Annotated in this window: 53 protein-coding genes and 1 riboswitch (1 of these 54 running past the window's edge); of the genes, 16 read left to right on the top strand and 37 right to left on the bottom strand. The window is 45.4% G+C overall.

Annotation, left to right across the window (positions count from 1 at the left end; genetic code table 11):
- Nucleotides 1-776 precede the first annotated feature (776 nt).
- From JG770_RS00860 to JG770_RS00875, 4 genes are read left to right on the top strand one after another with little or no spacing between them, the layout of a single operon-like run.
- Entirely contained in the window at nucleotides 777-1,730 is a 954-nt protein-coding gene (locus JG770_RS00860; RefSeq protein WP_291953962.1) for a glycosyltransferase, read from the top strand.
- Nucleotides 1,731-1,732: 2 nt separating this feature from the next.
- Nucleotides 1,733-2,800: a polysaccharide pyruvyl transferase family protein gene (locus tag JG770_RS00865; protein WP_291953965.1), complete on the top strand. Its 1,068-nt coding sequence runs from the start codon at nucleotides 1,733-1,735 to the stop codon at nucleotides 2,798-2,800.
- Between the two features lie 20 nt (nucleotides 2,801-2,820).
- Nucleotides 2,821-3,549: a cytochrome c biogenesis protein CcdA gene (locus tag JG770_RS00870; protein WP_291953968.1), complete on the top strand. Its 729-nt coding sequence runs from the start codon at nucleotides 2,821-2,823 to the stop codon at nucleotides 3,547-3,549.
- Between the two features lie 27 nt (nucleotides 3,550-3,576).
- On the top strand, nucleotides 3,577-4,245 hold the full coding sequence (locus tag JG770_RS00875) for a TlpA disulfide reductase family protein (protein WP_291953971.1): 669 nt from the start codon (nucleotides 3,577-3,579) through the stop codon (nucleotides 4,243-4,245).
- A 7-nt stretch (nucleotides 4,246-4,252) separates the two neighbouring features.
- On the opposite strand, the gene obgE is transcribed toward JG770_RS00875, so the two are convergent.
- From obgE to rplU, 4 genes are all read right to left on the bottom strand, one after another.
- A complete protein-coding gene (obgE, locus tag JG770_RS00880) occupies nucleotides 4,253-5,527 on the bottom strand; it encodes a GTPase ObgE (RefSeq protein WP_291953973.1) in 1,275 nt (424 codons plus the stop codon).
- 82 nt (nucleotides 5,528-5,609) lie between these two features.
- Entirely contained in the window at nucleotides 5,610-5,900 is a 291-nt protein-coding gene (rpmA, locus tag JG770_RS00885) for a 50S ribosomal protein L27 (RefSeq protein WP_291953976.1), read from the bottom strand.
- A 4-nt stretch (nucleotides 5,901-5,904) separates the two neighbouring features.
- Entirely contained in the window at nucleotides 5,905-6,234 is a 330-nt protein-coding gene (locus tag JG770_RS00890; protein ID WP_291953979.1) for a ribosomal-processing cysteine protease Prp, read from the bottom strand.
- Nucleotides 6,231-6,542: a 50S ribosomal protein L21 gene (rplU, locus tag JG770_RS00895; protein WP_291953982.1), complete on the bottom strand. Its 312-nt coding sequence runs from the start codon at nucleotides 6,540-6,542 to the stop codon at nucleotides 6,231-6,233. The genes JG770_RS00890 and rplU overlap by 4 nt, the downstream gene beginning before the upstream one ends.
- A 212-nt stretch (nucleotides 6,543-6,754) precedes the next feature.
- Here rplU and JG770_RS00900 point away from each other — a divergent pair, with 212 nt between their 5' ends.
- Nucleotides 6,755-8,140 carry an HD domain-containing protein gene (locus JG770_RS00900; protein WP_291953984.1) on the top strand — a complete coding sequence of 462 codons (1,386 nt, stop codon included), beginning with the start codon at nucleotides 6,755-6,757 and terminating at the stop codon, nucleotides 8,138-8,140.
- Here the strand turns inward: JG770_RS00900 and JG770_RS00905 are convergent.
- The 9 genes from JG770_RS00905 to JG770_RS00950 form a co-directional block, all read right to left on the bottom strand.
- Complete coding sequence (locus tag JG770_RS00905; RefSeq protein ID WP_291953985.1) at nucleotides 8,135-8,842, bottom strand: MBL fold metallo-hydrolase; 708 nt, start codon at nucleotides 8,840-8,842, stop codon at nucleotides 8,135-8,137. The genes JG770_RS00900 and JG770_RS00905 overlap by 6 nt on opposite strands.
- Entirely contained in the window at nucleotides 8,839-9,831 is a 993-nt protein-coding gene (gene amrS / locus JG770_RS00910; RefSeq protein WP_291953987.1) for an AmmeMemoRadiSam system radical SAM enzyme, read from the bottom strand. Before amrS ends, JG770_RS00905 begins: the two co-directional genes overlap by 4 nt.
- A complete protein-coding gene (gene amrA, locus JG770_RS00915) occupies nucleotides 9,832-11,241 on the bottom strand; it encodes an AmmeMemoRadiSam system protein A (protein ID WP_291953989.1) in 1,410 nt (469 codons plus the stop codon).
- A 24-nt stretch (nucleotides 11,242-11,265) separates the two neighbouring features.
- Nucleotides 11,266-11,727 carry a 6,7-dimethyl-8-ribityllumazine synthase gene (gene ribE / locus JG770_RS00920; RefSeq protein WP_291953994.1) on the bottom strand — a complete coding sequence of 154 codons (462 nt, stop codon included), beginning with the start codon at nucleotides 11,725-11,727 and terminating at the stop codon, nucleotides 11,266-11,268.
- 2 nt (nucleotides 11,728-11,729) lie between these two features.
- Nucleotides 11,730-12,953, bottom strand: a complete 1,224-nt coding sequence (locus JG770_RS00925; protein WP_291953997.1) for a bifunctional 3,4-dihydroxy-2-butanone-4-phosphate synthase/GTP cyclohydrolase II — start codon at nucleotides 12,951-12,953, stop codon at nucleotides 11,730-11,732.
- 9 nt (nucleotides 12,954-12,962) lie between these two features.
- Nucleotides 12,963-13,616 (bottom strand): riboflavin synthase, encoded by a 654-nt coding sequence (locus tag JG770_RS00930; RefSeq protein ID WP_363320863.1) that lies wholly within the window; start codon nucleotides 13,614-13,616, stop codon nucleotides 12,963-12,965.
- A 12-nt stretch (nucleotides 13,617-13,628) separates the two neighbouring features.
- The gene (ribD, locus tag JG770_RS00935; RefSeq protein WP_291953999.1) at nucleotides 13,629-14,720 is read right to left on the bottom strand and encodes a bifunctional diaminohydroxyphosphoribosylaminopyrimidine deaminase/5-amino-6-(5-phosphoribosylamino)uracil reductase RibD; all 1,092 of its coding nucleotides are present in this window, start codon (nucleotides 14,718-14,720) and stop codon (nucleotides 13,629-13,631) included.
- Nucleotides 14,721-14,797: 77 nt separating this feature from the next.
- Nucleotides 14,798-14,915, bottom strand: a riboswitch (FMN riboswitch).
- Between the two features lie 37 nt (nucleotides 14,916-14,952).
- Complete coding sequence (ispD, locus tag JG770_RS10615; protein ID WP_363320865.1) at nucleotides 14,953-16,161, bottom strand: 2-C-methyl-D-erythritol 4-phosphate cytidylyltransferase; 1,209 nt, start codon at nucleotides 16,159-16,161, stop codon at nucleotides 14,953-14,955.
- A gap of 65 nt (nucleotides 16,162-16,226) precedes the next feature.
- Entirely contained in the window at nucleotides 16,227-16,361 is a 135-nt protein-coding gene (locus tag JG770_RS00950) for an aspartyl-phosphate phosphatase Spo0E family protein (protein WP_291954003.1), read from the bottom strand.
- A 386-nt stretch (nucleotides 16,362-16,747) separates the two neighbouring features.
- Here JG770_RS00950 and JG770_RS00955 point away from each other — a divergent pair, with 386 nt between their 5' ends.
- From JG770_RS00955 to JG770_RS00980, 6 genes are all read left to right on the top strand, one after another.
- On the top strand, nucleotides 16,748-18,439 hold the full coding sequence (locus JG770_RS00955; protein ID WP_291954005.1) for an ABC transporter substrate-binding protein: 1,692 nt from the start codon (nucleotides 16,748-16,750) through the stop codon (nucleotides 18,437-18,439).
- A gap of 118 nt (nucleotides 18,440-18,557) precedes the next feature.
- Nucleotides 18,558-19,523, top strand: a complete 966-nt coding sequence (locus JG770_RS00960) for an ABC transporter permease (protein ID WP_291954008.1) — start codon at nucleotides 18,558-18,560, stop codon at nucleotides 19,521-19,523.
- A gap of 4 nt (nucleotides 19,524-19,527) precedes the next feature.
- Nucleotides 19,528-20,442 carry an ABC transporter permease gene (locus tag JG770_RS00965; protein WP_291954011.1) on the top strand — a complete coding sequence of 305 codons (915 nt, stop codon included), beginning with the start codon at nucleotides 19,528-19,530 and terminating at the stop codon, nucleotides 20,440-20,442.
- A 13-nt stretch (nucleotides 20,443-20,455) separates the two neighbouring features.
- Complete coding sequence (locus JG770_RS00970) at nucleotides 20,456-21,478, top strand: ABC transporter ATP-binding protein (protein WP_291954013.1); 1,023 nt, start codon at nucleotides 20,456-20,458, stop codon at nucleotides 21,476-21,478.
- Nucleotides 21,475-22,437, top strand: coding sequence for an oligopeptide/dipeptide ABC transporter ATP-binding protein (locus JG770_RS00975; protein ID WP_291954015.1), 963 nt, complete (start codon nucleotides 21,475-21,477; stop codon nucleotides 22,435-22,437). Before JG770_RS00970 ends, JG770_RS00975 begins: the two co-directional genes overlap by 4 nt.
- Nucleotides 22,438-22,521: 84 nt before the next feature.
- Nucleotides 22,522-22,701, top strand: a complete 180-nt coding sequence (locus JG770_RS00980; protein ID WP_291954017.1) for a 4Fe-4S binding protein — start codon at nucleotides 22,522-22,524, stop codon at nucleotides 22,699-22,701.
- Nucleotides 22,702-22,772: 71 nt separating this feature from the next.
- On the opposite strand, the gene fetB is transcribed toward JG770_RS00980, so the two are convergent.
- Together fetB and JG770_RS00990 are read right to left on the bottom strand one after the other, a co-directional pair.
- Nucleotides 22,773-23,555 (bottom strand): iron export ABC transporter permease subunit FetB, encoded by a 783-nt coding sequence (fetB, locus tag JG770_RS00985; RefSeq protein ID WP_363320869.1) that lies wholly within the window; start codon nucleotides 23,553-23,555, stop codon nucleotides 22,773-22,775.
- On the bottom strand, nucleotides 23,555-24,205 hold the full coding sequence (locus JG770_RS00990; protein WP_291954023.1) for an ATP-binding cassette domain-containing protein: 651 nt from the start codon (nucleotides 24,203-24,205) through the stop codon (nucleotides 23,555-23,557). The genes fetB and JG770_RS00990 overlap by 1 nt, the downstream gene beginning before the upstream one ends.
- Before the next feature lie 597 nt (nucleotides 24,206-24,802).
- Here JG770_RS00990 and JG770_RS00995 point away from each other — a divergent pair.
- A complete protein-coding gene (locus JG770_RS00995) occupies nucleotides 24,803-24,967 on the top strand; it encodes a hypothetical protein (protein WP_291954026.1) in 165 nt (54 codons plus the stop codon).
- Between the two features lie 28 nt (nucleotides 24,968-24,995).
- Here JG770_RS00995 and JG770_RS01000 read toward each other — a convergent pair whose 3' ends face one another.
- The 11 genes from JG770_RS01000 to JG770_RS01050 all read right to left on the bottom strand — a co-directional run bounded on the left by JG770_RS01000 (nucleotide 24,996) and on the right by JG770_RS01050 (nucleotide 40,357).
- Complete coding sequence (locus JG770_RS01000) at nucleotides 24,996-25,703, bottom strand: TIGR01906 family membrane protein (RefSeq protein ID WP_291954028.1); 708 nt, start codon at nucleotides 25,701-25,703, stop codon at nucleotides 24,996-24,998.
- A gap of 74 nt (nucleotides 25,704-25,777) precedes the next feature.
- Nucleotides 25,778-28,621, bottom strand: a complete 2,844-nt coding sequence (locus JG770_RS01005) for a VWA domain-containing protein (protein ID WP_291954031.1) — start codon at nucleotides 28,619-28,621, stop codon at nucleotides 25,778-25,780.
- Nucleotides 28,611-30,425, bottom strand: coding sequence for a BatA and WFA domain-containing protein (locus JG770_RS01010; protein ID WP_291954034.1), 1,815 nt, complete (start codon nucleotides 30,423-30,425; stop codon nucleotides 28,611-28,613). Before JG770_RS01010 ends, JG770_RS01005 begins: the two co-directional genes overlap by 11 nt.
- The gene (locus tag JG770_RS01015; protein ID WP_291954036.1) at nucleotides 30,422-31,303 is read right to left on the bottom strand and encodes a DUF58 domain-containing protein; all 882 of its coding nucleotides are present in this window, start codon (nucleotides 31,301-31,303) and stop codon (nucleotides 30,422-30,424) included. Before JG770_RS01015 ends, JG770_RS01010 begins: the two co-directional genes overlap by 4 nt.
- A gap of 11 nt (nucleotides 31,304-31,314) precedes the next feature.
- Complete coding sequence (locus JG770_RS01020; RefSeq protein WP_291954038.1) at nucleotides 31,315-32,304, bottom strand: MoxR family ATPase; 990 nt, start codon at nucleotides 32,302-32,304, stop codon at nucleotides 31,315-31,317.
- 11 nt (nucleotides 32,305-32,315) lie between these two features.
- The gene (locus JG770_RS01025; RefSeq protein WP_291954041.1) at nucleotides 32,316-33,965 is read right to left on the bottom strand and encodes a hypothetical protein; all 1,650 of its coding nucleotides are present in this window, start codon (nucleotides 33,963-33,965) and stop codon (nucleotides 32,316-32,318) included.
- A 10-nt stretch (nucleotides 33,966-33,975) separates the two neighbouring features.
- On the bottom strand, nucleotides 33,976-34,926 hold the full coding sequence (locus tag JG770_RS01030) for an ABC transporter permease subunit (RefSeq protein WP_291954043.1): 951 nt from the start codon (nucleotides 34,924-34,926) through the stop codon (nucleotides 33,976-33,978).
- Complete coding sequence (locus tag JG770_RS01035) at nucleotides 34,910-35,839, bottom strand: ABC transporter ATP-binding protein (RefSeq protein WP_291954044.1); 930 nt, start codon at nucleotides 35,837-35,839, stop codon at nucleotides 34,910-34,912. Before JG770_RS01035 ends, JG770_RS01030 begins: the two co-directional genes overlap by 17 nt.
- On the bottom strand, nucleotides 35,839-38,403 hold the full coding sequence (locus JG770_RS01040) for a hypothetical protein (protein WP_291954048.1): 2,565 nt from the start codon (nucleotides 38,401-38,403) through the stop codon (nucleotides 35,839-35,841). Before JG770_RS01040 ends, JG770_RS01035 begins: the two co-directional genes overlap by 1 nt.
- Nucleotides 38,404-38,636: 233 nt before the next feature.
- Nucleotides 38,637-39,113, bottom strand: a complete 477-nt coding sequence (locus JG770_RS01045) for a ribonuclease H-like YkuK family protein (RefSeq protein ID WP_291954052.1) — start codon at nucleotides 39,111-39,113, stop codon at nucleotides 38,637-38,639.
- A gap of 416 nt (nucleotides 39,114-39,529) precedes the next feature.
- A complete protein-coding gene (locus JG770_RS01050; protein ID WP_291954054.1) occupies nucleotides 39,530-40,357 on the bottom strand; it encodes a RodZ domain-containing protein in 828 nt (275 codons plus the stop codon).
- 184 nt (nucleotides 40,358-40,541) lie between these two features.
- On the opposite strand from JG770_RS01050, the gene JG770_RS01055 reads away from it, so the two are divergent.
- Together JG770_RS01055 and carA are read left to right on the top strand one after the other, a co-directional pair.
- A complete protein-coding gene (locus tag JG770_RS01055; protein WP_363320868.1) occupies nucleotides 40,542-41,741 on the top strand; it encodes an aspartate aminotransferase family protein in 1,200 nt (399 codons plus the stop codon).
- 49 nt (nucleotides 41,742-41,790) lie between these two features.
- On the top strand, nucleotides 41,791-42,858 hold the full coding sequence (gene carA / locus JG770_RS01060; RefSeq protein WP_291954059.1) for a glutamine-hydrolyzing carbamoyl-phosphate synthase small subunit: 1,068 nt from the start codon (nucleotides 41,791-41,793) through the stop codon (nucleotides 42,856-42,858).
- 80 nt (nucleotides 42,859-42,938) lie between these two features.
- Here carA and JG770_RS01065 read toward each other — a convergent pair whose 3' ends face one another.
- Nucleotides 42,939-44,042, bottom strand: a complete 1,104-nt coding sequence (locus JG770_RS01065) for a trypsin-like peptidase domain-containing protein (protein ID WP_291954061.1) — start codon at nucleotides 44,040-44,042, stop codon at nucleotides 42,939-42,941.
- A 164-nt stretch (nucleotides 44,043-44,206) separates the two neighbouring features.
- Here JG770_RS01065 and JG770_RS01070 point away from each other — a divergent pair, with 164 nt between their 5' ends.
- On the top strand, nucleotides 44,207-45,808 hold the full coding sequence (locus JG770_RS01070) for a CTP synthase (protein ID WP_291954064.1): 1,602 nt from the start codon (nucleotides 44,207-44,209) through the stop codon (nucleotides 45,806-45,808).
- Nucleotides 45,809-45,821: 13 nt separating this feature from the next.
- Nucleotides 45,822-47,114 carry a two-component system histidine kinase PnpS gene (pnpS, locus tag JG770_RS01075; RefSeq protein ID WP_291954068.1) on the top strand — a complete coding sequence of 431 codons (1,293 nt, stop codon included), beginning with the start codon at nucleotides 45,822-45,824 and terminating at the stop codon, nucleotides 47,112-47,114.
- Between the two features lie 2 nt (nucleotides 47,115-47,116).
- Here the strand turns inward: pnpS and JG770_RS01080 are convergent, their stop codons facing one another.
- The 10 genes from JG770_RS01080 to tig form a co-directional block, all read right to left on the bottom strand.
- Entirely contained in the window at nucleotides 47,117-48,028 is a 912-nt protein-coding gene (locus JG770_RS01080; RefSeq protein ID WP_291954071.1) for a hypothetical protein, read from the bottom strand.
- A 91-nt stretch (nucleotides 48,029-48,119) separates the two neighbouring features.
- The gene (locus tag JG770_RS01085; protein WP_291954074.1) at nucleotides 48,120-49,466 is read right to left on the bottom strand and encodes a DALR anticodon-binding domain-containing protein; all 1,347 of its coding nucleotides are present in this window, start codon (nucleotides 49,464-49,466) and stop codon (nucleotides 48,120-48,122) included.
- Nucleotides 49,466-50,272 carry a glutamate racemase gene (murI, locus tag JG770_RS01090; protein ID WP_291954077.1) on the bottom strand — a complete coding sequence of 269 codons (807 nt, stop codon included), beginning with the start codon at nucleotides 50,270-50,272 and terminating at the stop codon, nucleotides 49,466-49,468. Before murI ends, JG770_RS01085 begins: the two co-directional genes overlap by 1 nt.
- Nucleotides 50,273-50,302: 30 nt before the next feature.
- Nucleotides 50,303-51,385: a D-alanine--D-alanine ligase family protein gene (locus JG770_RS01095; protein ID WP_291954079.1), complete on the bottom strand. Its 1,083-nt coding sequence runs from the start codon at nucleotides 51,383-51,385 to the stop codon at nucleotides 50,303-50,305.
- 173 nt (nucleotides 51,386-51,558) lie between these two features.
- Nucleotides 51,559-52,668: a tRNA guanosine(34) transglycosylase Tgt gene (tgt, locus tag JG770_RS01100; RefSeq protein WP_291954082.1), complete on the bottom strand. Its 1,110-nt coding sequence runs from the start codon at nucleotides 52,666-52,668 to the stop codon at nucleotides 51,559-51,561.
- Nucleotides 52,652-53,260, bottom strand: coding sequence for a ribosome biogenesis GTP-binding protein YihA/YsxC (yihA, locus tag JG770_RS01105; protein WP_291954084.1), 609 nt, complete (start codon nucleotides 53,258-53,260; stop codon nucleotides 52,652-52,654). Before yihA ends, tgt begins: the two co-directional genes overlap by 17 nt.
- A 27-nt stretch (nucleotides 53,261-53,287) precedes the next feature.
- Nucleotides 53,288-54,979, bottom strand: a complete 1,692-nt coding sequence (gene lonB / locus JG770_RS01110; RefSeq protein WP_291954087.1) for an ATP-dependent protease LonB — start codon at nucleotides 54,977-54,979, stop codon at nucleotides 53,288-53,290.
- Between the two features lie 124 nt (nucleotides 54,980-55,103).
- Complete coding sequence (gene clpX / locus JG770_RS01115; RefSeq protein WP_291954089.1) at nucleotides 55,104-56,390, bottom strand: ATP-dependent Clp protease ATP-binding subunit ClpX; 1,287 nt, start codon at nucleotides 56,388-56,390, stop codon at nucleotides 55,104-55,106.
- Nucleotides 56,391-56,445: 55 nt separating this feature from the next.
- Nucleotides 56,446-56,871, bottom strand: a complete 426-nt coding sequence (locus JG770_RS01120; protein WP_291954090.1) for an ATP-dependent Clp protease proteolytic subunit — start codon at nucleotides 56,869-56,871, stop codon at nucleotides 56,446-56,448.
- A 35-nt stretch (nucleotides 56,872-56,906) separates the two neighbouring features.
- Nucleotides 56,907-57,671, bottom strand: the 3' portion of a protein-coding gene (gene tig / locus JG770_RS01125) for a trigger factor (RefSeq protein WP_291954092.1). Its footprint extends 558 nt past the window's final position; the window shows 765 of its 1,323 coding nt (coding positions 559-1,323); its start codon lies off the right edge, out of view; the stop codon is at nucleotides 56,907-56,909.

The raw sequence follows: 57,671 nt of genomic DNA on the forward strand, positions 1-57,671 counted from the left end.
TTGGTCCGCAAAGCGTTTTGTGTGTTCTTTTCATTCTGTTCAGTTTTCAATGTCCATGCCGCTCTCGTGAGCGACTTTTATATTCTAGCAGTTTATCTCACTCTTGTCAATACCCTTTTTTCGACCTTTTATGCTGCTATTATTTCTCCCGCCTTCATCGACGGCTTTATTAATATACCACTTCCCATATGCATTGTCAAATGATAATTTTATTCCATAAATTTCATAGAATAAAGCCGTCGTGCTCGGACATAATATTTCTCGTAAGGTTCACAGCGGTTGAGCGCAGAGCATTGCAGGACTGAAATGGCTCTGCAATGTTCGGCCAAAGGTTTATATCAGATCGCTTGTAAAGGTCTGATATGAGCCGGCGGGAAGATCATCATATGTGTCGATGCTTATACAGCCTTAGCTCTGTGATGGCCTATCGGTCATCATGGGGTTATAAGATATGTATGATGGTCGAGCTAAGATCATCGATGGTAGTGATGTTTGCTTTTTATAACATTCTCTAGCATGGTGCTTTCGGACGCTGGGTCTGCTATGGTCGAAAGATCATAGCAGGTCTATAAACTATCATCGATGGTCGAGCATAGGTCTATGCAGGTATCGCAATGCTCATATATGGTCGTTGGTTTCAATGACTATATATGGGTGTGGACATAGATATCTGCATAGGCTGAAGTTGAGATCGCTGTGGGCCTTGCTTTTTTATATCACTTTGTATCTAATTGCATATACTATAATATATATTATAGTATATCTGGAGTGATATTATGAGGTTCTTATTTACTAACAGCGCCCCTATAATAAGCTATGGATTAGCACCGGGGTTTAGTCAACTAGGTCATAGCGTCAAAGTTGTACATTTGACCAATGAATACAGGAAAGACAACAAGGTGCTATATAGAATAATATCAGCTTATAATCCCGATTTTGTGATATGCGAGGGCGGTGATAGCCTTTATCCCTTATTATTTCCTGCTCTGGATGATTTGCATGTACCGTTAATATATTGGGCTATAGAAGACCCGCCAGATTTTGAACGCTTATCGCTACCTTTTGCCCGCAAAGCCCGTTATGTATTTACTCCGGCTCTGGAATGCATAGAGCGATACGCTCATCATGGCATAAAAGCGCATCTGCTTATGTTCGCCTGCAACCCTGATTTTCACAAAAAAGTGCCGCCCCGCAAAGACTTAAATAACGATATAGTCTTTGTGGGAAATAATTACTTCAGACATCCTGCCCGCAATGAAGGTCGCCGGATGATACTGGAGCCGATAATAAGCGCCGGCCTGAATATAAAGATATATGGGCTTGATTGGTGGCTTAATCCGGCACACGGTTTCAGCATAGATAAAAGCTTATACGGTGGTTACATGCCTTATAAAAGTTTGCCCGGGTTATATGCCAGCACCAAAATAGTGCTCGGATTGCATTCGGTAAATACTTCGCCGACCATGATGAGCATGCGTACCTTTGAAGTGCTAGGCTGTGGGGCTTTCTATCTCACTCAACATACTCCGGCTATTGAAAACCTGTTTGCAAACTATAAACATTTGGTATGGTCCAAATCATCGGAACAAACACTTGAACTGGTACGATACTATCTTGAGCATGACGATGAACGGCAAGCCATAGCGTCGGCAGGACAGCAAGAAGCATATGCCCATCATACTTATAAGCAAAGGGCTCAAGATATTTTAAGTATCATAAGAAGGTATTGATCATGCTGATAGGAATCATAGGCTATTATGGCTTCAATAATTTGGGTGATGAGCTTAATCTTAAGGCAATAATGAATAATATGAAGAGACAATACGGCGATGACACACAGTTTATCGTATTTAGCGATTGCAAGGCTATCGAAGGTCAAGTAGACTACCGAATTGTAGGTGTCAATTATTTTCCGCAAGGTAATACTATCGATATCATGAATCGCTGTGATTTATTGATAATAGGCGGAGGTGGCATGGTATATTTGGGAGAATATTGGTTCCCGTTTATGAGCGACGCCGTAACCACGCCCTACGTTATATACCGCGTGGGCATAGATGACAGAGTGATATCACCAAGCGTTATAAAGCACTATCAAAAATTGTTTGATAAATCCATAGGTATAAGCGTACGCGATAGCTATAATTTGAACGCCTTCATGCAATATTTTTCCGGTCAAGCCGAAAAGATACCCGAGGCTATATGGGCTTTGCCATTATGTCAAAATGATGTAAATATCACCAATCAATCCGGTTTGAAAATAGGAGTAAATTTAAGGTGTTTCGGTAACAATCAGCCGACATTATATGCGGCTTTTGTAAATTTTTTTGAATGGTTGAAACAGATGGGACATCAAATTTACTTTATACCATGCCAGGTAATGAAGTCTAATCTCGCTCTGAACGATAACAACATACACCGTATGATAGCTCCTAAAGATTCATATATATTAAATGATGAAGCATCTTTGGAAGAAAGATATAACTCTATAGCATCCATGGATATATGCATAGGTATGCGCCTTCATTTTTTAGTATCGGCGTTAAAGCACAGCATACCGGTTATTGCCTTAAATTACCATACCAAAGTAAAAGCCCTCATGGACGATATGAATCTTAGAGAATATTGCGTAGACCCATATAGCTCAAATATAAGTACTGTATTGCAGCAACGCTTTATGGAAATTCTAAAACACAGAGCGGACATATCACAGCAATTAACTCAATCGAATGCTGCGTTAGCCGCCAAAGCGCTAACATATCTCCAATATAATCCCGACAAGCCAGTTGACACCCCATAGGGGAGGGTAGTAAAATAACTATGTCGGAATTGATAATGAGAGGTGCGGTATATTTGAACGGTAGTTTATCGTCGGTCGTAGTATTTTTTGAGGGACTTGCTTCTTTCTTATCCCCTTGTGTCCTTCCCCTTATACCTATATATATTACCTATTTAACCGGTCAATCCATTGACAATATAACGCAAGACGGCAAGGCTAAAAGAGCATTGATATGGAATGGCCTAGCTTTTGTTATAGGATTTTCAATAATATTCATCCTGCTGGGTGCAACAGCGACCAGCCTCGGACGTTTTTTATTGCAAAACAGCCGATTGTTCAGTCGTATAGGCGGCATTATAGTTATATTTTTCGGTTTGTTCCAAATGGATATCATACCCATACGATGGCTGAATTATGAAAAGCGCCTGAACACAGGAAACATTGCGCCGAGTTTTATCGGTTCGCTCTTAATGGGGATGGGTTTCAGCTTTGGTTGGACACCATGTATAGGACCCATTCTGTCGTCAGTGCTGATAATGGCCGGCAATGCGTCCACCCTATGGCAGGGTGTATTGCTGCTGGCCGTATATTCACTCGGTTTAGGCTTGCCATTTATGCTCATAGCGATATTCTTTGAATATTTGCTGGGATATCTGCAGGGCATTTATAAATATATGAAGGCTATAAAGATTATAAGCGGCATCTTGCTTATAATTATAGGTCTGCTTATGATAAGCGGCAGATGGGAAACATTATTTCAAATAACATAATGACAAAGAGGGGAGCGTAATATAAAATTGAGAAACTTAAAAAACATATTGCTTATAACAATAATGATGGCTGTGGTCATATCCGGATGTTCTTCCGGTTCAAATCCGGTTCCGCAAGATATAACCGATCAACAGAGCGGTGCTGATACGCAGTCACCGCAAGAGCAAACCGAAACGCCTGCAACCGAAGGGAATACCGATAATCAAACTGCATTAAAAGAAGCTTTGCTAGAAGGTATGATGGATACACCTATAGAAGATTTTGAATTAGAAGATCTGAACGGCAACAAAATAAGGCTTTCTGATTATAAAGGCAAGATCGTGCTGCTCAATTTCTGGGCTACATGGTGTCCGCCATGCCGTCAAGAAATGCCTTATTTCCAGGAAATATATGAAGAGTATAAAGATGATGATGTGGTTGTGCTGACGGTAAATTCCACATCAGTGGAACTCAGAGGCGGCACTGACAGCGAACAAGCCCAGAAAAACGCAAGAGAGTTTGTGGAGGATAACGGTTATACCTTTCCGGTCCTTTTAGATAAAAACGATGAGGTATGGGCTATTTATCAGCAAAGAGGTATACCAGCTAATTATGTAATCGATAAAGAAGGTATCGTCCGCTATGCCTTTGCCGGAGCATATCCCAGCAAGGAGCAGATAATTCAATATATAGACAATATTAGAGCCATAGAGTGAGCGTTGCTCACTCTATGTAATCAAACTCTATAGCCCCAATTTTCACCGTACAGCCGTTTTTGGCGCCTTGAGCCTTAAGCGCTTTGAAAACGCCGTTGTCTTCGAGCACCTTTTGAAAGTATGCCAGCGAATCGGGGTCATCTATATTGGTCATGCGCAGCAGTTTATCTATAAGGCTGCCTTCTACTGTATAATTCTCACCGTCTCTTTTTATATTATAATTTAACTCTTGCTTGGGTACATAAACCGCCTCTGTTTGCTCGGAAACAAAACCCTCATGCTTTGGTAAATTGTCCAGCATTTTCAATACCTCGTACACTACCTGCTCAAAACCCTGTCCCGTAGCTGCCGATACGGCAAATATTTTATAACCGCATTTATCGGCTGCTTCTTTTATGCGCTCAAAATTCTGCTGCGCTTCCGGCAGATCCATCTTATTGGCCAATATTATTTGAGGCCTTCCAGCCAGTTCCTCATTATAAAGGCGCAATTCTTCATTTATTTTGTAAAAATTATCCACAGGATCGCGTCCAGACATTCCAGATGCATCCACCACGTGCAATAAAAGCCGTGTTCTCTCTATATGGCGTAAAAACTCATACCCAAGCCCCGTACCCTCATGAGCACCCTCTATGAGGCCCGGAATGTCAGCCAATACAAAACTGCGTCCATCCGGCGCATAAGCCACGCCCAAATTAGGCGATAGCGTTGTAAAGGGATAGTCAGCTATTTTGGGCCTGGCTGCCGTCATGATAGATAATATTGTCGATTTACCCGCATTAGGGAAACCTATAAGCCCTACATCGGCTATCATCTTAAGCTCCAATATAATCCATTTTTCTTGCCCCGGTTCTCCATCCTGGGCAAAACGCGGAGCTTGGCGCACTGAAGTAGTAAAATGCGCATTGCCTTTACCGCCTTTGCCGCCATAAGCTACTGTGATTTGTTGACCATCGTTTATTAAATCGCCTATTATCATACCGGATTCGGCATCTATGACAACAGTACCTATAGGCACCTTTATTATAAGGTCCTCACCGTCTCTGCCACGCATATTGCTGCCTTGACCATGCTGACCTCGCTGCGCTTTATAATGCACTTTATATTTGAAATCCATAAGGGTATTCATATTTTGATCAGCCTGTAATATGACATTGCCGCCGTCGCCGCCGTCGCCGCCGTCCGGCCCTCCGCGAGGCACGTATTTTTCGCGGCGGAATGACACGGCGCCATTGCCACCATCTCCACTTTTTACATATATTTTCGCTCTGTCTACAAACATATTTCTACGCCTTCACCACCTTTCATACATAAAATTAAAGGCCTCACGGCTCAAGCTGTGCGACCTCATTGTTTTTAAGCAATTATTGTACAGCAGATTGTTCATAAACGCTGGCTACAGTCTTATCGCGGCCTTTCTTTTCGAATCTCACTATACCGCTGGCTTTGGCGAATAGCGTATCATCGCTGCCTATACCGACATTAAGCCCCGGATGAATCTTGGTACCGCGTTGCCTTACCAGGATATTGCCTGCCAAAACAAACTGCCCATCGGCCCTTTTCACACCCAAGCGCTTGGACTCGCTCTCGCGCCCGTTTCTGGTGCTGCCCATACCTTTTTTATGAGCAAATAACTGTAAATCTATATTCCACATGGTCTTACACCCCTTCCTCGATAACTCTAATATTACCCTTATAACCTTGTTCTATGTTTTTCAATCCCAATTCCATAGCTCTGAGCAACAATTGCGCATCGTCCCGCGACCGCTCATATTCATCGGGTAAAAGGCATATCATATTGCCTTTATCCATCTCAAGCCGTATAGGTATATTCAGCAACTCTTGCATCGACAATGCGGTAGTCTGAGCTACCATGGATACGGCCGCGCATACAATATCGCTGCCCTCGTCGCCATAATCTGCATGGCCGTCTATGGAAAATCCTTTTATACTTCCATCCTCGGCTTTATAGAATTTTACCGATATCATATTGTTATAGCAGTTATGCGCACTTTCGTATATGGCTGACGATGGCCTTGCTTTTTGCGATAATCCTTTTTAGGCTTATACTTGAAAATCGTTATTTTTGGGCCCTTGCCATGCTCAAGCACCTGAGCATGCACCGAAGCGCCTTCGACAACAGGTTTGCCTATTTTGACATCATCAGCGTCCGACAACATTACGACTTCATCGAATGTAATCGTCTGACCTTCCTCGGCATCCAGTCTTTCCATAGCGACTATATCGCCTTCTTGTACCTTATACTGTTTGCCGCAAGCCTTTATAATAGCATACATGTTCTCTACCTCCTCTAACCAGTCTCGCCGAAATAAGGCAAAATTTTAAAAGCCTTTTCCGAGCGGCTACTTGCGTTATTGTATCATACCATTGCGCAATCTGTCAATAAGAGAGCTAGCATGGAAAATATTGGTGTGTATTGCGGCTGTATTGTATAATACCTCCATCAGTGCTATATTATATATATCATCATATGGCAGGAGGATTTTCAATGCACAAAGCCATCACTTTTGGCAATGCTTCGGATGAGGAACGCCTGGCTATGGTTATAGTAAAAAGGCTTACTCAGGCTGGCGCGCGGTGTTACCTGGTGGGCGGAGCAGTAAGAGACCGCCTCCTCGGCATGTACACGACAGATATAGATATAGAAGTATACGGACTAAGTTATGAAGAGATAGCGCGGCTTATAAACCCTATATTGCACGTTGATCTGGTAGGCAAACAATTCGGTGTATTGAAAGCTCACGGATATAATATAGATATAGCGCTGCCCAGGATAGAGGAAAATACCGGGGCTGGACATAAAGATTTTAATGTAACGGTCGATCCTGATCTCGATATATATCAAGCCTCACGCCGACGCGATTTTACTATAAACGCCATAATGTTAGACCTGTCTACCATGGAGCTTATAGACCCTCATGGCGGCTTAAAAGATCTGGAGTCCCATGTATTGCGCCATGTCGATGATAATACGTTCGCCGACGACCCATTGCGCGTTTATCGTGCCATACAGTTCGCAGGACGTTTGGAATATACTATAGCACCCGAAACCCTGGCTTTATGCAGGCATGTAGACACAACAGCGCTAGCTAAAGAACGGATATATAATGAGTTCAAAAAGCTTCTGCTACAAGCAAGAAGCCCGTCAGCTGGCCTCAAATACATGCCTGCTCTCGGATTAATACAACATTATCCCGAACTGGCCGCCCTCATAGGCAATCCCGAGGACCCGAAATATCACCCCGGCGAGCGCGATACATGGGAGCATACGCTCATGGTGATAGATTATGCAGCCAATCTGCGAGAAAAGAGCATGCATCCCGAGGTGCTCATGTGGGCTGCACTATGCCATGATGTTGGTAAACCGCTAGCCACACATGTTTCTAAAAATGGCAGGGTATCCGCAACTGGTCACGATAAAATCGGAAGGAGCGTAGCCGAAAGCCTTCTTAATCGCATAACCGAACACAAGCATTTGATAAAAGCCGTGCTGCCATTGGTGGAATATCATATGCAGCCTCTATTGTTATATAAGCAAAAGGGAAAAGTAACAGACGGCCAGCTAAGGAGGCTGGCCAACTCTGTAAATTATCATGAATTGTTGCTATTGTCGGAAGCTGATACCATGTCTAAAAAAGACGGTGCTGTATCGGATGAGCATATAAAATGGCTCAGAAGTCGCTTTGACGCTCTAAACCTCATTCCGGGGCAAAAAATAAAGCCTATAGTACAAGGTAAAGACCTTATAGCCATAGGCTTGCGTCCCGGCAAACAATTCTCCGATCTGCTTCATCAGGCATATGAATATCAGCTAGATGGCATGACCAAAGAAGAGATACTTGAGATTATAAAGCAAAAAGCCGCTTTTTCATAACATATGAGGCAATATAATAGTGCCATGCCATCCTATGCCCGCACAGGCATCTATAAATTCTTGCGGATCAGCGGTATTCTCCGCAAACATACCATAATGCATAGGTACAGCTATCTTAGGCTGCACAGCCGAAACGAGCTGTGCAGCCTGCTGAGCTGTCATATTGCCCCATCTTCCGTTTATTGGCACAAACATAACGTCGGGTTTCAGGCCGGCCACCTCGTGTACCACTTCTTCCGTATACTCCGAATCCCCTGTATGATATATGACATAGGTGCCATCATCTATAACCACGCCTATAGCATCGCTGTATTTACCGGATGTGTGTTCGGCTGCTACCGCTTTGATTGATAGCCCCATAAGCGTTTTCTGCTGCCCGCGATCCAATACATGAAATCTATCAGGCGATAATCCCAGTGCCTTATAATGTTCCAAGCACGATGAGGGGCCCATAAATACCGCATCGCTTTCATTATAAACAGGTATTATTGTATCCGGATCAAAGTGATCCAAATGATCATGCGTGCTTATGATAATATCACAGCCCAACTGTTCCGGCAGGATATTTATCGGCATCAACCTATGCAGCCCCTCGGCACTCTCCACAGAATGCGAAAGATATGGGTCAATGCATACCTTCACCCCGTCAGCTAAATTTAAAACAAATCCAGCCTGTCCCAACCATTGCATAACTATATTCATCTATCTTCCTCCTCAAAAACACCCTTTATTTTTAAGCCGCATTGTATGCAGCAACCATCCTTTATACCAGTCACCACAGGTATAATATCGCGCCTTATAAGCAGTTTGCCACACCTAGGGCAGTAAGTGTTGTCATCTATACCTATTATATTGCCTATATACACATACGACAAATTTTTATCGGCCACATTTTTCAATCGCTGTAATGTTGCTATAGGAGTCGGCGGCAGCATCATTTTATAATTTGGGAAATAGCGGGAAAGGTGCAGCGGTATATCCTTATCTACCGATGCCAGCCACTGCGAAAGTTCGTTCATTTCATCCTCGCTGTCGTTTAAACCGGTAACTATAAGGGTGGTAACCTCCACATGCGTATTTGCAGCTGCTTTTTCTATAGTACGCAAAACCGCATTCATCCCGCCTTTGCATATTTTACGGTAATAATCGTTTCTAAAGCTTTTTAAATCTATATTCATAGCATCTATATAAGGCAGCAATTCCATAAGCGGCTGTTCTTCTATAAACCCGTTGGTTACCAGTACATTCTTGAGCCCGCGCGTTCTAGCCTTTTTGGCGCATTCCAGCACATACTCGTACCATATTAGCGGTTCATTATATGTATATGCTATACCTATACTGTCATCCTTGCCTCCCATACCCACCAGCTCGTCGGATGATACTCGTTTGGTCGGCGCATCCTGTTGAGCTATAGACCAATTCTGGCAGAACTGACATCGGAAATTGCATCCCGTAGAACCCACAGACAGTATATAGCTGCCGGGATAGAAGTGATAGAGAGGCTTTTTTTCTATAGGATCGAGCGCCATCGATGAAATACGCTCGTATGATGCCGCTATCAGGCGGCCTCCCACATTTTGGCGCACGCGGCATACACCGGCTTTGCCGGGCCTTATGAAACAGCGGTGCGGGCACAAGAAACAGCGAACTGCATCGTTGTCCGTTTTGTCGTAATATACCGCTTCTTTCATTTATTTATGCCTCTCTACAGTAAAGCGCTCTATGGTGTAAGGTTCATCGGGGCTTATACCGGCCTTTTGCAATGCTATAGAAAGCTGCTGCCGCGGTGTGTCCACGCCTTCCAAATCAGGCAATAAAAGCCCGCTCCTATATCCTCGCCGCACTATAACACCATAACGTTTAGGATCAAGCTCTTCAATAGACTCTACAGGTTCAGGCGGATTTAATACGTCTACAGAATACTCGAGAGCATCCAGCTCATCTTCTCCTATCGGTTCAAAACGAGGATCGCGTGTGCTGGCGCTTATAGCATTGTGTATAATTTCAGAAGCCACATTCTCATACACAGGGTTTATTGTGCCTATACATCCTCTTAATTCTCCGTTTTTATGAATAGATACAAAAACCCCTGCTTTTTTAGCGAACATTTCCTCAGGCAAATCATTACCCGGTTTTATAACTTTGCCTTGCCTTATATATGTCTCTACAGTTTGCCGGGCTAATGCCACATATGGATCCTCGCCATCCCGTATGCGTTTCATGCCAACAAAATGTTCGGCCCTTAATTTCCCCAGCATTTCCCTATTCTTTGACGCTTTACCTGCTTCTATTGCAACAACACCATAGCCTACGCCAAAGGGGCCTTCGTGCGATAATACATCGGCTGAAAATTCATAGCCATCCAATGCCCCCAACATCGCTATAATGGAACGCATGCCGCATTCGGCAGCTTCTTCTACAAGTCGCTTATCCATGTTTACTATGCCTTCCACATCGCTTTTGGATAATAAATCCAAGAGTTTCTCATCAAATTCCTTTCCTAGAGGCGTATAACCATTTGGAGAATCGGGCGTAAGTTTATGTGAAAGGTCCCCGCTGGCTATGATAACCACATTTTTATCGCTTTCTTCCACCGCTTGCTGCACAGCCTTGCCGAAGGTATATATCTCCTCATATGATAGGAATCCATACGTAATATGAACGAGATATGGCGCGTGATAGCGCTTTTCAATGAAATACAGCGGCACCAAAGCTCCGTGATCCATTCTATCATCTATGCCATAACGCGTCATAGCCCTACCATCCAGCAAAGCACACGTAATATCATACCTGGATGCTATATCAGCTATAGCCATGGTAAGCGGTTTATCTATATCGTAGGAAATCTTCACCTGCGGCGCCCTAAAACTGCTCAAATCACCGCTTATGCTGCTTTCATAATACAGCGCTATAGCATCTCTGAACACCGGACCATGTGGCGTTATTATAATGATGTCGTCGGGCTCAAGCTCAGCTATGCGCCGCGCACATTCATCCATTGACCGCGCGGTTTTTGCGATCGCCGCTTCCTCACCACGCCCCACCTCAGGCACAATTATTGGCGGATGGGGCATAACGAAGGATGCTAAAATCCTACCCATATACCATCACCTCATTTATAAAATTTATATACTTTTCAACAAATTAGCCATCTCTATAGCTGTTATAGCAGCATCAGCGCCCTTGTTTCCGGCTTTGGTACCCGCCCTTTCTATAGCCTGTTCAATAGTATCGGTTGTCAATACACCAAAGGCTACAGGCACACCTGTAAGAAGAGCCGTTTGTGCTATACCTTTTGACATCTCGGCGGCTACATAATCAAAATGCGGTGTAGCCCCGCGTATAACAGCTCCCAGGCATATAACGGCATCATATCTGCCCGACTCGGCCATGCGCTTGGCCACCATGGGCAATTCAAAAGCCCCTGGCACCCATGCTATCTCTATAGCCTCATCGCTCACATCATGCCGGCTCAGCACATCAAGTGCGCCGCTAAGGAGCTTATTCGTTATAAACTCGTTAAAACGGCTTATAACTATACCAAACCTTAAACCGGTGCCTATTAGTTTGCCTTCATATACTTTCATGTCTATTCCTCCATATCGCAATAATTTAATATATGACCCATTTTTTCTTTTTTGGTTTCAAGATAACGTCGATTTACATCATTGGGCTGTATTTCGATGGGTACGCGCTCCACTATTTCTATGCCATACCCCGCTAATCCGACCACTTTCTTAGGATTATTAGTCAGCAGGCGCAACTTTCTTATCCCTAGATCCACCAGTATTTGAGCCCCTTCGCCATAATCCCTAAGGTCGGCATCAAAGCCCAAAGCCAGATTAGCCTCTACCGTATCCTTACCCTCTTCCTGTAATTTATAGGCCTTAAGCTTGTTGACCAGGCCTATGCCGCGTCCCTCCTGGCGCATATAAAGCACTACACCGCGCCCCTCCGCTTCTATTTGCTGCATAGCATATTTAAGCTGGTCGCCGCAATCGCAACGCAGTGATCCGAAAACATCGCCGGTTAAGCACTCGGAATGTATCCTTGCCAATACAGGCCTTCCATCGCTTACATCACCTTTTATAAGTGCTACATGATGGTCATGATTTATAAGGCTTTCATAGGCTATAGCGATAAAATCGCCGTATTTGGTGGGAAGATGTATAGGATCGGTTACACGCTTCACCAGTCTCTCATTCTTACGCCTATACGTTATCAGATCGGCTATAGTTATCAGTTTAAGCCCATGCTTTTTAGCAAATTCATATAGCTGCGGCAGACGAGCCATAGTACCGTCTTCATTCATTATCTCACATATCACACCGGCCGGATACAAACCCGCCAAGCGTGCCAGATCCACCGCCGCCTCGGTATGGCCTGCGCGTATCAGCACGCCGCCCTCTTTGGCCTGCAGCGGAAATATATGTCCGGGCTTTATTATATCTTCCGGTTTAGCATCTGGATCCACCAGCGTTTTTATGGTAAGAGCACGTTCATGAGCCGATATACCGGTAGTAACAGCCTTAGCATCGACCGATACGGTAAAGGCCGTGCGCTGATGCTCGGTATTATTATTCACCATCTGCGGTATGTCCAGTTCTTTTAACCTTTGAGCGATCATAGGAACGCATATAAGACCTCTGCCGTATTTTGCCATGAAATTTATGACCTCGGGTGTAACCTTCTCGGCTGCCATAACCAGGTCACCCTCATTTTCGCGGTCTTCATCGTCTACTACTATTACCATTTTTCCGTTTCTTATGTCTTCCAGAGCCTCTTCAATACTGTTAAATACTATATTTTCCATATATCCTCCTTATACAAATCCGTTGTTTCTCAAAAAATTCTCATCGATACCGTGACTTTTTATCTCAGGTACTTTCATGCCGAGTAGGAACTTTGCCACATAACGCCCTATCATATCGCATTCTATATTGACGCGATCACCTGCTTTTTTTACCTTTAACGTAGTCTGTGCGGCAGTATGGGGTATGATGGATACGCTGAATCGATCGTCAGTTACATCAGCCACCGTCAGGCTTATACCATCCACAGCCACAGACCCTTTCTCCACTATATACAAGAGCAGCTCTGAGCCGACGGTTATATCCAGCCACAATGCATTTTCCTCGTGGCGCATCTGTTTTATAACACCTATGCCGTCGACATGGCCGCTTACGATATGCCCGCCCAAAAAATCCTGGGGTGTAAGCGATGGCTCAAGGTTGACCGGATCTCCCGGTTTTAACTCAAAAAGTGTCGTGCGCCGCACCGTCTCGGGCGTGGCATCTGCCCAAAATACACGGCCTTCTTTATCGGTTACTGTAAGGCATACACCATTTGTACATATACTATCGCCTATGCGTAGTTTCGATATAAGTTGGGGAGCCTCTACCGCGAGCCGCACAGATTGTGCTCCACGCGTTATATGGCGAACAGCACCTATCTCCTGTATTATCCCTGTAAACAAAAGCATCACCTCTCATGCTCTAAAATAACCTTCTATAAGTACATCGTCTTCAAAACGTTTGATAGACACATCGCTTAACCGCCGCGCATCGGCCATGCGCGCTACGCCGTTTCCGCCAAGTGCCGATAAACCATTGCCTCCTGTCAGCTTTGGTGCTATGAATACCATGGCTTTATCCACCAAGCCTTCCTCTATCGCCGATGCCGCAAGCGTAGGCCCGCCTTCTATGAACACGCTGTCTATCTCTCGTTTATGGAGCTCCCGCATGAGTTGTACCAAGTTTACTTTATCCTTACCATCGGTAGTTATAACGTCAGCGCCTTTAGATTTAAAAGCCTCTATCTTACCGGGATCAGCAGACCATGATGTAGCTATTATAGTAGGCGCTTGCTCAATATTCAACACATTGCTGTCAAGCGGCGTTTTAGCAAGGCTGTCGGCCACGATCCTAACAGGCTGTTTCTCTATGTTAATATGCGGCAGACGCACAGTTAGCATGGGATCATCAGCCAACACGGTGCCTATACCGGCTAAAACAGCCGATACCCTGTACCGCCACCAATGCACATATTCTCTTGACAGGTCGTTTGTTATCCATTTAGAATCGCCATTGGCCGTTGCTGCTTTGCCATCCAGAGTCATAGCGCACTTCCATATCACAAACGGCATATCCGATGTTATATACTTTATAAACACCTCGTTAAGGCTGCAAGCATCCCGTTCCATGATGCCCGTAATCACCTTTATGCCGGCCTGCCTTAACGCATTTATGCCTCGGCCTGCCACGCGCGGGTTAGGGTCCTCCATCGCTATTACTACTTCCTTTACGCCGGCTTTTATCAAAGCATCGGCGCATGGCGGCGTTCGACCGAAATGACTGCACGGCTCCAGCGTAACATACACAGTGGAACCGCGCGCCGCATCTCCGGCGTCGCGCAGAGCGTTTATTTCGGCATGCGGTTCTCCTGCCTTTTTATGATAGCCCTCCCCTATAATACGGCCATCTTTGACTACAACGGCGCCTACCATAGGATTAGGATTGGTGGTGCCCCACCCCATCCGGGCTAATTCCAGCGCGCGCTGCATAAATATTTCGTGCTGCACTCCATTTCCTCCTGCTTATGATATAATAAAAAATCCCTGAAGTTTAAACTCCAGGGATAGAATAAATCTCATCACAAATATACCTTCTTTCATCCGGACTATAACCGTCGGCCCCGGAATTTCACCGGATCTGCTGTTTAACAGCTCGCGGGCTTTACCGCCGGTAAGGAATCACACCTATCCCTGAAGATCCTTCGAGCAATATTATATCACAGCTTCATTAGCGCTGCAATCAACAATTTGCATCACCCGCGATTCGGAATATAGCGGCTGTGGCATGAGCCGCTATGCCTTCTTGCCTGCCTGCAAACCCTAAGCCCTCGGTTGTAGTGGCCTTTATACTCACCTGCCCTATGCCCAATCCGAGCCCAGATGCAATACATCGCCGCATAGACCATATATACGGCGTTAACTTCGGGGCTTCGGCTATTATTGTAGCATCTATATTACCTATAGTATAACCGCTGGATTCTAATAGACTGTTAACCTCGCGCAAAAGCCGTATGCTGGATATATCCTTATAGCTGTCATCTGTATCCGGAAAATGCCTTCCTATATCGCCCAAAGCTGCCGCTCCAAGAAGGGCATCGATTATAGCGTGTATCAACACATCGGCATCGGAATGCCCGAGCAAACCTTTTTCAAAAGGTATGCTGACGCCGCCTAATATAAGCGGTCTGTCCTCTACAAGCCTATGTACATCATAACCCGTACCTGTGCGGTAAGAATATACCGTATTATCGGCAGAATATGTTCTATCACACCTTAACAGTGCTTCAGCTACAGGCACATCATCAGGCGTGGTTATTTTTATATTTTCATAACCTCCCATAAATAACTTTACTCGATAGCCGGCACGCTCGGCTAACACAGCATCGTCGGTACCGAGATATCCCTGTTCAATAGCCAACGTATGCGCTCGCATAATAATATCATATCTGAATGATTGTGGGGTTTGTATTGACCATAATGTTTCCCGACTAAGCGTACGTTCTACAAAATGTTGTCCATCGGATTGCTTAATCGTATCTTTAACTGGTACGGCAGCTACAGCCGCACCGAATTTTGAAGCCGCTTCTATACTGTCCTCTATCAATTTCGGCGTCACCATAGGCCTGGCGCCGTCGTGTATGACCACTATATCCGGATCTTCGTTATTCAGTGCTTTGAGGCCGTTTAATACTGAATATTGCCTTTCCGGTCCACCCGCCGTCACAACTATATCTCCATAGAAACCGTAACATTCATTCAACCAATTCCTGTATACGCTTATGCTGCCATCAGGCACAACGAGCACAATGGAATTTATATCCTTACATGATAGAAACGCATCCAACACGTACGCTATAACCGGTTTACCACATAATCTTAAAAATTGTTTGTCCACGCCGTTCATCCTTTGGGATTTGCCGGCTGCTACTATGATCGCTGCTGTTTTCATATCAACGCCTCCTCTTATACAATAAAGGATCGATGCCCCTTACGACATCGATCCGCCAGAATAAATTAACTACTATTTCCCTTTTCCGTTTGCTGTTTCCTCATATACCAGTTTACCAGATAATCCAATTGTTTGCTGCGATGCAGCACTTCAGGTGAAGTTAAATTATCGCTATTCTTATCTTCCAACAACTTGTCCAACTCATATTCCTGCTCTCTAATGAGCATTTTTAAACAGATCGCGATGCGCTCACCTTCCTTCCATCTGGCAATTTAATTATAACACATAGCCAATAAGCTATCAATGCTGCAATTTGTAAATTTTTCATCACATATCTGCGATTCGTGGACGGCAAATCCAGCGCATGCAATGATATAAATCCTTTACTGCTTTATCGCTGAAAATAGTTGAATAACAGCTCATACCATGATATAATATCATCCATAAGATGAAGGGAAGCACATTTGCTTATGCATAATGAGTAGTATTATGCATAAGTATGTAAATTAATTGCATATTATGCAGTAACATGCAATTAATCATGCATGCCTTCATAAATTAATAAAAAGTTTCGAGGAGGAGAAACATGAAGAGAACTATAAAAACACTAGCTCTAGCATTGGCAGCTATCATGCTGCTGAGCGTGCTGTTGGTGGGTTGCAGCGATACCGAAAGCCAGAATCCCGACCAACAACAAGACAATGCTGTGGATGATTCCGCATCAGAGCCAACTTATGAGGAGTTGGTAGCCAAGCTGCCCACCTTAAAATTCCTGGTAGATGATAGCGATGTGGCACAACGCGATGCTCAGGCATTCCAGGAGATGTGGAAACGTAACCTTGGCATAAATGTCGAGATAGAATCCACCACGTTTCAGAATCGCCGCGAACGCATGCAGAGTCGCGACTATCAGATCGTTTACGCCGGATGGGGCCCTGATTACAATGATCCCATGACATTCATGGATCTGTGGATTACCGGTTCCGGATTAAATGAAGCTGATTACAGCAATCCCCAATACGATGAGCTTATTGAAAAAGCCAAAAATAGCGCCGACAATAACGAACGCATGGACGCAATGTTGGAGGCCGAAAAGATACTTATGGAGGATATGCCCATCGGTCCTATATACTTCCGCTACAGAGATTATGTCAAAAAGCCTGAGGTAAAGGATGAGGTAAGGCGTTATATAGGTCCCGACCTCGACCTTTACTGGACATCTGTCGACGGCAAGGACACCATAAATTTAAATCTTGGAACCGAACCGCCGCAAATGGATCCACAATTGACCGACGATACTATATCTATGCAGGTAATAAACGGCGTGTTCGAAGGTCTAACGCGTATGGATAAAGACGGCAAAGCCATGCCTGCTATGGCCGAAAAGTGGGATGTATCGCCCGATGGCATGAAATGGACGTTCCATTTAAGAGACGCAAAATGGAGCAATGGCGATCCCGTAACTGCACAGGATTTTGAATACGCATGGAAACGCGCGCTCAATCCCGAAACAGGCGCTGGATATGCTTATATAATGTATCCTATTAAAAACGCCGAAGCCTATAATACAGGGAAAATAACCGATCCAAACGAGGTCGGCGTCAAGGCATTGGATGCGAAGACTCTTGAGGTAACCTTGGAATTACCTACTCCCTATTTCGATACGCTTACCTCTTTTGCGACGTATATGCCGCTAAATCAAAAATTCTATGAGAGCGTAAAGGATAAGTATGGCTCCGAACCTGAAAACCTGATATATAACGGACCTTGGACAATAAGCGAATGGACACATGAATCCAAAATGGTGTTGAAAAAGAATCCTGGTTACTGGAATGCAAACGCCATAAAGCTCAACACTATAAATTACGTCATGATCAATGACAATACCACAGGTGTGAATATGTTCATTTCAGGACAATTGGATATGGTTGGCCTAAGGGGCGATCAGAGGGATCAGTTGAAGAACGAGGGCTATGAGTTGCTGCATTTCTCCGACGGTTCTTCGTGGTATCTGCAATTTAATACCAAGGATCCCATAATGCAAAACGCTAAGATACGCAAGGCTTTAACCTACGCGCTGGATAGAAATCTATATGTCAAAAACGTGCTTATGAATGATTCCAAGCCGGCTCTCGGTTATGTGCCCGATGTAATGCCGGGTAAAGGCGGACCTGGTACCTTCCGAAAGGAGAATGGCGACCTGATAAAGGATAACAATCAGGAGGAAGCAAAGCAGCTTCTGATAGAAGGCATAAAAGAGCTCGGTTTAGATAAATAAGAAATCAGTTCTCAACAGAAGGTATATGCACAGATTATGCATATACCTTCTGTTATGTAAAATATCGTCTAGCACATTATGCTAGTATAGTTAAAATTCAGTTAGGAGGTGTAAGTGTGTGACACGTTATATATTAAAACGTTTGGGCTATTCGCTTATAACATTATGGGTCATAGTAACATTGACTTTTATATTGATGCACTTATTGCCCGGCAAGCCTTTTACCGGAGCAAAACCCATACCGCCGGCTATAGAAGAAAATCTGAACCGTCGCTACGGGCTGGATCAACCGTTATATATACAATATGGCAAATATATAGGCAATCTGTTAAAGGGCGATCTTGGGATGTCCATGTTCCAACAAAATCGCTCGGTAAACAGCATAATAGCAGAAGGATTTCCTGTTTCCGCTTCTTTGGGCATAAGAGCCCTGATATTTGCATTAACGGCAGGATTGCTGCTCGGCGTCATAGCATCTATAAATCACGGTAAGACATGGGACTATTTTACCATGTTCGTGGCAGTATTGGGTGTATCAGTACCAAGCTTTATAATAGGCGGTATAATACAATATATATTCGGTGTAAAAGGCGGTATAATACCTTATATATTCGGTGTAAAACCGTTTATAAAACTGCCTGTAGCCGGGTGGGACGGTTTTAAATATACTATAATGCCCTCTTTTGCTTTGGGCTTAGGCACGCTGGCTGTCATGGCCAGAATGATGCGCACCAGCATGTTGGACGTGCTCAATCAGGATTATATAAAAACGGCTAAAGCAAAAGGGCTTCCCAGAAAGACTATAATATGGCGCCATGCCATACGGAACGCTATACTGCCGGTGGTAACCATACTCGGTCCATTGGTAGCCAGCATAACCACAGGTACTTTTGTAGTAGAAAACATATTCGGCATACCTGGCCTCGGCAAACATTTTGTGAATAGCGTTAACCAAAATGATTATACGTTGATAATGGGACTTACGCTTTTTTATGCAATACTTTTAATAGGCATGAATTTTATAGTCGATATAGCATATGGATTCGTTGATCCGAGAATACGCCTGATTAGGGAGAAGGAGTGAGAGGATGGCCATAGAACCGAACTTATTTGATCGTGTAGGTACTGATATAGAAAAAAGCCAGCGTATCGTTCGCCCAAGCTTGACCTATTGGCAGGATGCGTGGCGTCGCCTTAAGATGAATAAAATGGCCATGGTCAGCTTGATAGTGCTCGGCATAATAGTCACAATGGCCGTTATAGGCCCGCATTTGCGCCCATTCTCGTTCTCTGACCAGGACCTTTATGCGGTATTCTCGCCGCCTAATGCCGAGCATTGGTTTGGTACGGACAGCTTAGGCCGCGACCTGTTTGTCAGAGTGTGGATGGGGGCGCGTGTATCGCTGCGCATAGGCATAGCCGCAGCCTTATTAGATATCCTAATCGGAATGCTTTATGGAGGTATATCTGGTTATATAGGCGGACAAACCGATAATATAATGATGCGTATAGTGGATATACTCTATGCCATACCATACATGATAATCGTAATATTGCTTATGATCGTCATGGAACCGGGCGAATTAACGCTCATTATAGCTATGTCTATAACCGGATGGGTAGGAACGGCGCGCTTGGTACGCGGGCAAGTATTGCAGCTTAAAGAACAGGAATTCGTACTAGCCGCTAGAGCTTTGGGGGCCAGTCCATGGCGTATAATAACCCGCCATATGTTTCCCAATATCCTCGGCATCATGATAGTCCAGATGACGATGGACATACCGGCGGCTATTTTCAGCGAAGCCTTTTTAAGCTATATAGGGCTTGGTATAAAGCTACCAAACGCCAGCTGGGGCAGCTTGGCCAGCGATGGAATACGCCAGGTCGTCAGCCGACCGTGGCTGTTGATATTCCCCGCTTTATTCATAAGCTTAACCATGTTGGCATTCAATCTTCTTGGCGATGGATTAAGGGATGCTTTAGACCCCAAAATGCGCAGTTAAGAGAGGTGAAGATATGACACAACATTTACTTGATATAAAAGACCTGCGCGTTTCATTCTATACCTATGCCGGTGAGGTACAAGCCGTTCGCGGCGTGAGCTTCTATGTGGATAAAGGGGAAACCCTCGCTATAGTCGGCGAATCCGGGTGTGGTAAAAGCGTAACAGTCCAAACTGTAATGGGTCTTATTCCATCTCCTCCGGGCAGGATAAAGAGCGGAAGTATACTATTCGACAATAGGGATATAACGGCTCTCAATGATAAACAGATGGAAAGTATAAGGGGTTCGGAGATAGGGATGATATTCCAAGACCCTATGACGTCGCTAAACCCCACCATGACTATAGGACGACAGATAGCTGAGGGGCTTATAAAACATCAGCATATGTCTAAAGACCAAGCGCTGCAACGCGCTATAGATATGCTAAAAACAGTGCAAATACCTAATGCTGACAATAGGGTTAATAATTATCCTCATCAATTCAGCGGCGGTATGAGGCAGCGTGCCATGATAGCCATAGCTCTGGCATGTAATCCAAAGCTACTGATTGCCGACGAACCCACCACAGCTCTGGATGTTACTATACAAGCTCAGATCATCGATCTTATGAAGGATCTGCAGCGCGAAACCGGCACAGCCATAATATTGATAACTCACGATCTCGGTATAGTAGCCGATATAGCTCAGCGCGTAATGGTCATGTACGCCGGAGAAGCTGTAGAATCGGGCAATTTAAGGGACATATTTTACGAGCCACGCCACCCCTATACTTGGGGATTGTTGCAATCTGTGCCTCGTTTGGACAGCGATGAAAAAAAGCCGCTGGTACCTATAAACGGTACTCCACCAGACCTATTGGCGCCGCCTCCCGGCTGTGCTTTCGCCGATCGTTGTCAGTATGCCATGCGCATATGCAAACAACAGTCGCCTGAGGCTATGCAAATAAGCGGAGACCATTATGCACGCTGCTGGCTGCTGCATCCCGAAGCTCCGAAAGTAGAGCGACCGGTAACGCTGGGAGGTGTGAGATCTTGAAAGAGCAACAACATTTGCTGGAAGTAAAACACCTTAAAAAATATTTCAGCGCTGGCCATAATACACGGCTTAAGGCTGTAGACGATGTATCGTTTTATATAGACAAGGGCGAAACTTTCGGTCTGGTAGGCGAATCGGGTTGCGGTAAATCCACTACCGGCCGTACCATAGCCCGCCTGTATGAACCCACTGATGGTGAAATATGGTTTGATGGGCGGGATGTCGTGCATTTGAGCGGTAATGCCGCCAAGCAGTATACGAAACTTGTCCAGATGATATTCCAAGACCCTTACGCTTCTTTGAATCCAAGGATGACCGTAGGAGACATAATAGCGGAGGGCATAGATATACACGGGCTTTATAGCGGCAAACGCAGGCAGGAACGCATATATGAATTGCTGGAGATGGTGGGTCTGAACGAAGAACATGCCAGTCGTTTTCCGCATGAATTCAGCGGCGGCCAGCGCCAGCGCATAGGCATAGCAAGGGCTTTGGCCATAGAACCCCAATTCATTATATGCGACGAGCCCATATCGGCTTTGGATGTATCGATACAGGCACAGATCGTCAATCTGCTCGAGCAACTTCAGCATGAGCTTGGGCTCACTTATCTATTTATAGCCCATGATCTGAGCATGGTGAAACACATAAGCAACCGCGTGGCCGTTATGTATCTGGGATCTATAGTGGAGACAGCTCCCAGCTCGGAGCTTTATAAAAATCCGCTGCATCCTTATACGCAAGCGTTGATGTCGGCTATACCTATACCTGATCCCGATATCGAAGCATCGCGACAGCGTATATTGCTGGAAGGCGATGTACCCAGCCCCATCAATACGCCGCCTGGGTGTAAGTTTTGCGGCCGTTGCCCGAAGGCCATGCCTATCTGCGCCGAAAAGGCGCCTTTATTAGAAGATAAAGGCAGCGGCCATAGCGTAGCCTGCTATTTATATAAATAAATTCATCCTTGCATTGAGCTTAAAAATACGATATAATGGCGGCAATGATAAAAAATAAACAATATACAAGGGAGGAATTTTATAATGGCTTATTTCATAGAACCTGAAGATTGTATAGCTTGCGGTGCATGTGAACCGGAATGCCCTGAGGGCGCTATTCATGAAACAGATGATGGCATATATGCTATCGATCCGGATAAATGCACCGAGGATGCTATTTGCGTGGATGTATGCCCGGTAGACTGCATTCATCTTGCTGAATAAAACAAATCCTGTATATTAACAATAGCGATAAGCGAGATACTGCTTATCGCTATTGTTTTAACTTCTAATTATCAATCGTCTACTAATTGTGCTCTCTCGTTAAAAAATGCTCTATAGCTCCATATAACGAACAAAATGACACTTAATGACACGCTGCCTAATATGCCCAGCATTATAGCTATCTGATATTCTATAGCTGTCAGAGGCGATGTGCCGGACAATATTTGGCCGGTCATCATACCGGGCAGAAACACTATACCCATCCCCATCATCTGATTGACAGTGGGCAGTATAGCTGTTTCGAAGGCACTATCTCCTATTTGTTTGGCTGCCATTTTAGGCGTTGCTCCCAGCATTAACGCCATTTCTATCTGCTCTTTTCTAGTGCGCATACCATCCAGCACACGATCGGTGCCAAGCGTTATGCCCGTCATGGAATTGCCTATTATCATGCCGCCCAGCGGTATAAAATACTGCGGATTGTACCAAGGTTTTACGCGCACGACCCCTAAAACGAAAAACAATAGGCTTCCCATAGTGCCTAATACCAGTGAAACCGCTATTATCTTTCTAAGACGTGTATTTAACTTAACCTTTATGCGTTGATACGCATTATACACCGCGAATATTTCCATAACCGCAAGCGCTGCAAAAGTATATATGGGGCTGGCATGCTCAAATATGTAAGCCAGTATATACCCTACAGCTATAAGTTGAACGGTCATGCGTACAGCCGATATAAGGATTTCTTTCTCACGCCCTATACGTCGGCTCCACACTATCCATACAACTATCAGCACGAATATATAAGCTGATAGCATTTGCCATATGCCAAGATCAATTATGCCGTTCATCATATCGCACCTTCTTTCTTCTCCATATCGCTTATACGCCCCTTATCTACAGTAACTATAACATCACCGTATCGTTGGGCCACCGACTTGCTATGTGTAACCATAACCACTATCTTAGCGGCATCCTTAGCATAAGTTACAATATTGTTCACCACCAAATGTTCAGTACCTTCATCCAGTGCCGATGACGGTTCGTCCAGCAGCAATACTTCTGGTTCCAATACCAATATTCTGGCCAGACATAAACGCTGTTTTTCTCCGCCGGAAAATTTATCCGTATCCTCATCCAAGGCTTTATTTAAATGCACCAAATCCATCCAGCGTTTCAACACGTCGTCGTTTACCATAGGCTTTTCGGAAAACATTAATCCTATTGTAAGATTATAGCGAACGTTTCCGGGAAACACTACAGGGGTTTGCGGCGCCATGACCACCTGCCGCCTTAAAATTATAGGGTTCATACTTTCTATATCCACGCCTTTGTAAAGTATCTGCCCGCTATCCGGGCTTATAAGGTTATTCAAATGCCGCAGCAATGTGGTTTTACCGCTGCCGCTTTCGCCCACTATACAAGTAATTTTTTTATCGGGAATATCAAGATACTCTATATCCAAAATATTTTTATATTTCAAGCCTCTGATTTCAAACACCGTATCTCCTCCTCCATATCCGCATCATAACGGCAATATCTACCATGACTCCCGACGGCCTTAGCCTTTTAGCATGTTTCCTTCGCATAACAACATTACCACCCTATTTGAATATGCTATAATAGTAGCACGTTATAACAGCATATGCAACTGAAATCATATTCCGCCTCCGTACCCTATCTCTCATTATCGATTCGTCTATTTTTTATAGAATTTTGATAATTTTATATTTTTCTATCCTTATCTTGCGCTGAATAAGTACATATACGCCTTATTATAGACGTATATTTCACAATTTAACCGCTGATATGGCACTTTCAATATCTGCCTGTTCTGCTCAGACGCTTATACAATAAGATGAGCGATGGCATAAATCCGAAATATGCCAAGCCCGATCCGCTCTATACAATGCTATTTTTATAACAACATTATTGTATCAATATATTGTGAATAATTCATCAAGCGTTCCTTCATGCTGTAATACCCTATTGACTTTTAAATAGCGCATTATATAATATAATTAGTCTTTGTAAAAAGAATATTTACATCAATTATGCAGGATTTAGATTACAAAAATTCATTTTGGAGGTGATTTGGATGTGGTGGATTATAACAATTTTAGCCGTCATAGCTATAGTAGCAATAGTACAGTACGAGTATAAGAGGATAGAACCAAAATACTCGGATAAGATGATAGAAAAAGAAAATGAAATTGAGAAGATATATGATAATATATATTCTGGCAAAAAACGCATGGCATAAATTCGGATAAAAGTTCCCAAGGTCTCCTCTACCGTTGATTCTTGGGAACTTTTTTGTTCCTATACACAATCAATGCCATTGATGCCGCAAGTATAATAGCCATAGTACCAAAAGCATATATCAATATACGGAAGGCCGCATCGGCGAAAAATCCCTCGTTGAATATGTTTATGAGCATATCAGTGGATGGATCCAGTTGCCAAAGGTCGTTATTAAAAAAAGTCAAATGGAAGTATACAAACCAGCGGTCAAAATCAGTAGCCAAAAGCAGCGCCACAGTAGCGCCCAGCGCCAGAGAAACACCGGACGCCCACGCTAAAGCCCTAGCGATACCATCTATGCCCTTTCTGTTTCCCCACAAACCTATGGCCGCTATGGAAATGGCACTTAATATTACAGCCCATAGACGCAAAGCAAATCCACCTTCAAACAGGCCGCGCACATCATCCATGTGCATCAATTCCTTATCATTGAACAACGGTCTTTCCCGCCCGTTTACCACTACTTGCATATTTAATTCGTCTTTTTCCATGCTGAGGTAGTCTATAAAAGCCTGCACGACTTTGCCCAGCTGATCACGATCCATACCGGTGGCTTCCGCTCTGTTGTATTTCTCAAATTCTTCCATGAAAAAATCCTCGTTAAACGCCACGAGCTGTACTGACGTGAGCACTATAGCTATAGGCAATGCTACTACCAATATAACAGTAAAAATTATAGATATCGCTTTATTCAAGCTTCCACGTCCTCTCTGTCGATTTATCCGCATACATATACACTATTATAGCACGATTATGATGCATACTCACGTTACAGCCTTCTTTTCCTGTGCGTACGCCTCGCATCCATAAGCCGAGAAGCTATGTCCGAAGGTTGGTCGTTCTTTTGTTCATCCGTACGCGAGGGTTTGCCAGTCGTTTGCTTGTCTGCTGCCGGCTGTTTATCGGCCATCTGTGCGCCCACCGCCTGTTCCGGCCACTCATCAAGTGGCCTGACTTCGTCAGCCGCCGACACGAGCGGTGATACAGAGTCAATATCGCTATGCGCCTGCTTAGCCGACCGCTCATCGGCTTTAACGGCACGGCGCTGTTTATGGTACTTGGGCAACCTGGCCATCAGCGCGGCCCACAACGCCTCTATCTTAAGGCGCCGCAGCGCTATATCCAATACGAACAACAGCAGGGCCAACGGCAAAAGATAGGGAGAGAGCTCAGTTTGCTTCCATACCGGCTCGACATCATCGGCAAACACCTGCTTTGGATCGTCTATGATCCTGCCGCCGGTCTGATCTACCACCTGTTCCAATAGCCTTTTTGAGCTCTTATACCGTATATCATATTCCGGCGAATAGGTGACGGCAAGCCCGCTGTCAACGGCGTTTATAATCTTATCGCCTTCTTGCTGCTGTACCCTAATCAGATAAACACCAGGCTCATTCACATCAAAGCTGCCGCTATATTGCCCCGGACGGCTGACCTGCAGCTCTATATCCTGCTGCTTGCCGTCGGGAGCTATGACGACGGCATCGGATTGCGTCGTTTCATCGGTTGTCAACGTCAATTGCCCTTTATCGCCTTCGCGTTCCGCTTGTATCATTCCCTCGGACTGTTCATCCGACGGCAATATGCTCGATACCGCATTGAGCCAGAATTGAGCGCCTTTATCCCATGTCAGCCAATCCTGCGTCCATGCGCCGCGAAGATCGCTGGTCCACGCCACCACATTGCCCAACCCATACTGCCACTGCGCCAATATGGGATCAGAGCGGTCACTGGATAACACCACATTGGCCAATGATTTAGGGCTGGTAGCCGTATAACCGTGAAGCGGAGGAAAGCCTTTTTCAAAGCCGGATATAATAGGCGAATAACCGGTTACAAGCGGGTAAAAGGTACGATTCTGCAGGTAGCTCTGCGTAGCCAGATACGTTTCTTTTGTAAGTATCTTAGGTATATTGCTGAATTCATCAGTATAATAATAGCGGCCGTTGCCGATCTCGGCGAGGCGCGACAGCAAGTTTCTATCAGCATCCATGCCAACAGCCACCGATGAGAGCGTGATACCATCATCGGCTATCTGATCGGCTATGGCTTCAAAATTGCCGGTTGCCGACTGACCGTCGGTCATCACTATTATATGCTTCAACTTAGTGTCAGCCCCTTTGAGCGCTTTATAGGCCAAGTCCAATGCGGGGTACATATTGGTACCCCCGCCGGGCCTTATGGTGCCTATGCTATCCTGTATTTGCTTCAAATCATCGGCTTGCTGCATATTTACCACCCACGAGGCGGCGTCATCGAAACTTATCACGCCTATGGAATCAGAGGAACGCAGCGCTTCGGTCGAGCGTATGGCAGCCTCTTTGGCCAGTTCCAGCTTGGTTATGCCGTACTGCCCGTCGGTCATGCTGCCCGATTTATCGATGATCAACACTAACCCCAGCGACGGCATATCGGCTTTTTGAGATAGATCTGTATCCACCGGCAGCATTTTCTCCAGCGGTGTATCCATATACCCACCGAAGGCATAGCTGTTATCACCGCCGGTAACCAACATCCCCCTGCCCAGCACCTTGACAAACGAATCTATGGCCGGCATCTTTTGCTCTCCGATGTCATCGAATGATACGTCGCATAATATGAGCCCCTGAAACTTTCGCAGCTCCTCCAGATCAGACGGCAACGTTTGAGGCGTATACACTACCGTTTTAATATCGGCCGCCTCCAATATCTTCATGAGCTCGCGGCTTTCACCCTCCTGGCCTTCTACCACCGCCACTACGGGAGCTCCTTTTATATCCACATAAGCCGCCATCTGATTGTTTTGAAGTACGCCATCCCTGTCTACCTCAAGATTAGCCTCATATGTCTTTATACCGCTGGCATCGGCTTTATCCTTGAATACAAACCTATTTTCGCCTTTTTGTATCTGCACGTCCTGCTGCCCTATGAGCTGGCGATTGGCATACAGCCTCAAAGTAGCCGAAACATTGATCGTGCTGTCTATGACCACACGTATATCATAGCTTTCACCCTCATAAAGTTTCGGCGGTATATCCAGCGATGTTATCTGTACCTCCTGATCGGGCATGCTGTCGAAGAAAACACCGTCTACGCGCACGCCCTGCTGCGCCAGCGCCCTGGCGCGTTTTACGGCATCGCCGGTATTTTGATTGCCATCGGTCATAAGCACTATACGCTTTCCGGTATCGCCCGGCATTATGGCGCCAGCCATCTGAAGAGCGCTGTCAATATCGGTATAATGGACATTGGGTATGGTCTCCCATTGCCTGAAATCCATATCCTGAGCTATGGGTTGCTCCACAAAAGCATTCTTCCCAAATGCTATTATGCCGGTTTGAAATCCTTCGGGCTTGAGTTCCAGCGATTGCTTTATAAAGTCAGCCATGGCATCCTTGTCCGCCGCCATGCTGGCCGAAAGGTCGGCCACGAATACCACGGCCGTTTCATCGCTGCGCACCTTGAAACTAAAACCGGCCAAGGACAGTATTATGAGCAGCGCAACGGCTATGCGTATAATCGTCGCATATCTGTCTTTTCTTGTGCGGCGGCCGTGCCTGGACGACCATATTATAAAAGCTGTAACGGGTATGGTCAGCAATAATAGCCACGGGTTTATGAAATCAATAGCCACGTTGGTAAACCTGCCATTCTATAAGTACTATCGATAAAGCAATCCATGCCAGATAAGGCCACAGCTCGGTACGCGATGCAGGTTTTGCATCGGTTTGTCGAGACGGCGCTTGGGCATAGGATTTGCCCTGCGCAGTCAGGTCGGACTCTTGCTCCACAGGTATGGCCACTGTAAAATAGCCTTTAGCCGAACCGTCGCTCCAGCGCTGTTCGACGGTATACACGCCCACCTCGTCGGTATTAGCGAAAGGCGCTATCGGGAAAGGCGGCATCAATGCAGCGGTCGTTCCCGACGGCGCAATAACGTCCACATACTCGGCCTGCGGCAATGGGTTTATATCGACATCCATGCCGGCATAAATCTGCACATCGCTGTTCACCACCGGCGGTAACATCCATGCCAATATATTCTGCATGAGAATGGGAAAATCCACTTTAAGCGGTATATCGCTATCGTGAATATCAAACGGAAATACGGCTATACGCCTGGTATCCTGTTGGCCTATCAACATAAGCGGGTTGGTCTCGTCGCCGAATAACACATCGACCCATGGCGGCGTTTCTATATGAACGGCTTTGGCTATATGGAATCCCTCGGGCCGGACATATTGCATAATATCGGCATAAGCCGACATATCACGGGCTTTGATATTTCCCGGCTTATAAGTCTCTCCTATTTTAAACAAATCATTTTCACCCTTGGGATTGAATATAATCATATTGCCGTCTTTGGGCGTCTCTGCCGGCATATAGCCGTCGAATATATACAACCGGTAACCTCTCATATCGTCCGCCTCATCATACGTGGTTTTTAACACGTCTATATCGTTGCGCAGGCTCAGGGCCTTCTCCAAAAAAACATTGCGCTGGGTCACCAACAGCACCTTAGCTTTGTCAGCAGCGCGTATGGTAACCCACCCGGCGTTGTCGACCATAAGGTCGTCTTCATTCAATATCCGTATCTCTATAATACCAGCGTTATCCGGTATATCATCCCAGTAAACATCGGCGGTCTTGCCGGATGGTATATTGACCTCCTTCACGTCTATGGTCTTGCCGTCAGCCAGACATTCCACCGATAAAGCGGCGTCATCGCTGAAATTGATTATCTTAGACAATACCGCGATGCCATCATCGGATGCGGTATAACTAACGCCGGTCACCGCCCTATTGACCGGATCGCCGCATATGACCACCGACTGGTACGCCTTATCGTCAAAGCCATAAGGCTTATCGCTGTATATGTAAATGCGTGCGTTCGCGCGCTCCTTTGCCATAGCCTGGGCCAACGACACGGCATCGTCCATGTTATCGGCAGCATTGACCGGTTTTAAGCTGTTGAGCGCTTCTTTTAGCGCCGCTCTGTCCGACGACCAATTGGCCGCTATGCGGGCCTTGCTATCAACGGCTACGATGCTCATATGCTCCTGAGGCAACAAACCGTCTATCAGCTTATTTATCTCGTCCTTGGCCTTGTCGAAGCGGCTGGGTTTGACATCAACGGCCTGCATGCTGGCCGAGACATCCAGTATGATCACATAATCGTAACCCTGAGCCTCCGATGCCAGGTAAGGCCTTGCTATCATAAGCGTTATAACGGCCGCGGCCAAAAGCTGGAGCAACAGCAGCAAATTCCTCTTGAGGCGTTGCCACGGCTGGCTGGCCTGCACATCTTTCAATGCCATCCTCCAGAGAAACGTGCTGGATACCTCTACATCCTCATGTTGCTGCTTGAGCAGGTATAGCAGTATTATAGCCGGTATGGACAGGCCGAATAACAAGCCCCACGGGTTGATAAAGTTCATCGCACAACCCCCGTCGCAAAAAGGCTGTCGAATATCACTCTATCCACCCCCACCGCGCTGCTGACTGGAATATAATGCACGCCGCGCTCATAACAAAACCGGCGGTTATCGGAGAGAAAATCATCCAGCGCCTTTTTATAGGCCGACAACACGTCTTGTTTTATGGTTATATCGCGGTATTCATAGCCTTCTATATCCAGCAGCCGCACGCTGTCCTGCCATGGCGGCTCCATCTCCTGCGGTGCCATTATATGGATTATGGTCGTATCCTGCTTTTTATATTGCAGGTATTTTATGCCCTCTTTATAGCCGTCTTCGGAAAAAAGATCGGTCAATATAATAGATATACCGCTCCTGGAACCCAGCCCTTCGTATGACTTTATAGCGCCTGACAGGCCGGTTTTGCCGTTAAAATCGATACCGTCTATAAATTTGAGCGCGCGCCAAAAGGATTGCTTGCCCGAAAGGATCGGCATACTGATTTGCACCCTCTGATTTAACGCCGCCACCGCCGTTCTATCGAAATTAGACAAGGCTATATATACGAGCGCCGCGGCTATCTGCTTTGCGAAAAATCCCTTGTTGGGCTCTCCCCAGTCCATGGATTTGCTACAGTCGAGAAAGACGGTAACGACAGTCTCCCTCTCCTCGGTAAAAAGCTTGAGGAAAAGCCTCTCGAAACGCGCATAAGCGTTCCAGTCGATGTGCCGGAAATCATCACCGGGCACATATTCCTTGAAATCGGAGAATTCCACCGAGCTGCCTTTGGCATGCGATTTGCGGTTGCCTCCGGCATCGCCTTTGACCATCATGCGCGTCGATAGCGACAAACGTTCCAGCTTGTTCAAAAAATCCTGCTCCAAAAGCGTCTGAGCCACTTCATCATCCCCTATTCGGCCAAAGCATCTATTATTTCATCTATAATGCCATCAGACGTGCGGCCTTCGGCCAACCCTTCGAAATTCAGAAATATCCTGTGGCGCAGCGCAGGATATGCGGCATATTTTATATCATCGAATGATACGTTATAACGCCCCTCCATAAGCGCACGGACTTTGGCAGCCGATATTATGGCCTGCGCTCCGCGAGGGCTGGAGCCATAGCGCACATAGCGCCTCGCAACATCCGGCGCTCCATCTATTTCAGGGTGAGTGGCCAGCACCAGCCTCAAAGCATAATCCTGTACACCCCTTGCTATAGGCACATGTCTGGCTATCTCCCTCAACTGCAGTATGGCGTCGCCGTCGACTGCTTTATGCGCCACGACATCGTCGCCGGCAGTGGTCAGTTCTATGATGGCGTGCAATTCTTCAAGGGATGGAAAGTCCACCAACAATTTAAAGAAGAAACGATCCAATTGCGCTTCGGGCAAGGGATAAGTACCCTCCTGCTCCAATGGATTCTGCGTAGCCAATACAAAATAAGGCTCGGGCAGACCGCGGGTTTGCCCCGCCACCGTCACGCTGTGCTCCTGCATAGCCTCGAGCAGCGCGCTTTGCGTCTTGGGCGTCGCGCGGTTTATCTCGTCGGCCAGCACTATATTGGCAAATATGGGGCCGGGCTGAAAGCTGAACCTGTTGTTGCCCTGCTCGTCCTTCATGATGATATTGGTGCCGGTTATATCGGCCGGCATAAGGTCGGGCGTAAATTGTATGCGGTTAAAGCTCAGATCCAGCACGTGTCCCAACGTTTTGACCAATCTGGTTTTGCCCAGGCCAGGTACGCCTTCAAGCAAGACGTTACCGCCGGCTATAACAGCCATGAGCACCTGGCGTATTATCTCACGTTGGCCTATGATTTCTTTGGCTATCTCGCCTTCTATGGATTTCACTTTATCGGCGAAAGATTCGATCATCTCAGCATTTATCTCATCCATCATATACTCCTTTCTCATTCTACCAGCGAGCTAAAATATTGCCTGACGGTCTCGCGCATATTCGGCGGTATAGCGCTGCGCTCCATGCTCTCCATCGCCTGGCTCTGATAATCGCCGAACACCTCATTATATGGTATAAAGCCATCGAAGCTGCCTAGGCCGTTGCCCACATCAGTTTGCTGGCTGTCGCCGCTATCCGACGGCTTATCGGTTATATGGCTTGTTTCTCCGCCATCACCCAATCGTGTCGGGTCATATATGCGCTCATATTCGGCATAGGAATCGGGATCGCCTTCCGGCTTGTTCGTGCTGCCACTTGAGCCGCTGCTATTGCTATTCCCCGCATCCTGGTTTGTATGGCCGCTGCCGATACCGCTGCCAGATCCATTGCTATCGCCGGAACCGCTGCCATCGCTCGGACTGTTGCCGCTGCCAGAACCGCTGCCGCTGCCCGAATTCCTATCGGATCCGTCCTGTCCTTCCGAGCCGCTGTTTTGAGAACCTGTGCCGCCCGACGAGGCCACCTGCATACCCCCTTGACCCGCTGCCTGGGCTATCTGCCCCTTCATCTGTTGGAGCGCATACTGCATATCGGCCGGCTCGCCCGATACGCCTTGCGCCATCTGCATGAGCTGCTCCTGCAATCCGTCCAGCGCGGCCGAAGACAGGCTCGTGCCGGCGGCCATATCTGACGCCATAGCATCGGCGGCAGCCTGCAGCCCTTCTTTCAACTGCGGGTCGCTCGCGGCAGCGGCAGCATCGGCCAGCGCCTTTTGCAACTCGGCCGCGGTTTCTTTGTCCAATCCCTGCCGCAGCATGTCCTTAAGCCTCTCCATTTCCGATTCGATGGCTTCGGCGTCCTGACCTTCCACGGCATTGGCCAGCGCTTTGGTGATATCGCTCTTATCCAGACTCCGGGCGATGGAAGCCATTTGAGTCAATCTCGTCTGCTCCAGCATTTTCTCCAGCGCCTCTTCGGTCTTGGATATGTCCTTCATAGCCTCTTTGTAATCGGATTGATCTTTGAGATCCCGTTTTAATTCCTCCAACAGCTTGGTTATATCCTGTTTCTGCTCATCGCTTATCTCGGCCTCACGCGTCAATTCATCCTCCGCTTTGTCTATATCGGCCAAGCCTTTATCGATAGCCTCCTGCACCCTCAATCTCTCGCGTATGACATCATCTTGCGGATTGGGTATAAACGAAAGGACGATTAAAATCGCAGCCATAGCAGCACTGGCATATAACCAGCGTTTCGGTATAACCCATACAGGTATCGATCCGTAGTCGAACGACTTCAAGCGCTTGAGCGTGTCCCGTCGCTGAAGCACGGCAAAAGCATCATTCCTGCCGCTCATCTCGTAAGATGTGATGACGCGCTGCTGTAAGCCGCGGTCATCGATCTCATAAGCCACTTTGGTCAAAGATGGCCTGAATACCATGCCCAGTACCATAAACAGTGCTAAAACGGCCGCGGCACCGAGCAATATATACAAATCCAATCCCATTATAGGGTAAAAAAACGATGCGATAATCCATGCGATGGCATATATGAGCGCTGCTAATGTGCCCAGAAAAACATAATTTATGAAATGCCTGAGCAATATCCTTTTGCGCACCGGCAGCATAGCCCTGTAAATAGCGCCGTTAATAGCCGTTTTCATATCGGCCACCTCAATTCACACCCGTACCAGCACTATGGCGTTTTGATGAATGTATAGTCCGCACCGGTTTTATAACCCATGCGCTTATAAGCAGCAAAACAACCGATATGACCGATATAATAACCAAATTGGTACCCCATATACCCAGTTTTTGAGCCATCCACGACAGGCTGCCTGTCATCGCAACATTGGCATTATACATAGCAGACGATATTCCTAATATGGGCAGCCCCATACCTCCGGTATTCCCCGACTGTTGCCCCAGCAGGTCGGATAAACCGACAGCCGGGTTTAAGTAAAATGGAAACGGTATGTACACACTGCTGAAATTTGGATTTCTGCCTAAAAACTCCGACATCATATACGTACCGAGCAATAAAGTGATTATACCAAGGGCAAATATAACGATATATGCCACCACTGTAGCCGTCGATGTCTTTTTAAATAGTACCGAACAAAATATGCCTATACTGCCAACTGCGAAAGCCGTTATAAGATAAAATGCAAAGAGTGTGACGATATCCATCGGCGCTATGCCCCCGAATAAGAATACCAGGCTGAAAAGCGGTATCGATGCTATGGTTAGAAGCAGCACAAAGCTCATAGACGACAACATCTTACCTAAAACTATGGAAAGGGAGGACAACGGTGTGCACAGCAACAGATCCAGCGTCTGTTTCTCGCGTTCGCCGCTTATAGCGCCCGCCGTCTGTGCCGGTATAAGTATTATTATAAGCATAAATTGTATAAACGCTAAAATCATGTATAACTGTAACCCGAGGTTGCTACTGATATTCACACCTCCATAGCGCGACATGGTCCGCACACTGGCCGTTAAAAACAGATAGGCTATGGCCAGCATAATAGCCAGATAACCCACCACCATAAGCACCGTACGCCAGCTTCTCATGCGTATTTTCAATTCGCTGGCCAGCACCGGATTGCTAAACCATCTCTTCATCCTGCGTCACCTCCATAAATACCTTCTCCAGGTTGCCGTCAGTTTTGCTAAATGATATTACAGGCACATCATTGACCACAAGTGTTTTTAAAAGCGGCCAAAGGTCTTCGTCCTTGCCTTTATATCCAATCTCCAGCACATCATCTTCCTGAAATATATTACTGACCATCGGCTGTTCTTTGAGTATATTTATAGCCCTGTCCATATCGTCCAGCAACTTTATTCTGACCGTTAGCCTGCCCGATATTGTTTCCATTATATTCCTTACATCGCCGCTCACCACCAGCCTGCCATGCTCTATAATGCCTATGCTATCGCACATCTCGGACAACTCAGACAGTATATGGGAGCTTACCAATACGGTCTTGCCCATATTCTTGAGCTCCTTGAGTATATTCTTAAGTTCCACACGCGCTCGCGGATCCATGCCCGACGCCGGCTCATCGAGTATCAGCAATTCAGGATCGTGCATAAGGCTGCGCGCAAGGCAAAGACGCTGTTTCATGCCGCGCGACAACGAATCCACGTAAGTATCTCGCTTATTAGCTAACCCCACAAGGTCGAGCAACCCCTCTGCGGTTTTTTGCCTTTCTTTATAAGGAATGCCATATGAAGCGCCATAAAAGTCCAAATACTCGATAGCTTTCAGATTATCGTATACTCCAAAGAAATCCGGCATGTAACCCACCTTGCGGCGTACTTTTATAGGTTCCTCCACCACATCGAATCCCGCAACCCTAACACTGCCCGACGTAGGTGCCAGCAAGGTGGCAGCTATCCTCATGGTAGTGGTCTTACCCGCCCCATTCGGGCCTACAAATCCAAATACATGTCCGCGCTCCACGGTCATATTAAGATGATCGACGGCTACAAATTTACCGTAACGCTTGACAAGATCCTCGACGACAAGCATCAGCGTTTCCTCCCTTCCATGGCTATGGCAGGCACCTGTATTTCCATACCAACAGCATTTACAGCTATCTCTATAACTCCATCGTCGTTTATAAAACGATCAACCGCATCGCCTTCTATATCTATAGAGCCCGATGATGTTGAACTGATGGATAAGCCTTTGCCAGATTCCACGTAGTCTTTTTTATCGTTATCGTATACAAACAGTTTAATAGCCGAACCCTGTGCCTTGTTTATTATCGGTACGTCTATATGGACTTTATCTATATCGGCATCCGCGAAGCCTCCCATATCAAACCCAAATATCGCCATTCCACGTTCTATGAATACAGTCATATTAATACCTTCACCATTTATCGCAAGGCTGCCAGATTTGCGATAATCGATATATGGATTTATAACCCCGGGTGGCAGGTTTACTATCCCGTTCCTTTCAAAATTCACATCAAACCCACCCGTTATCACATTCGTATGATAAGCGGTAGCTGGTATTTGACCGTTAACCTTTATATCATCGGTTATTTTTTGGTCTATAAATGCAAATACCTTGAGAAATCCATCGTCGGGTGAAACGCTCGCACTCACAGAAGTTTGAGATGAAACTGACATGCCCGGGCCTATCGCTACTGTATATGGTGCACTAAGTCCTGGCATAGCGATATTCTCCATGATGCTCCTCCTGGCCATCATTTCTCTTTGTCTGTCCGTAAGGTCTGTGGGGTTTCCATTGCCATTCGGATTCGGATATAATTCGTCCAGTATGCTGTAAATTATATTTTGGTTGTATGAAATATAAACCGGTATCTGAATAGATACATCCTTTGTTTCACCTGACGCCATATTGCCCATTATCTGATAGGCATAGGGCGTATAGATGGCCATATCCTCTACCGGATAAGGCAGGGTATTTGTTATAGTCCCCGATATCTTACCATCTCGGTAATAAAGATCGGTCTTAAATCCGCCAAATTGAGGTATTACCTCTTTCATGGAAAATGTCTTCATAATCCATACGCTGGCGTTATACATCTCAATATAAGCCGGATCACCCTGCACGGATTTAGCCTGCACTATGCGCGCCGTCTCACTGGTTTGCGAATTGGAAAGCCGCGCATATGGATCATTATATGGATCAAAGTTATCGTTACCGTTTATTGCTAATAACACATCCTTCCCGGTGCTTATGGTGTAATCGCCTTTGCGCGGCATGAATACGCCGATATAGTTATCGACATTGGCTGCATTCCCATCGTCTTTTATGTTTATAACCGATATGGTGTTGGTTATGACGTCGTCGCCTTTAACCGTATACCCGGCGGCATATATACCGCCGGAAAATGCCAATACCAGCAAAGGTATGGTAAACCACATCCATTCACGCTTATCAAAACGCTTTAACACGAAATAATTTATAGGCCCGACTACGGCAAGATATATCAACAACAGTATTATCAATCCGTTTATAGACGGAATATCCATAGCCTTTATATTCTGAAGCGCTTGAAGAATGCTCCAGTACTCATTTTGTTTGATCGATGTCCGCAGATCCGGGCTGCGCATATACATTGCCCTTTGCACATCGAGTTGCTTTGCAAGAATATTATCCCATAATGCTTGGTTGCCCGCCCAACCGGTTATGGGCTCAAGGCCTAAATCGAAAGCCGATATGAAGATATAACCGTCCCCTTTGCGATGCTTTGCAATAATGCAATTATCCCCCTCATTAACCACTTCATCGGCTTTGTCCGCCTCTATTTCCATCAATTGAAACGGCGCATCGCTGTGGTTTTTCACGCCCGAGACAGTGTCCAGAACCGGTATTTCAGCTACGCTCACTATTTTACCTGACCTTAACGGGATAACTTTATCGGTCAATCCGCTCATTACCTTTTGACCGTTCGGGCCGGTGCCTACTATCAACAGCCCGCCGCTATCTATCCACACGTTCAATGCATCGATCTGCTTTTGCGATAACGCGCCGGTATCAAAATTGTTTATGATAAGCGCAGTGAAATTGTCGAGTACTTCTTTGCGATCAGGAAAGCTTTCGGCGTTTAAGTGAATGGTTTCATGATATGTAAACAACCCATCGTTGCCCGGTTTCTGCCACCAGTAATTTAAGGCATCTTTATCATCGGTTAATACGCCCATAAGATACTGATTATAGTTCATGGGATAAAGGTTCTTTACCTCTATCTGCTTTATAGCTTTATCTTGCTGCATAAGACGAACCTGCATATTGCGCTGAACGGTGGAAAATTGCATATAGAGCGTGATACGCTTTTTTGAGCCTTGCGGTATTACGGCTTTGGTGGAAAACACCACAGCCGTACCGTCCTGCTGAATGGCCTCTGCCTCAAGCCAGCCGTCGATATCCGGCCCTTTATTCTCTATATCCACCACCACCGGCGTCCATTGCTGCATATTGAAATGGCTATCGAAGCCAACTTCAACTTCCATGGTCACATCATCGTTATCGGCAAATACCATAAGCGGTAATGCCAAGAGCGCTGAAATGATCATTGCAATAGCTATCAGGAAAGTAAAACAGCCCCTTTTGCTCATAAAATATCCTCCCAGCAATTTTTATTCAATTATTAAGACGTATCATAGATGAAAAAGGTTTTTCTTCCAGTATAAAACCGAAATATGCCTCTGCCAGTCATTATATCATGCTGTATATCAGAATTGGTTACAAAAGTTTTACATTTGTGTTAAGCAATTTAAAGCATAAAAGGACAAGCATACGCCTTTAAGCATATACCTTGCCCTTTTAAGTCCACTTATATCAAGCAGCGTTACATGGCTTTTGTATAACGATCGGCCACGCTGCTGGCTCCTACCGAATCGGGTTTTATTTGAGCGCACATCCCGCACCCGGTTATCATGCTGACCACCTCTTTTATGATTTCGCGCGTTTTACCGTTTTTACCCACGTCCAAATGTATCTCCACATTCAGGCTGCCTAAACCACGAGCATCGAGCATCTCCATTATAAGATTGGCCACCTCGAGGCTGTAATTGGCCTCCATAAATATGCGCTGCTTGAATGAAGGTACGCGAGCTTGATAAAATCTTCTGTAAAAGTAGCGCCCGCCCTTACCCTCTCGGTATATTATTATAGCGGTAACAAAGCACACGTCTGCATGGACCTGTGAATCGGTTCCTATCATCAACCTATAGTCGCTTTCCTCGTCGGATATCACATATTCCATGATATCATCGCACAAAGCATCTAAATCCATCCTGCCCTTGGTCGGGCTTATGAAATTCACCTGTCGCATCATCTTCTTCTATTTTAGAATTTCTTTATTATTTTATCACTTATTCTCATAAAAATCATTAAGAAAATGTTAAATCTGCGATTTACAATTTGGTTAGGCTCGGTAACTGATTAGTCTCCGGCTCATATGTTTCGGATGCACACTAGAAGTCAGTCATCTGATATCAGAGGTCAGAACCTGTGCTAATAAGATACACACCGGAATTAGCCAAGCAATTTCTTGGCCGGTTCTGTCATTTCGCTTCCAATAAGGTATACTAACGACTTCGGTCTTTCTTATCCGACATCCGACTTCTGATCTCCGACCTCCAATGAGCATCCTTTCACAAAATCGCCTTGAGACTAATCGTTACCTTCGCCTACCTACTTATTGCATTCTAAATTGCAAATTGCAATGTTAAATATACATTATCTCTGTATGGTAAACTCATAGGGATTTTTACTATCTATATGAGGAAGCGCTTGATCTTCGACTTTTACATCGACACCGAGCGGAAATCCCAGTCTTACGGTCAGCTTATTGGCCGCATCCGCCGTATGAGTTTGTCCGGCTTCCAATGTACCTTCCCATATCCTTTTACCATCAGCCGTTATTCTGATCCAGCATCGACCAGTAGCCGATATGGTAACGCTGAATTGCTCTTTATCGGTAACTATGGTATAAACGGCGCTGTCGGGCTTTTGCTCCAACAACGTCAACTGCGCTTGTGGAGGTTGTTCGGGTTCAGGCTCGGGCTGCGGTTCCGGTTGAGGCGCAGGTTCGGATTCGGGTTGAGACTCAGACGTTTGATCTTCCACCGGTAGCTGCGATGCATCAGGGCTCTGACCGGTATCTGGCTGCCATACAAATACAAAATAAAAAATTACGGTAATGGCAACTATTCCAATCAAAGCAACTAGCCACCAACCAGTACCACCAGAATCAGATGTATTTTCCAACAATGTGGTATCAGTCTTACTGTCCAAATGCCGTTCTTCGTAGTCAGTACTATTATCAGCACGTTCCCTCGATAACCGATCGAACTGCCTTATAAGATAATCTCCATCCACCCCTACTGCCTCGGCGTAGCTCCTTATATAGCCTTTAGCATATACTGCACCTGGCAACAGATCCCATTGGCCTTCTTCTATGGCCTTCAAGTATCTAGGCATTATTTTGGTGACCTCGTGCACGTCCTGTATGGTCATATTTTTATTTATTCGAGCCTGTTTTAAGATTTCTCCGATTTCATCCATTATTTATTCCAGGTCGAAACTCAATCGCATGCGATCGGAAACGCCTTCCCTCCTTCCAAGCTTATATTTAGATTTTAATACATTTCTACAATATTTTCAAATATATTTAAACGACAATTTTTATTTGCATAATTATTCATTATGATGTATAATTATACGAAAATAGATGTGGGGTGAAGTAACTGTGGATTTAAGCGAAATAATTGCTGCGGATAAACGTTATTATATGAATACATTTGGCGAGAGGGTACCGGTAGCTTTTGACCACGGAAAAGGTTGTATATTATACGATAAAAACGGCAAAGCATACATCGATTTTGTGGCCGGTATAGCCGTTAATGCCTTGGGATATTCACATCCTGCCTTGCTTGCCGCCATAACCGAACAGGCAAATAAACTTATACATTGTTCCAATCTTTATTATATAGAGAATCAGGCAAAGCTGGCTCAGATACTTGCCGAAAATACATGTGGCGACAGAATATTTTTTGGTAATAGCGGCGCCGAAGCCAACGAAGGGGCTATAAAGCTGGCTCGAAAGTATTTCTACAATAAAGGGCAGCAGCGCTATGAAATAATAACGGCCAAAGCGTCGTTCCATGGCCGCACACTGGCTACACTGGCAGCCACCGGACAGGATAAATATCATAAGCCGTTTAAACCGATGCCCGTTGGGTTTATAAATATACCGTTTAATGACTTGGAGGCCGTTGAATCGGCTATATCGCCTGCGACAGCCGCCATCATGGTAGAACCCATACAAGGCGAGGGTGGCGTATTTGTGGCCGATAACAGCTATATGAAAGGCCTGCGCAAGCTATGCGACGAGCATGGTTTATTGCTTATATTCGATGAGATTCAGACCGGTCTTGGCCGCACCGGCAAATTCTTTGCTTATAAACATTACGGCATAGAACCTGATATATTTACATCTGCCAAAGCGCTGGGCGGTGGTATACCGCTGGGTGCTGTAATGGCTAAAAAGCACGTGGCGGCGGCTTTTGAACCCGGCGATCACGGTTCCACTTTTGGCGGAGGGCCTTTAGCATGTGCGGCCGGCATGGCGGTAGTGCAAACCATACTGGATGAACAGCTGAGCGACTATGCTGCTCAAACAGGCCAATACTTCTTCGATTGTTTGAAACAATTACAAGCCGAATACGATTTCATAACCGATGTGCGCGGCAAAGGCCTTATGCTGGGCATGGAGCTTGACCAAAGCATAAACGGCAAGGATATCGTTAAAGCCGCATTTTGCAACGGTTTCCTTATAAATTGCGCCGCCCATAACACGCTGCGCTTTATACCACCGCTGATAATTACAAAAAATGAAATTGACATGTTGATAGAAATGTTAGATAATATTTTGAAGGCATATTTATAAGGGCTACGACAGCCCTTTATTTTTGAGCCCAGGAAGGAGCGATATCGCATTGGAGAATAAAAAAGCCATATTGGTTTTAGAAGACGGCAGTTATTTTGAAGGCGAGTCTTTCGGCAGAACCGGCCAAGCCCATGGCGAAGTGGTATTCAATACATGCATGACCGGTTACGAAGAGGTGTTGACCGACCCCTCATATAAAGGACAAATGGTGGTTATGACCTATCCGCTTATAGGCAACTACGGTATGAATGAAGAAGATGTTGAATCATATAAACCCCATGTAGAGGGTTTTATAATAAAAGAACTATGCGATTACCCCAGCAACTGGCGCTGCACAATGCATCCGATCCAGTACTTCGAACGCTGGGGCATAATGGGAATCCATCGCGTCGATACTCGCCAGATAACGCAACATATACGCAATTTCGGCAGCATGTACGGTATTATATCAACTGAAAGTTTCGATATCCAAGCATTAGCTGAAACAGCCAGAAATCTCGGCACCGTAAAACGCGATCTGGTGGATATGGTATCAATAAAGGAAACCAGGCATATAGAAGGCCCGGGGCATCGCATAGTTGTGATGGATATGGGCATGAAAGAGAATATAGCACGTTCGCTCGTCAAGCGCGGATGCGATGTATATGTGGTGCCATGCCATACCTCGGCCAAAGAGATATTGGATCTAAACCCCGAAGGCATAGTGATATCCAATGGCCCTGGCGACCCTCAAGATATACCCTACGCCATAGAAACCATACGAAACCTTATTGGCAAAAAACCTATTATGGGCATATGCCTCGGGCATCAGTTGCTGGGACTGGCATTGGGCGGCCAAACCTATAAATTAAAGTTTGGGCATCACGGCGGCAATCATCCTGTCAAGGATTTCAACAAAGGCCGCGTATTCATCACATCGCAGAATCACAATTATGCCTTGCGCGATGATTTCTGTAAGCAAGCTACCATAACCCATATAAATCTAAACGATAATACCGTTGAGGGTTTTGTGCACAATGAATACCCGATAATAAGCGTGCAGTACCATCCCGAGGCCAGCCCCGGTCCGCACGATTCAGCTTATATGTTCGATGAGTTTATAGATATGATGGCCTGATCTTGTACGCTCGCCGCTCGTTCTATGCCAATAGTCTGTATGCTCCACAAACGCGGCGAGCGACAGGTTAAAACATTTATCTATTGTTCGGGTCTGGAAGCCAGCTTCACTTCTACCTTTTGTTTATTTCCATTGCTTACAGTCTCTATCTCCACAGTATCACCTATGTCCCTGCTATATATAGCCCTGCGCAAGGCCAACATGGTATTGACCTGCTTGCCGTCTATTGAAAGTATTATATCGCCTTGCTTTATACCGGCTTTATCTGCCGGGCTGTTTCTATCAACATCTATGACATACACGCCTTGTTCAAGCTTAGGGCCGTTTTGTATAAAGTTTGCTATTTCCCTATCATATGCAAATATACCTATATATGGTGCTGTAAATGTACCGGTGGCTATAACTCTTTCCACTATAGGTTTGGCTATATTTATCGGTATGGCAAAGCCCATACCCTCTGCGGTAGCCACTTTAACCGTGTTTATACCCACTACCTGAGCTTTGGCGTTAATTAAAGGCCCTCCGCTGTTGCCGGGATTTATAGACGCATCGGTTTGTATAAGATCCTCCATAAAATTTGTGGCGCCATCAGCCTCCACCTGTAGCGTGCGGTTCAAGGCGCTTATTATGCCCGATGTAACGGTATGCTGGAATTGCAGGCCTAAAGGCGTACCTATGGCTATAGCCGGCTCCCCCACTTTCAGCGTATCCGAATCACCAAATGCCGCCTTTGTATATCCGCTGCCTTCTATCTTCACTACCGCGAGATCCAATACCGGATCGCTCCACAATGCCCTGCCTTCCATTGTACGCCCATCACTTAATACAACATTGATGCTTTCTGTCTCGCCTCCTACCACATGATCATTAGTCAATATATAACCATCACTATCGACGATAACACCCGAGCCGACACCTTGTACCATCTGTTGCGCTCTACCGAACATATCGGTCTCCGTCACCCTTGTAGTGGATATGCCCACCACTGCCGGCGCCACCTTTTGCACTATAGGGTTTACCCCACCCAAAGCATCATCATCTGCCGATGCTTCTTCCGGCGCTGGCGACTGCCGGAGCTGTACCGGCGGCTTATTATATCCCATCAATAGGGTAAATACCACGAAGCTGAGCGCTATCGATACCAACGCTGTAACAAATATGGTCATCTTTTTGCTTTTTAGCATGACAAAGCCCTGCCTTTTATCATATTTTATCATGTATAGTTTGCTCTATAATACGGCTTCAATTCTCATCACGGTAAAAAAATCTTTAGCCGTTTTTTACAGCTTGACATGACATAACAGCTGGGATAGAATAATAAAGATATTTTTGTTTGTGGGAGGAGTTTATGCCGACTAAATATATATTTATAACCGGTGGCGTGGTGTCATCACTGGGCAAGGGCATTACCGCTGCCAGTTTGGGCAGATTGCTCAAAAACCGAGGGCTTAATGTAGTAGTTCAAAAGTTTGATCCATATATAAATATAGATCCAGGTACTATGAGTCCGTATCAGCACGGAGAGGTATTTGTAACCGAAGACGGTGCCGAAACCGATCTGGATCTGGGACATTATGAGAGATTTATAGACGTCAATCTATCTCGTAACAGCAACGTTACAGCCGGCACCGTATACTGGACGGTTATAAATAACGAGCGCCATGGTGACTATCTTGGCGGCACCGTACAGGTCATACCGCATATAACCGACGAGATAAAAGAACGTGTGTACAAGGTAGGCCGAGATAATTCTCCGGATGTGGTTATAACTGAAATCGGCGGTACGGTAGGTGATATAGAAAGCCTACCTTTTTTAGAAGCTATACGCCAGATTAGAAGCGATATAGGCCATGAAAATTCATTATTCATACACGTTACACTGGTACCATATCTGGGAATAACGGGCGAGCTAAAGACCAAGCCGACGCAGCATAGCGTCAAAGAGCTGCGCAGTATAGGTATACAACCCGATATAATCGTATGTCGCTCGGAGAAAGAACTGTCACAGGACCTAAAGGATAAAATAGCCTTATTCTGCAATCTCAAGAGCGATCACGTTATCCAAAACCCCGATTTAGACCATATATACGACGTACCACTTTTTTTAGAAAAAGAAGGATTGGCCGATGTGGTCATAAAGGATCTAGGTATAAAATACCAGCCACCGGATATGGCGGAATGGCAACATATGGTAGATAAGCTTCACAATTTATCTAATGAAATTACGATAGGCCTGGTTGGTAAATATGTCGAACTGCACGATGCATACCTAAGCATAGTGGAAGCTCTATGTCACGGAGGCATAGCCAACGGCGTTAAAGTAAATATAAAATGGGTCCATGCCGAATCAGTCGACGATCAAACAGTAAAACAATTGTTAGGGGATGTCAACGGCATATTGGTACCGGGCGGCTTCGGCGATCGCGGCATAGACGGCAAGATAATGGCTATACAATACGCAAGGGAAAATAAAGTGCCCTACCTTGGCATATGCCTCGGCATGCAGACGGCGGTTGTGGAATTTGCAAGAAATGTTGCGGGATTAAAAGGAGCACATAGCACAGAATTCGATCCGTCCACGTCATATCCCGTTATAGACCTTATGCCCGAACAGAAGCAAATAGCGGATAAGGGGGGTACCATGCGCTTAGGAGCTTACCCATGCAATCTGAAACCCGCTACGCTGTCTGAAAAAGCATATGGGCAGTCCATGATAAGTGAACGCCATAGGCATCGTTATGAATTCAATAATGCATTCAGGGAGATACTGCAACAATACGGCATGGTTATAGCAGGCACATCGCCGGATAACCGATTAGTAGAGATAATAGAACTTAAAGATCACCCTTGGTTCGTAGCCGTACAATTCCATCCCGAATTTAAATCGCGGCCCAATAGAGCCCATCCCCTCTTTAGGGATTTTGTGAAGGTTGCTGCGCACAATAGATAGAGGTGTATTGATTTTGGTATATGTATCAACGATGGCGGGCATACTGGCCGTCATCATCATCTATCTGTTATATAGACAACGTCAGTGGAATAAAGAGGTTGAACGGATAGCCCATGTTATATCCCATCATAGCGCCAGCCAACCGTTGGAGCTACCTATAAGCAGCTCACAATCCCTGCAACTCTTAATCTATGCTATAGAACGCCGGCACAAGGATATAGGGCATCAACAACAGGAAATGCTGCAAGATAACGAAAGGCTCAGGGCCATATTCGCTAATGCCACAGTGGGCCTGATCGCTGTCAATGAGCGCTTGCATATCGAGGCCGTCAATCACATGGCTTGCAAAATGTTCGATATAGACGTCGACGATGCCAAAGGACGTTATATATTGGAGTCTATACGCAATCCACATTTGGAATCGCTTGTACGCTATGTGGTCGTAAATGGTGAGCCTTTATCCTCTGATGTGGAGCTTTCAACAGGCAATGAGCTTATACTCAGAGTATCCATCTCACCCCTTAAAGTGGATAACCGCGTAAACGGCGCCGTTATATCGCTGGAAGACATCACCGAGTTAAAGCGTCTGGATCAGGTAAAAGCTGAACTGGTAGCAAATATGTCGCACGAAATAAAGACGCCTCTTACTTCGATAAAGGGCTTTGCAGAAACATTGTTGGAAGGAGCCATGGATAATCGTGAAACATGTAGGCGATTTTTGACTATCATCGATTCGGAGGCCGATCGCATGAGCCGTCTTATAAACGACAGCCTCACCTTATCGCGTCTGGAAAGCCAGGATCACGATATCTCTATAGAACCGATCAATTTGCACGAACTCATAGCCAATATACTGGATATGGTGGATTCCTCGGCTAAAACCAAGAATATTGATGTAACATTTTATGACCGCGCCACCGGCATGAAAATAGATGGCAATGAAGACAGGATGCACCAGCTCATGCTCAACCTCATAGACAATGCTATCAAATATACTCCCTCTGGCGGAAAGGTAACAATAACAATTAAAGATGAAGGTGAAAACGCCTTTATAAGCGTAAAAGACACCGGCATAGGCATAGCAAAGGAGCATATACCAAGGCTGTTCGAGCGTTTCTATCGCGTGGATAAAGGCCGTTCCCGCAATATGGGAGGCACCGGTCTCGGCCTGGCAATAGTCAAACATGTGGTGATGTCCATGAACGGTACCATAGATGTGAATAGCGAGCTAGGCAGGGGTACCGAATTTATAGTACGTCTGCCCAAGCGCTATTCCGCGCATCCATCCGATCCAGTTGCCGGTTAGTTCTATTGTTCGTCATCCGGCGGCAGATCAAACGGCTGCGGCGGATTCTGTTCATTATCTTCTATGGGCTGCAAATTGGCATCTGCAGGACGGAAATTATGATATACTATGAATAGATATGCCGTTATAATGGCACTCAAATAAGAAATTATAAGAACCCCCAGTACACTCATATAATTGATCACAGAAATATCGCCAATAGAATTGCCAGTAATGGCAGCATAGATGTAATTAGCACCCCAACTTATACCAATTATCATTGCTGCTATCAGAAGCATAACAACGATCAGGCTCCAGAAATGATGCGAGACCGCTTTTGCACCACGCCTCAGCCCTTCGAATACGCCCACATCGTCTATTACCATAGCCGGCTGCCATAACGCAAGAAATATAATCCCTATGAATACACCTATAAATATTACTACTATAGCTACTGTTCCACCTATACCCATATTCGCCGCTTGTTCTACTGCTGTCGGATCATTTACTAAATTAGCAAACGCTGAACCGGCAAGCAAAGCCACCAATATAATACTTATTACTACTGTTACTGCTATGACCATAGCTACAATGAGCAATGATTGTCCGACGAAGCGCCAGAAATACCGCCTTATACCTTGCATAAAGCTCGAAAATCCAGCCTGCCCGTTTAATAAGGCCTGTTTCATCATACCGGCCTGCCCTGCTTGTATTAATAAGATTATTATGGCCATAACAAATCCGTATAAAGCCATTGACCCAATTATATCACCCATCATTTCGATGGCCGCATCTGGATCAATTACCATGTTAAACCCGCTCATGTTCTGTACTTGCATATCGCTTATAAAAAGCGATATAAACCATATGGCTAATGTCGGTATTATCAATATGAGATTTCTTGAAATTAACCCAAAGGCCCTTTTTAAATACATTTACAATCCCCTTTCTGTCGTTTTGGATCAGGCAGCAATTACAGTTGCTGCGTATATCAATTATATATGGTAAAAGCCTGTTTGACAATAATCAGCAAAGGCGTTCAGGTGCTTCTATGTTCAATATATATAATCCATTGGCTAATACTATGCGTGCAGCCTCCAGTAACCCCAACCGTGCATACATAAGGTCGTTATTACTTATGCGCACGCGACATTCGTCATAAAATTTATGGAATAAATCGGCTACATCTGCGAGATAATCAACTAAAATAGCCGGTTGTCTATATTGAGCCGCTACTGTTATTTCGTGAGGCAGCTCGGCCAAACGACGCATCAACGCCTGCTCGGCCGGATGGTGCAGCATAGAAAAATCTATTTCCTCAGGCGGAATCAATGCCACTCTGTTCGAATCCATATGCCGCAATATACTGCAAATACGCGCATATGCATATTGTACCTCAAAAAGGCCATCTTCTTTATCCCTTGAGCTGCTGAGCATAAAACGCAGCGCATCCCTGCCGGCACCTTCCATTGAGGGACTATAATCAGGCGCTGCTATATATCCCAGATGCTCGGGCTCGCATCCCAGGCAAATCATGGCCTCGCGCACCGTTTCAAATGTATCGGCCGATGCCCTATCACCTATTTCTATCACCATGTCATACCCTTCTTTAAATATCTTTCTTCGATAATAGGCCATGCGCATAGTAATATCTGTAAACACTCCTTCTTTTAGAATCAATGCGTTATGCCTATCTGCCACAAATCGCATGTCATCGCCTTCATGCCTTACATAACCCATAATATCCATCTCTTCTACAGTTTCTCGCAGATCAGAATCGTACAATTGCCGTTCATAAAACCATGACGGCAGTACTACGCCATACAGCCTCAGGTTAACTATCTCATCATTAACCTCTTGCATATTTTTATCACTATTCACATAACGCTCTCTTAACACATCATACCCTGCCGCCTCTAATATATTGGCCAAACAATCCCCCCATACGATGGTATATATATCCATATCATGAAAGGATATCAAGACCTTGCGATTATCCCCTATATCCACCCGTCCGTATTCATCTCTTTCCTTTAATATCAACGTCAGCACATCGTAGAACCATTTCGGTTTTAGAAATATATTTATAAAACCGGGACCTGCTATTTCCATGCGATCTATATATGTACCGGATAAATTGATATGTTCCAGCAGCGTTCGGGCTATATAGTCAGAAGGCTTACCTGTTATCCGTACCATTTCTACAGGCATGTTCGTATAAAAATCTCCATGTCTTGTATCGCGGGTCTTGTTCAGCTTTACATCATATACGCCCTGGTATGCTATACTTCCATCGAGCTGAGCGGCGGTTAAAGCACTGTTCAGCACCCCTGCTATCTGCTCGGTTATATACCGTATAGGGTCCGCCATCATCAATACCTCTCTATATCTACCTTAGTGGCAGATGATATATGGCATTTAAGGAAATTACTGCCTATTTTCTTGAATCTCTCGCCGTCATCGCTGGCAAAATAACGATACTGCGGAGGATTGGCTCCATCATTCAAGATATCTATCCGGGCCAAAACGCGTCTCAATATTAAGGCTGTTTCCTCAGCCGGATTTATCAAATTCACACCTGCCCCAACAACCCTTCTTATAGTATCTGCCATCAAAGGGTAATGCGTGCAACCCATAAGCAACGTATCAATGCTCTTATCTTTAAAAAAAGACAGATATTCCAGCGCGGCCATATATGCTATCTCGCTATCCTGCAATCCTTCTTCGACCAGCGGCACAAATAAAGGGCATGGCTTCGCAAACGTTTCTATGCTATCATCCAATGACTTTATAGCCTTCTCATAAGCACCGCTATTTATGGTACCCTCGGTACCTATGATACCCACACGCTTATTTTTGGTGGCGCGAACCGCCGTTGTAGCACCGCCCTCTATCACGCCGAGTATCGGCACATCAAATTGTTGCTGCGCGACCTCCAAACTAATAGCGCTGGCAGTATTGCAGGCCAGCACCACCGCTTTTATACCCTGGCTCATAAGAAAACGCACCGACTGTAATGTAAACTTTATAACCGTATCGCGCGAGCGCGTGCCGTAAGGCACGCGCGCCGTATCACCGAAATATATTATATCCTCCGCAGGCAATTGTTTCATGATTTCTTTTACCACAGTCAATCCGCCTACGCCCGAATCAAAAACACCTATAGGTCTGTTGTCCAATTCAATGTTTCCTTTCCATCAAATGATAATTTAAAAACCCGAACGCCGCAGCTCATAACGCTCCAAGGCAAGCTCTATAAGGCGATCTATCAGCTTGTCATATGGCAGGCCGCTAGCATTCCATAACTTCGGATACATGCTTATCTTAGTAAATCCTGGTATTGTATTTACCTCGTTAAGATATACCGTATTATCGCTCTTTTTGACCAGGAAATCTACGCGGGCCATACCGGCGCAATCCAAGGCCTTGTAAGCATCGACTGCCAGCCCGCGCACCGTTTCCATGACATCTATAGGTAAACCGGCAGGTATAATAAGCCCGGACTTGCCTTCATCGAAGTACTTGGCATTATAATCGTAAAATTCATTGCATGGCACGATTTGGCCTATTGTCGACGCCTCAGGATAATCATTTCCGAGTACCGCGCATTCTATCTCATAACCGTCTATAAATTCTTCCACAAGTATCTTGCGATCGTATTTACCTGCCAATTCCATGGCCTGTATAAGCTCATCTCTATCGTGCGCTTTGGTAATGCCAACGCTGGAGCCCATATTCGCAGGTTTAACAAAGCACGGATAGGCCAGCTTTGTTTCAACCTCTGACACAAATACCTCGGGACTAGTCTTAAAATGCTCGTAAACAGTGCTGACATATTCAGCCGTCTTTAATCCATGGCGCAAAAATACATCTTTAGACAGCACTTTATCCATAGCCAACGACGAGGCCAACACACCGCAACCCACATATGGAATACCGGCCAACTCCAGCAATCCCTGTACAGTGCCATCCTCCCCATGCGGTCCGTGCAATATCGGAAATATAATATCTGCAGGTATAAAAGCACAATTACGCTCTATATCTATGAACCCTTTATATGACGGATCCGGAGCAAGCACGACAGGCCGCGCTGATGCTTGCCATCTGTTTGTTTCTATATCTTCTAAAGCGCCTTCATACAACATCCAGCGCCCTTCTTTCGTTATACCCACCATAATAGATTCATATTTATCTTTATTCATATTGCGCAGTACGGATACTGCCGACATGAGCGACACCTCATGTTCTCCCGACTGCCCGCCGAATAATACCGCTATTTTCTTTTTATCCACATCGCTTCCCCTTTCCGCAACTTATATAACATTATTATTGTACCACATTATAATGATATTTTCTTCATCATGCTTAATATTACAACTAGAGTTTAACAGTCCAAGAAAGTAAAAATCTCCTGTAACCGTTGCTGTTACAAGAGATTTCAGACAATAAAAAGGTTTCTGTTAATCTATCGGTAATAATTTCTGAAGAACGTATCCCTAAATTCTAACAGCCTGTCCTCCATTATAGCCTGCCTTATATCCTTCATAAGACCTGCTAAAAAATACAGGTTATGGATGGTGGCCAAGCGAGCTCCTAGTATTTCGCCTACATTAAATAAATGCCTTATATATGCCCTGGAGAAATTTCGGCATGCATAACAGTCGCACTGCTCGTCTAATGGACGCATATCGTCCTTATAAGCGGCATTCCTTACGACAAGCTTGCCCTGGGAAGTCATCACCGTACCGTTTCTGGCTATTCTGGTAGGCCATACGCAGTCAAACATATCCACGCCGCGTATAACACCCTCAATAAGGCAATCGGGGCTGCCTACTCCCATAAGGTATCGCGGTTTATCATCGGGCATATTCGGTACCATGTATTCCAGTATGTCATACATGATATCCTTTGGTTCGCCTACGCTCAAGCCGCCTATGGCATAACCGGGAAACCCTATATCCACTATTTGCTCCATGCTTTTTTGTCGTAAATCCTTATATGTGCTGCCTTGTATTATGCCAAAGAGGGACTGGTGTTCATCGGTATGTGCATGCTTGCATCGTTCAGCCCATCTAGTGGTCCTTTCCACAGCGCGCGAAGCATAATCGTGATCACACGGATAGGGCACGCATTCATCGAATGCCATTATAATATCGGCACCAAGGGCATGTTGTATTTCTATGGCTTTTTCGGGACCTATGAAATGCTTGGAACCGTCTATATATGACCTGAATGCGACCCCATCTTCGGTTATATCTCTCAGATGGCTCATGCTGAACACCTGATATCCGCCGCTGTCGGTCAAGATGGAGCGGTCCCAATTCATGAAACCATGCAAACCTCCTGCTTTAGCCACTATATCATGGCCAGGGCGCAAGTAAAGATGGTATGTATTGCTCAATATAATTTTAAACCCTATGTCCTTTAATTCATCGGGAGTCATGGCTTTAACAGTAGCCTGAGTACCCACCGGCATAAAAACCGGCGTATCTATAACGCTGTGTTCGGTGTATATCCTGCCCAAACGCGCACCGCTGTTTTTATCCTTTTTTATAAGCTCATACCTTAAAGCCATCGTATCCCTCCAAAGCCTCTTTTATGGCCATTAAAGCATCATTCTTGCCTTGTTTGGTCAGCGCTGAAAATAGTATTATAGCAGTTCCTTGCGGTATTTCCATCTCCTTTTTTATCATATCGAGGTGCTCCTGCACCTCGCTTTTGTTTAACTTATCGGCTTTCATAGCCACAAAACCTGTGCTTACTCCATAATATCGCAGCCACTGCCACATCAGCTTGTCATACTCGCTAGGTTTATGGCGAATATCCAATAGCATAAATGCACCGGCTATATTATCTATCCGCGAGTTGAGATATGTCTCTATGCTCTCGCTCCATCGGTCTTTTTCCTGCATAGATACTTTAGCATAGCCATACCCCGGCAAATCAACTATATAAAAACGTTCATTGATAAGGTAGAAGTTTATAGTGCGCGTTTTGCCTGGCTTAGAACCTATAAAAGCCAGTTTGCGATTATTGGCTATGGTATTCACAAATGAGGATTTGCCCACATTGGACCGTCCAAGCAACACCAATTCAGGCATACCGCTCTTTGGATATTGCGACGGTATCGCAGCGCTCGCTATAAACTCCGCCTTCTTTATCTCCATATGCTCGTTTCCCCTCCCTATCGTTTGCTAATTTTTATTTTTATCGTGCAAGCTTGATGCACTCAACACTCCCATAGAAGCAGGTGTCGCTGAGATAGCGGCATTTTTCTTATCATCGCGGCATAAAACTTGTCCCAGCACATCTTCTATACGCGCAACTTTTATCAGTTTTATATTTTTGTCGTCAAAACCAGCCTGCCAATTATCCTCCGGTATCACAACCTTGCGCACTCCGGCAGCTCTGGCAGCTTCCAGTTTGGCTGCAATGCCGCCCACAGGCTTCACCTCACCATAAATAGATATCTCACCTGTCATAGCCGCTGTGTTGTCCACAGGTACATCCATTATAGCGGAATATACCGCCGTAGCTATAGCAGCACCGGCTGACGGCCCGTCTACCGGCACCCCGCCAGGAAAGTTTATATGGATGTCATAATCCCTTGTCTGAATATGCATACATTTATTTAACGCAGTCAGTACATTGGTTATAGACGACTTGGCCATACTGGTACGTCTTACCTTGTGCATATCGGAACCAATCTCTTCTTCTTCAACGATACCGGTAATAGTAAGTATGCCTTTGCCTTTTAAGGTCGGTATTGCCGAGGCTTCTACCTCTATCAGCATCCCCAGATGCGGCCCGTATACAGCCATCCCGTTTGCGCATCCCACTCTAGGCTTATCGTAGATCCTGCGCTCAGGTCTGGGATTGTAATGGCCGCTTTCAATAACCCATTCTATATCATTTACTGTTATGTCTTTCTTACCGTCGATAAATGCTATACCGGCAGCGAGCTGTATTATATTGACCGCTTCTCTGCCGTTGGTAGCATATTTGCCTATCAATTGCGAAGCCTCTTCATCGATTGCAAAGCCTGCTTTATCAGCAGCATTTCTGGCAATACGTATTATTTCATCGGGCAATAAAGCTCTGAAAAATATCTCCAGGCAACGCGAACGAATAGCTGCAGGTATCTCATCGGGCGATCTTGTCGTCGCTCCCACTAATCGAAAATCAGCCGGCAGCCCGTTCTGAAATATATCATGTATATGCCGTGGTATATTAGAATCCTCGGAGCTATAGTAAGCGCTTTCAAAAAATACCTTTCTATCCTCTAAAACCTTGAGCAATTTGTTCATCTGAATTGGGTGCAATTCGCCGATCTCATCCAGAAACAATATGCCGCCATGAGCTTTGGTAACAGCTCCCGGTTTAGGCTGTGGTATGCCGGCTATACCCAAAGGCCCTGCTCCTTGATAAATAGGATCATGCACCGAGCCTATCAAAGGATCGGCTATACTGCGCTCGTCAAAGCGCATAGACGTGGCATCCATTTCCACAAATTTCGCATCTTTTTTAAAAGGCGAGTATGAATTTTTCTTGGCTTCTTCCAGAACCAGGCGAGCTGCCGCGGTTTTACCCACACCCGGCGGCCCGTATATCAAAACATGTTGAGGGTTGGGACCGCACAGAGCGGCCTTTAACGCTTTTATACCCTCTTCCTGCCCAATTATATCGTCGAATGATGCGGGCCTGGTTTTTTCCGACAACGGTTGGGTCAAGGACCTCTCTCTCATTCTATGCAGCTTTTCCAGCTCTTGTTTGGATTCTTTAGCAATGGCCGATCGATTATTTTGTTGGCTTTTCAGCAAGTTGAAGAAATATAAGCCTATAACCACCGCAAAGAAGAATTCTATCAGCAATATCAACGTGGTCATAGTTTAGCAACCTCCTCCTATAGATGCATTAGATTTCATAAAGTAGTATGTGTATGAGGTTGCATTTTATCCTTGAATATTAAAGGGCGTTCTATAAAAGAACGCCCAGAAAATTCTGCGATTATTACGAAGCTGTTTCTTTTTTCTCTCGCCCTTTTTTCACAGGACGCTTCGACTTCTGTATTTCCGATATTATTATCATCGGCTCAGTATGATTAACTATGGTATCCTCTGTTATAACGCACTTCTCTATGTCCTCTCTGGATGGGATATCATACATTATATTGAGCATGATATCCTCCAATATAGCCCTTAAACCGCGGGCACCAGTATTTCTTTCCAGCGCTTTATCCGCTACGGCGGCTATTGCCGCTTCTTCGAACTCAAGCGTCACACCATCCATTTCAAACAACTTCTGATATTGCTTTATAAGGGCGTTCTTCGGCTCTGTCAAAATGGTCATGAGGGCTTTTTTATCAAGGGCATGGAGTGTTACAATAATAGGCAATCGACCTACCATTTCCGGTATTAATCCAAATTTAAGCAGATCCTGAGGCATTATATGCTTCAATAACTCCCCTACATCCTGCTCTTTCTTGGTTTTAATCTCGGCCCCAAAGCCCATGGCCTTCTCGCCCAGTCGGTTCTGTATTATTTTATCTATCCCATCAAAAGCTCCGCCGCATATAAATAGTATATTGGTCGTGTCTATCTGTATAAATTCCTGATGAGGATGCTTTCTGCCACCCTGCGGGGGCACATTGGCTACAGTACCTTCTAATATTTTAAGCAATGCCTGCTGTACGCCCTCACCTGACACATCCCTTGTGATCGACGGATTCTCTGATTTCCTTGCTATCTTATCGATCTCATCTATATAGACTATACCTCTCTCGGCCTTTTCCACATCATAATCGGCTGCCTGGATAAGCTTTAAGAGTATATTCTCTACATCTTCGCCTACATATCCGGCTTCGGTAAGCGATGTTGCATCCGCCATCGCAAACGGCACATTCAATATGCGCGCCAACGTCTGGGCCAGAAGCGTTTTCCCTGATCCGGTAGGCCCCAACATTATTATATTGCTCTTTTGAAGCTCTACGCCATCCGACTTTACATCGCTGTTTATACGCTTGTAGTGGTTATACACCGCTACTGACAAGGTCTTCTTAGCATCCTCTTGTCCTACCACGTATTGATCGAGTATCGTCTTTATTTCTGCTGGTTTCGGCAGGTCCTTTATCTCGATTTCGGACGTATCGTCGAATTCCTCTTCAATGATTTCCTGGCACAGTTCTATGCATTCATCGCATATATAAACACCAGGGCCAGCCACCAAACGCCTTACCTGATCTTGCGTTTTGCCGCAAAATGAGCACTTTACCTGCTTTTTATCATCATATCTTGCCATTGTATCACCTCTCCTACTGGCAAACGTTATTTCCTAGATATAATAACCTCATCTACTATACCATATTCTTTTGCCTCTTGGGCTGACATAAAGAAATCTCTCCCATTGGTTGATGGATCAATATCTCGCTATTGGGTAAAGCATATCTTTTACCCTTAGCGCCGGCAGCCAGCAAAAACGCGCCCATCGAAGCTGCCATACCTATGCATATTGTAGAAACGTCCGGCTTTATATACTGCATAGTATCGTATATAGCGAAACCCGCCGTCACCGAACCGCCAGGACTGTTTATATACAGATGAATATCCTTATCAGGATCCTCTGACTCTAAAAATAGCATTTGAGCTACCACCAGGCTGGCTGTGGCATCATCCACTTCGCCATCTAAAAAGACTATCCTTTCCTTTAATAACCGCGAATATATATCGTATGACCGCTCGCCGCGGCTGCTTTGCTCTACAACTATAGGTACCAGATTCATAAAATTACCTCCGTCATTATACTTTGCTTTTCAGATTAGGCTTCGCCTTCTGAAGTATCCGGCTGACCATCTTCCTCAACATCCTCTACAATGGCATTCTCTATTAAAAAGGAGACGATCTTATTCATACGCAGCGTTTCTTCTATAAACGCCGGATTTATTTGTTGTCTATATTGTTCCACATCCGCATTCATTTGCTCCGCGCGTTTCTTTATTTCTTCATCTACTTCTTCAGAAGAAACCTCTATATTCTCTACTTGGCCTATCTTTTCCAGCACCATTCTGGATTTAAGACGATCATAAGCAACGTCTTTATATTGTTCCCTCAGTGCTTCTTTTGATGTATTGGTAATCTGAAGATAAATATCCAGATCCAAACCGCTGCTCCGTAAGGTATAATCCACTTCCTGCAGCACATCATCGAGCTCCCTCTCCACCATCACATCCGGTATATCAACGCTGGCATTTTTAGTAACCTTCTCTATTATAGCGTTCTCAAGGGCCGACTGCGTTTGTTGGGCAGCTTCAGTTTCCAAGCGTTCCCTTATGCTTTGTCTTAATTCCTCCAGCGTATCGAATTCGCTGACATCTTTGGCGAATTCATCATCCAGTTCCGGCAGCTCCTTGTACTTTATTTCCTTCATGGTAACCGAAAACGTTACTTCTTTGCCCGCCAAATCAGTATTTCCATAATCTTCCGGAAATACTATGTTGAACTCCTTATGCTCACCCACATGCATGCCGATGAGCTGCTCCTCAAATCCGGGTATAAAACGCCCCTGCCCAATCTCTATATCTTG

This window comes from Mahella sp. (assembly GCF_020054945.1).
Classification (GTDB): Bacteria; Bacillota; Clostridia; order Mahellales; family Mahellaceae; genus Mahella.

Coding starts and splice junctions, on each gene's coding strand:
- ribE (WP_291953994.1), bottom strand. CDS start 11,727: ATGAAAGTATATGAAGGCAAACTAATAGGCACCGGTTTAAGGTTTGGT.
- JG770_RS01025 (WP_291954041.1), bottom strand. CDS start 33,965: ATGAAAACGGCTATTAACGGCGCTATTTACAGGGCTATGCTGCCGGTG.
- JG770_RS00970 (WP_291954013.1), top strand. CDS start 20,456: ATGACACAACATTTACTTGATATAAAAGACCTGCGCGTTTCATTCTAT.
- JG770_RS01035 (WP_291954044.1), bottom strand. CDS start 35,839: ATGCTTGTCGTCGAGGATCTTGTCAAGCGTTACGGTAAATTTGTAGCC.
- JG770_RS00865 (WP_291953965.1), top strand. CDS start 1,733: ATGCTGATAGGAATCATAGGCTATTATGGCTTCAATAATTTGGGTGAT.
- JG770_RS01070 (WP_291954064.1), top strand. CDS start 44,207: ATGCCGACTAAATATATATTTATAACCGGTGGCGTGGTGTCATCACTG.
- obgE (WP_291953973.1), bottom strand. CDS start 5,527: ATGTTTGTAGACAGAGCGAAAATATATGTAAAAAGTGGAGATGGTGGC.
- JG770_RS01020 (WP_291954038.1), bottom strand. CDS start 32,304: ATGATGGATGAGATAAATGCTGAGATGATCGAATCTTTCGCCGATAAA.
- JG770_RS00890 (WP_291953979.1), bottom strand. CDS start 6,234: ATGATATCGGTAAAATTCTATAAAGCCGAGGATGGAAGTATAAAAGGA.
- amrA (WP_291953989.1), bottom strand. CDS start 11,241: ATGGGTAGGATTTTAGCATCCTTCGTTATGCCCCATCCGCCAATAATT.
- yihA (WP_291954084.1), bottom strand. CDS start 53,260: ATGGAGATAAAGAAGGCGGAGTTTATAGCGAGCGCTGCGATACCGTCG.
- JG770_RS00860 (WP_291953962.1), top strand. CDS start 777: ATGAGGTTCTTATTTACTAACAGCGCCCCTATAATAAGCTATGGATTA.
- lonB (WP_291954087.1), bottom strand. CDS start 54,979: ATGACCACGTTGATATTGCTGATAGAATTCTTCTTTGCGGTGGTTATA.
- JG770_RS01080 (WP_291954071.1), bottom strand. CDS start 48,028: ATGTATTTAAAAAGGGCCTTTGGGTTAATTTCAAGAAATCTCATATTG.
- JG770_RS00965 (WP_291954011.1), top strand. CDS start 19,528: ATGGCCATAGAACCGAACTTATTTGATCGTGTAGGTACTGATATAGAA.
- JG770_RS00870 (WP_291953968.1), top strand. CDS start 2,821: ATGTCGGAATTGATAATGAGAGGTGCGGTATATTTGAACGGTAGTTTA.
- ispD (WP_363320865.1), bottom strand. CDS start 16,161: ATGAAAACAGCAGCGATCATAGTAGCAGCCGGCAAATCCCAAAGGATG.
- rplU (WP_291953982.1), bottom strand. CDS start 6,542: ATGTATGCTATTATAAAGGCTTGCGGCAAACAGTATAAGGTACAAGAA.
- JG770_RS00905 (WP_291953985.1), bottom strand. CDS start 8,842: ATGAATATAGTTATGCAATGGTTGGGACAGGCTGGATTTGTTTTAAAT.
- JG770_RS01085 (WP_291954074.1), bottom strand. CDS start 49,466: ATGATGGCGGACCCTATACGGTATATAACCGAGCAGATAGCAGGGGTG.
- amrS (WP_291953987.1), bottom strand. CDS start 9,831: ATGAAAGAAGCGGTATATTACGACAAAACGGACAACGATGCAGTTCGC.
- JG770_RS01065 (WP_291954061.1), bottom strand. CDS start 44,042: ATGCTAAAAAGCAAAAAGATGACCATATTTGTTACAGCGTTGGTATCG.
- JG770_RS01040 (WP_291954048.1), bottom strand. CDS start 38,403: ATGAGCAAAAGGGGCTGTTTTACTTTCCTGATAGCTATTGCAATGATC.
- JG770_RS00900 (WP_291953984.1), top strand. CDS start 6,755: ATGCACAAAGCCATCACTTTTGGCAATGCTTCGGATGAGGAACGCCTG.
- JG770_RS00980 (WP_291954017.1), top strand. CDS start 22,522: ATGGCTTATTTCATAGAACCTGAAGATTGTATAGCTTGCGGTGCATGT.
- clpX (WP_291954089.1), bottom strand. CDS start 56,390: ATGGCAAGATATGATGATAAAAAGCAGGTAAAGTGCTCATTTTGCGGC.
- fetB (WP_363320869.1), bottom strand. CDS start 23,555: ATGAACGGCATAATTGATCTTGGCATATGGCAAATGCTATCAGCTTAT.
- JG770_RS01030 (WP_291954043.1), bottom strand. CDS start 34,926: ATGAAGAGATGGTTTAGCAATCCGGTGCTGGCCAGCGAATTGAAAATA.
- JG770_RS01120 (WP_291954090.1), bottom strand. CDS start 56,871: ATGAATCTGGTACCTATAGTTGTAGAGCAAAGCAGCCGCGGCGAGCGG.
- tgt (WP_291954082.1), bottom strand. CDS start 52,668: ATGGCTTTAAGGTATGAGCTTATAAAAAAGGATAAAAACAGCGGTGCG.
- JG770_RS00995 (WP_291954026.1), top strand. CDS start 24,803: ATGTGGTGGATTATAACAATTTTAGCCGTCATAGCTATAGTAGCAATA.
- JG770_RS00955 (WP_291954005.1), top strand. CDS start 16,748: ATGAAGAGAACTATAAAAACACTAGCTCTAGCATTGGCAGCTATCATG.
- rpmA (WP_291953976.1), bottom strand. CDS start 5,900: ATGTGGAATATAGATTTACAGTTATTTGCTCATAAAAAAGGTATGGGC.
- JG770_RS00925 (WP_291953997.1), bottom strand. CDS start 12,953: ATGGAAAATATAGTATTTAACAGTATTGAAGAGGCTCTGGAAGACATA.
- JG770_RS01050 (WP_291954054.1), bottom strand. CDS start 40,357: ATGGATGAAATCGGAGAAATCTTAAAACAGGCTCGAATAAATAAAAAT.
- JG770_RS01010 (WP_291954034.1), bottom strand. CDS start 30,425: ATGAACTTTATCAACCCGTGGGGCTTGTTATTCGGCCTGTCCATACCG.